The organism is Nonomuraea sp. NPDC050202, assembly GCF_040656115.1.
In the GTDB taxonomy this organism is placed as follows: Bacteria; Actinomycetota; Actinomycetes; order Streptosporangiales; family Streptosporangiaceae; genus Nonomuraea.
On sequence record NZ_JBFALF010000006.1, the window covers coordinates 218,358 to 273,670 of the forward strand.

The window sequence follows — 55,313 nt, forward strand, 5'->3', positions numbered from 1 at the left end:
GGCCAGGTCGATCCCAAGCAGATCGACCGCTACATCCTTCCCGGCGTCTTCGTGATCGTCTTCATCTCCCTGATCCCGATCATGGTCGAGGCCGTCAAGCACCGCCGCGCCGCCAAGCAGCTCCCGGTCCCCAACGGCAAGCACCACCGCGTCCCCTCCAGCTTCGACGGCCAGCTCTGACGCCCGTCCCGGGCGGGGCGACCGGCGACACACGGCGACGGCGGATCACCGCAAGGTACGCTGCCCCTTGTGGGACGCCACAGGTCAGATCCGATGGGCCTCGCCCGATTAGCGCTCGCCGTCCTGGCGGTGGGAGCCGTGGTGGTGCTCCTGGTCATCGGCGGTCGCGCGCTCCTCGACCTCCTGGACACGCCGCCTCCCGACCGCGAGCCCGCCGCCGCCCCAGCCTCCGGCACGGCCACCGGCCCGGCCACTGGCACGGCCTCCACCGCGCAGGTCCCCACCGTGCGCATCGAATGCGTCGTCGAGACCTGCCCCCTCGTCACGGTCCGCGTGCCGGGGGGTGACGTGCTGCAGCACCGGGAGATGAGCAGGGGCGAGGAGGTCCGCTACTTCGAGCCGGAGCTCGACGTCGTCCTCAGCGACGCGGGCACGGTCCGCGTCACGGAGAACGGCGTCCCGCGCGCCCAGGGCAGAGCCGGCGCCCGCGAGGCCTTCACCGTCCGCGGCAACTGACCCCTCGCCCACCCGCACCCACCTCCGCGCCCGCGCGCCGAGGGCGGTGAGACGGTCAGAGGCCCAGGTCCTCCAGGGTGTAGGCCGTCCGGTACTCCAGCCCCTCGCCCTCGACCCGCTCCCGAGCCCCCCGATCGACGATCGTCGCCACGGCCACCACCTCGGCCCCCGCCTCCCGCAGCGCCTCCACGGCGGTCAGCGGCGAGCCGCCGGTGGTGGAGGTGTCCTCCACGGCGAGCACGCGCCGCCCCTTCACCTCGGGCCCTTCGATGCGCCGCTGCATCCCGTGCCCCTTCTGCGCCTTGCGCACCACGAACGCGTCCAGCGCCCGCCCCCGGGCCGCCGCCGCGTGGAGCATCGCGACCGCGACAGGGTCGGCGCCCATCGTGAGCCCGCCCACCGCCTCGTAGTCGAGGTCGGCCGTGAGGTCGAGCATCACGCTGCCGACGAGCGGCGCGGCCACGCCGTCGAGCGTGATGCGGCGCAGGTCGAGGTAGAAGTCGGCCTCCTTGCCCGAGGAGAGCGTGACCTTGCCGTGGACGATGGCCTTGCTCTTGATCTCGGCCAGCAGGTTGTCGCGATCAGTCATGCGTCCAAGCTTAGGACCCGCCGCCGTCGCCACCCCTGACCCGTCACGAGCTCATGCTCCTGATCAACGTCAGCGCCTGCCCGTACGCCTTCGGCAACGGCCGCACCCGTACCCGCGGCCTGTGCCCGTACAGGATCTCGGAGTCGCGCAGCCGCGCGACCTTCGCGCGCAGCCCCTCGTCCATCCGCGTCACGGCCCCCACCCGTACGGGCCCCAGCAGCGCCAGCGTCTCGTCGCCGGGGAAGGCCCGCCGCAGCGCGGTGGCCAGGTTGAGCGCCGCGGCGAGCCGTTCGGCCAGTTCCTCGGGCGGCGCCGACGGCTCGGCGGCCACCAGGCACGTCCCCCTGGCCGTGCTGCGGTAGAGCTGCGCCAGCCTGGTACGCAGGTACGCCGCCGTGACCAGCCCCGTCAGCGGGTCCTCGCAGTGCAGCTCCCCGAGCGGCGCGAAGCCGTGCTCGGCCCACCCCGCCGCGAACGAGCGCAGCGCGGCGAACGGCGGCCCGCCCGCGCTGGTGACGGCGAACAGGGCGGCGAGGTCGTTCATGCCCTCGGCGATGCCGACCCCGGCGGCGGCCCGCGCCGAGCCCAGCGCCCAGCACGCCTGCGACAGGTCGCAGGCGCCGCACACCGCCTTGACCACGCCCTCCGCCTCGGGCGTCCACCAGTCCTCCGCCAGCGACCAGCCGGCCGCCATGCTCCTGCGACGCCAGCGCGACAGCACGTCCGCCTCCATCCGTCCCCCTCCGTCGGATCTCCCCGGGGTTAAAGACGCGGGCGCGGTTTAGTCATGACGGGGAATGCGGAATGATTGCGCGGGGCAACCCCGCGTAATCGTGAGGTCACTATGGGTGTCGAATCGCCGCAAAGCGATGCAGATCTGCTTCAGGCGGTCAGGGAGGGCAACGCTGCCGCGTACGGGGAGCTCTACGAGCGCCACGTCGCCGCGGCGCGTGCGCTGGCCCGGCAGCTCGCCAGGGGCGCCGAGGTCGAGGACGTCGTCGCGGAGTCGTTCACGAAGATCCTCGACCTGGTGGGCAGGGGCGGCGGGCCCGACTCCGGCTTCCGTACCTACCTGCTCACGGTGGTGCGGCGCACGGTCTACGACCGCTCCAGGGTCGAGAGCCGCCAGGTGACCACGGGCGAGATCGAGCTGTACGACCCGGGCGTGCCCTTCGTCGACCCCGCGCTGGTCGGGCTGGAGAAGTCGCTGATCGCCAGGGCGTACCTGTCGCTGCCCGAGCGCTGGCGGGCGGTGCTGTGGCACACCGAGGTCGAGCGGGCCAGGCCGGCCGAGGTGGCGCCGCTGCTCGGCCTGTCGGCCAACGGCGTGGCCGCGCTGGCGTACCGGGCCAGGGAGGGGCTGCGGCAGGCGTACCTGCAGATGCACCTGGCCTCCCCGCCGCAGCACGACTGCCGCCCCGTGCTGGGCAAGCTGGGCGTGTACGTGCGGGGCGGGCTGGCCAGGCGCGACTCCAAGGCGGTGGACGAGCACGTCAGCGCGTGCGAGGAGTGCCACGGGGTGCTGCTGGAGCTGACCGACGTCAACCGCGGGCTGCGCGTCATGGTCGGGCCGCTGATCGCGGGCCCGCTGTTCGGCGGGTACGCGGCGGCGCTGGCCAAGCCGGGCGCCGCGGGCGCGGGTGGCGCGCTGCGGCTCCTGGGCCGGCTGCGGCGGGTGCCGAAGCAGCAGCAGGTGGCGGTGGCCGGTGGCACGGTGGCGGTCACGGCGGCCGTGCTGGCCTCGCTGCTGCTGGTGTCCGGCGAGAGGCCGGTCGTGCGGCCGCCCGCGATCACACCGGTCGCGCAGCCGCCCGTGTCGGTCGCGCCGGTCCCGGTGCCGGTGCCGCTGCCGAGCGAGCGGCCTGCCCAGGTGCCGCCGCCGGTCAAGAAGGACAAGCCGGGCAAGGCGCGGCTGCGGGCCACGATCGACGCGCTCGGCTCCCTCGTCCGCGCCCAGCCCGGCATCGTCGGCATCCGCCTGCGCAACTACGGCGAGAGCGCCAGCGAGGAGCTGGCGGCCCAGGTGGACCTGCCCGACGGCGTCACCCTCATCCCTCCGGCGCGCCGCGGCCACAGTGCCGCGCTGCTCGGCCCCGTCGGCACGGTGGACGGCTGGGCCTGCCGCCCGGTCAGCGGCGGCGCCCGGTGCGCCAGGGAGCCGCTGCAGGCGGGGCAGGGCACGGCGGTGTTCCTGCGGGTGCTGGTGGCCGACGAGGCGCCGCAGGGTGCGGGGCCCGCGGTCCGCATCGCCGCCGGCTCGCTGCGGCTCCAGGCCCGGGCCGAGGAGGGCGTACGGATCTCCGGCGCGCCCGCCAGGTTCGCCACCGACGGGAAGGTGGCGGTCAGGGCGATCGGCAACACGCTGCTGAGCTGCCCGGCCGAGCGCGCGGGCTGCTCGGAGACCAGGCGCAGGCAGGGCACGCAGCGCGACAACGACCTGTGGCCGATGACCGCGCTCGACCAGGACGAGCGGCCCGACACGACGTCCTCCAGCGGGGCGGAGCTGTCCCTGCCGAAGGGCAGCCAGGTCGTCTGGGCGGGCCTCTACTGGTCGGCGGCCGACGACGAGGCCGGGCCCATCAGGATCAGGCCGCCGGGGCGGCGCAAGTACCTCACGGTCCAGCCGGGCGAGGTGACGATGCGCGAGCTGCCGCTGGGCCCCGTCTACCAGGCGTTCGCCGACGTGAGCGAGCTGGTCGGCGACGTACGCAGGAACGGCACCTGGTGGGCGGCCGACGTCCCGATGAAGGCGGGCGTCTCGCGCCATGCCGGATGGAGCCTGGTGCTGATCGTCACCGATCCCGCGGAGCCGTACAGCCAGGCCGTGGTGCTCGACACGGCCACCGTGGTCGGCGGCCGGGCGCGGCGGGTGCGGATGCCGCTGGGCGGGCTGAGCCCGGCCGCCTCGCCCGCCCGGGTCGAGCTGGTCACCTGGGAGGGCGATGCCGATCTCAAGGGCGACAAGGTCTCGCTCGGCTCCGGCGCCCTCACCCCGGGCGGCGGCGACCGAGATCCGGCCAACGTCTTCGACGGGTCGTCCAACGGCGTGGCGGGGATGACGTTCGGCACGGACGTCGATACGGTCAGCGCGGAGCTCGGCGTGGATCCCGGGCTGACGATCGTCACGGACAAGGACGTGGTCCTGTTCGGAGTGGCCGCGCTGAGCGTGCGGGCGCGATCGTGATCGTGACCGTGAACGGGACAAACTGGTACGGTCTGCCTAAGTGGTCTGGCGCTACGGCGAGCCGGATTCGAATCGTCGGCATTAACCCTCGCGCGATCACCTGCTTTCATTACCCTGAGAGAGGGCCGCCGAGTCCGGTCTCTGACGGTGCAGAGCCAGCAAGGTCGGACCACCAGGAAAGGGGCGGTGTCAGTGGATCGCTGCGCGCTGTTCGTGGACGCTGGCTATCTGCTGGCTGATGGAGCGATGGCCGTGCACGGCACGCGTCATCGCGAGGCGGTTTCCTGGGACTATCCCGGGCTGCTGCAACTGATGACCAGCCTGGCACGCGAGCGCACCGGGCTGCCGCTGCTGCGGTGCTACTGGTACGAGGCGACGGTCGAGGGCCGCCGCACGCCGGAGCACGACGCGCTGGCCGACATCCCGGGCCTCAAGCTCAGGCTGTCACGCATCCGGCCGGGCCGGCGCGAGGGCGTCGATGCTCAGGTCCATCGCGACCTGATGACCCTCGCCCGCAACAACGCCATCTGCGACGCGGTCGTGGTCAGCGGCGACGAGGACCTGGCGCAGGTCGTGTGCGACGCGCAGGACCTCGGCATCAGGGTGAGCGTCATCCACATCGCGGCCGACGGCGGCTGGGCCGTCTCGCGGTCGCTGCGCCAGGAGTGCGACGACCTGGTGGAGCTTGGGGCGGCCCACCTGCGGCCGTACGTCAGCCTGCTCACCGGCGTCTCCGAGTCCTCCAACGGCCACCACCAGCCGATCAGCAACGGGCACTCCACCCCCTCGCTGCCGCCCGCGCAGCCGCCGTCCCTGCCGCCCACCTCGCTGCCGCAGAGCTCCAGCGGCGGCAGCCACGCCGCGCCCTCTTCCGGCAACGGGCAGTCCGCCGGCCTGCCGCGTGGCCAGTCGTCCACGCCGCCCGCGCTGCCGACGTACACGAGCTACCAGTCCGAGCCGCCGTCGCCGCCCTCCGCCCCGGTCACCGGGCCGATCCAGGCGCAGTCCCAGCAGTCCAGCCCGACCACCGGCCAGTTCTCCGCGCCGTCGAGCGGCACGTACCAGCCGTCGCAGCTCGGCCCGTACACCGGCCCGCAGCCGGCGCCCGTCACCCCGCCCGCGGCCGCCACGGCGGGGGCCACGACGCTGGCCGACGCCGTCAAGGCCGCGCACCGCGAGGGGCACGACTTCGGCGAGTCGGTGGCCCGCGACGCGCCCGCGCTGTGGCTGGAGGCGGTGCTGGCGCGCAAGCCGCGCATGCCGTCGGACCTGGAGGCCCGGCTGCTGCAGGGCTCGTCGCTGCCGATCGACTTCCTGCTGCACGACGAGGTACGGCACGCGCTGCGGCGCGGCTTCTGGGACGCGTTGGAACGCGCCCGCCACTGACTGCCCCGACCTCAGCACACGTCCCCAGGCGCTGACCCCAGCGCACCCCAGGCCCCGGCCCCAGCGAGTGGCGCGGATTCCGGCTCCAGCGCGTCTCACGGCCTCGGTCTCAGCGCACCGCATAGCTTCCGAGTGACGGCTCCATGAGCTCGAACAATTCGCGCGCGGCCTCGCCCACGATCTCGGCGATCCGCGGGTTGTCCACCCCCTCCAAGGTGAGCTCCAAGATCCGGCCGAGCAGCACCCGGTAGGGCGCGGCGAGCTGCGCCGCCACCACCTGGGGCACCGGCCCCTGATCGCCCGTCTCCGCGGCCAGTTCCCGCGCCAGGGCCTTCTCCCGCTGCTCCAGCAACTCGCGCAGGCGCGTCACCAGCGTCGGCGACTGCACGATCATCCGCGCGAACCCGTCGTGGGTGAACCCGAGCAGGGGATCCTGCCGCGCCGCCGCCTCCATGAACACCCTCCTGAGCGCGGCGAGCGCGGACTCGCCCGGCCGCCTGCCGGCCACGATCCCGGCCAGTGCGGCCACGAACCGCTCGTGGTGGTCGAAGGCGAGGTCCTCCTTGCGGGGGAAGTAGTTCGTGACGGTCTTCTTGGCCACCCGCGCGGCCCCGGCGATCTCGGTGATCGTGGTCTGCTCGAAGCCCCGCCGGATGAACAGCCGGGTGGCCTGGTCGGAGATCGCCTGACGGGTCTCCCGCTTCTTCAGCTCCCGCAGACCGAGGATTTTTGTGTCGGACATAAATTTCCTCTTGACTCGTATCTGGTCTGGTCCTAATCTTAGGACCGTCACAAGTTTACGACCTGAAGGGCTCACATGCGAGCGACGTTCCAGATCAAACTGCCCGCCTCCATCACCGCCACGACCGCTCGTCTCGACCACCCGAGGTCGCCGCGACGCGCCGCCGTACCGGCTCGTGACCTGAACCCCACGGCACAGCCGAACGTCACGCGCCGCCCCAGCGCCGCCCCCCGGCGCGCCGCGTACTGACCCAGAGCCCGCAACCACCCCCGGGAGGTCCCCATGCCAGCCACCACCACTGATTCCGTCGAGGGTTACCTCAAGCAGATCGGCAGGATCCGGTTGCTCGACGCCAGGCAGGAAGTGGCGCTCGGCGAGCGCATCGAGGCCGGCCTGCTCGCCCAGGAGCGCCTCGACCGCGAGCATGCCGCCCTGCCGGCGCAGGACCGCGCCGACCTGGAGTGGATCGCCGCCGACGGCCGCCTGGCCAGGAGCCAGATGATCGAGGCGAACCTGCGGCTGGTCGTCTCCATCGCCAAGCGCAGGGCCGGGCACGGCCTGCCGCTCCTTGACCTGATCCAGGAGGGCAACCTGGGGCTGATGCGGGCGGTGGAGAAGTTCGACCACCGGCTCGGGCTGAAGTTCTCCACCTACGCCACCTGGTGGATCAAACAGGCGATCGGGCGCGCGCTGGCCGACCAGAGCCGGACGATCCGCCTGCCCGCGCACGTGGTCGAGGACCTCAACCGGGTCATCCGCGCCCGGAGCACGATGCTGCGGGAGCTGGGCCGCGAGGCCACCGTCGAGGAGCTGGCGGCCGAGGCCGGCCTGACGCCGGAGAAGGTCGAGCAGTTGCTGCGGCACGACCGCGAGCCGGTCTCGCTGCACACCCCGCTCGGTGACGACAGCGCCGAGCTGGGCGACCTGCTCGCCGACGACGCTCCAGGGCCCGCCGCCGAGGTCGCCGCCTCCTCCCTCCGCCACGACGTGCTGGCGGCGCTGGCGACGCTGACCGAGCGGGAGGCGGCCGTCCTCATCCAGCGGTACGGCCTGGCCGACGACACGCCGCGCACCCTGGACGAGATCGGCCGCACGTTCGGCGTCACCCGGGAACGCATCCGCCAGATCGAGGCCAAGGGCATGCAGAAGCTGCGCCGGCCCGCCTGCGCCCGTACCCTGGCCGACCTGCTCGGCTGACGTCGAACCGAAGCCGACCTGCTCGGCTGACCTCGCGCAGAAGCCGACCTGCACACCTGACCTCGCACAGAAGCCGACCTGCTCGGCTGACTTCTCACAGAGAGGGTTCCTCCGCTGATTCCCGACCCGACGACCGTGCACCCGATGCCCGCCCACGAGCGGGTGGTCTTCCTCAAGCCGCTGGTCACCTCGCCCACCATCGAGGTGGGCGAGTACACCTACTACGACGACCCCGACGGCGCCACCGGCTTCGAGCACCACAACGTGCTGTACGCCTACGGGCCCGAGCGGCTGATCATCGGCAAGTACTGCGCCATCGCCTCCGGCACCCGGTTCCTGATGGCCGGCGCCGACCACCCGACGATGGGGGTGTCGACCTTCCCGTTCACCATGTTCGGCGGCGAGTGGACCGAGCGCACCCTCGACATCGTCACCGGCATGCCCAGCCGCGGCGACACCGTGATCGGCAACGACGTCTGGTTCGGCTACCAGGCCACGGTGATGCCAGGCGTGAGCATCGGCGACGGGGCCGTCATCGCGACCGGCGCCGTGGTGACCGCCGACGTCCCGCCGTACACCATCGTCGGCGGGAACCCGGCCAGGCCCATCCGCCGCCGCTTCGCCGACGCCGACATCGAACGGCTGCTGCGGGCCGCCTGGTGGGACTGGCCCGTCGAGCTGGTGACCGAGCACGCCCGCGCCATCATGGCCGGCACCCCGGCCGACATCGCCCGCATCGCCGCCGAGCACGGACTGGAGAAGAGCCTTTGACACAGACCCCCTTCGAGCCGGGCGCCGAGTTCGACCGGCAGGTCCGCACCCTGATCGACCTCGGCTACCCGGCCATGGCCGGGTTCGACCCCACGACGCTGGCCCCGCTACGCGAGCTGGCCGTCCGCCACGGGGGCACGGCGTACGATCCGGACGGCGGCCGGGTGCCGTTCCTGCTCGTGCTCACCCGCGAGGTCGCGCCGATCGAGCAGACCATGCCGCTGACCACGCTGCACGGCAAGCGCAAGCCCGGATTCGTCGACTACTCCTTCGAGCCCGGCTCCCTGGAGCGATTCGTCGCCACCTCGGAGGTCGAGCAGGCCTACCTGCTGTTCGACGTCGAGCGCGGCGAGGAGTTCTGCGGCGCCGTCCCCAACGCCGCGATGAACGCCATCGCGGCCCGGGGGCGCACCCTGCTCACCATCGAGGAGGGCATCGCCTTGATCACGCACTTCCCGCAGATCCTGGTCAAGAACAAGTGCTTCTCCCTCGGCGGCTCCCGGTGCGGCGACCGCCGGGTGCCGGCCATCTGGATCAGCCAGAACGCCCCCAAGCTGGGCTGGTGCTGGGAAGGCAACCCGCACACCTGGCTCGGCATGGCCTCGGCCGGCGGCAGGCGCGCCGCCGCGTGAACACCCCCGGGCGGAGACGGGTCCCGGGGGTGGTGCGGGGCGATCAGGAGAGCGCGTCGAAACCGGCGCGCAGATGGCTGAGGCGATCGGTCAGATCGGTCAGGGGCACAGCCAGCGTCGTGTCCTGCGACTTGCGGGCCAGCTCCCTGACCCTGGCCAGCTCGTCCTCCACCGCCGTCAGCCGCCGCGACAGCTCGGGCAGCACGGACGCGTGGTCGCCGGCCCCCGGCGGCAGCTCGCCGCTGAGGCGGTCGCGGAGCATCGACGCCTGCTCGGCCAGGCGCTTGTTCATGTTGTACAGCTCGGCGAACACCGACACCTTCGCCCGCAGCACCCACGGGTCGAACGGCTTGGTCAGGTAGTCCACCGCGCCCGCCGCGTAGCCGCGGAAGGCGTAGTCGGGAGCGCTGTCCACCACGGTCAAGAAGATGATCGGGATGTTACGGGTACGCTCCCGCCGCTTGATGTGCGCGGCGGTCTCGAAGCCATCCATGCCCGGCATCCGCACGTCGAGCAGGATGAGCGCGAACTCGGTGTTGAGCAGCGCCTTGAGGGCCTCCTCACCCGACCTGGCGCGCACGGGCACCAGGTCGAGCGAGCTGAGGATGGCTTCGAGGGCGATCAGGTTCTCCTCGCGGTCATCAACGAGGAGGATCTTGGCACGATCCGGCATCGATCACGACCCTTCGGATGACGAGGCTGACGAGGTTGACGAGTCGGACGCGGAGCCCCGGCCGCGGCTGAGCCAGCCGCGCAGCCGTTCGAGCAGCCGGTCGACGTCGACCGGCTTGGGCACGTAGTCGGACGCGCCCGAGGCGATGGACTTCTCCCGGTCGCCCCGCATGACCTTGGCGGTCAGCGCGATGATCGGCAGATCGGCGAACTGCGGCATGCGGCGGATGGCCGACGTCGTGGCCCACCCGTCCATCTCCGGCATCATGATGTCCATCAGCACGAGCGCGACGTCCTCGTTGCGTTCGAGCTGCTCGATGCCCTCCCGTCCGTTCTCAGCGTAGACCACGGTCGAGCCGTGTCGCTCCAGCACGCTGGTCAGCGCGAAGACGTTGCGGATGTCGTCGTCCACGATCAGGATCTTGGCGCCGTTCAGCGGGTCGTCGCCCTGCCACTGGCTGGGCGTCTCCACCGGCGGCTCGACCAGCTCGGGCATCGGCAGGTCGAGCGGCAGCGGCGGCTCGGGCGCCGTGGCCGCCGCCTCCTCGCTCGGCGGCGTCATGAGCTGCCTGCGCGCCGTGCCCGGGTCCGTCGCGGCCAGCGGGCCGGTGTAGGACGCCGGCAGGTAGAGCGTGAACGTGCTGCCCTTGCCCAGCTCGCTGTCGACGTGGATCTCGCCGCCGAGCAGCCGGGCGATGTCGCGGCAGATCGCCAGGCCCAGGCCCGTGCCGCCGTACTTCCTGCTCGTCGTGCCGTCGGCCTGCCTGAACGCCTCGAAGATGACCTCGCGCTTGTCGGGCGCGATGCCGATGCCGGTGTCGATCACCTGGAACGCCAGCAGGTCGGTGGAGTCGTGCAGGCTGTCGTCGTCGAAGTCGACCCCGGGCGGGGCCATCGAGACGCGCAGCTTCACCTCTCCGCGAGGGGTGAACTTCACCGCGTTGGACAGCAGGTTACGCAGCACCTGCTGCAGGCGCTGCTCGTCGGCGCGCAGCTCGTGCGGCACGTCCGGCTCGACGTCCACGCTGAACGACAGCCCCTTGTCCTGCGCCAGCGGCGCGAACGCGGCCTCCAGCAGGTCCACCATCTTCGGCAGCGACACCTGGATCGGATGGATGTCCATCCGCCCCGCCTCGACCTTCGACAGGTCGAGCATGTCGTTGATGAGCTGCAGCAGCGCCGAACCCGCGCTGTGGATCGTCCGGGCGAACTCGACCTGCTGCGAGGTCAGGTTGCCCTCGGCGTTCTCGGTCAGCAGCTTGGCCAGCACCAGCAGGCTGTTGAGCGGCGTGCGCAGCTCGTGCGACATGTTCGCGAGGAACTCGGACTTGTAGCGCGAGGAGACCGCGAGCTGCTCCGCGCGCTCCTCCAGCGTGCGGCGGGCCTGCTCGATCTGGAAGTTCTGGATCTCGATCGCGCGGTTCTGCTTGGCCAGCAGCGCCGCCTTGTCCTCCAGCTCGGCGTTGGACCTGCGCAGCTCCTCCTGCTGGCGCTGCAGCTCGTCGGAGCGCTCCTGCAGCTCGCGGGTGAGCCGCTGGGACTCGGTGAGCAGGTCTTCCGTGCGGGAGTTGGCGATGATCGTGTTCATCGTGACACCGATGGTCTCGACGAGCTGCGTCAGGAAGTCGAGGTGCACCTCGCCGAACGGCGTGAAGGAGGCCAGCTCCAGCACGCCGAGCACGCGGTTCTCGAACAGGATCGGCAGCACCACGATCTGCGCCGGCGTGGACCGGCTCAGCCCGCTGTCGATGGTGATGAACTGCGGCGGCACGTCGTCCAGCACGATGTGCCGGCCCTCGCTGGCCGCCTGCCCGACGATGCCCTCGCCGAACTCGAAGCGCTGGCGCGGGCCCCGGTCGGGGCGTACGCCGTAGCCGCCGATGAGGATGAGATTGCGCTCGTGCTCGGGCTCGATGCTGTAGAAGGCGCCGTAGCGGGCCGACACCAGCGGCGTCAGCTCGCTCATCGTCAGCTTGGCCACTTCCAGCAGGTCGCGGTGGCCCTGCATGAGCCGGGAGATGCGGGCCAGGTTGGACTTCAGCCAGTCCTGCTCCTGGTTGGCCTGCGTGGTCTCGCGCAGGCTGCCCACCATCGAGTTGATGTTGTCCTTCAGCTCCGCCAGCTCGCCCTGGGCGTCGATGGCGATGGAGCGGGTCAGGTCGCCGCGCGCCACGGCGCTGGTCACGGTCGCGATGGCGCGGATCTGCGTGGTGAGGCTGCCGGCCAGCTCGTTGACGCTCTCGGTGAGCCGCTTCCAGGTGCCCTCGACGCCCTCGACCCGGGCCTGGCCGCCGAGCTGGCCCTCGGTGCCCACCTCGCGGGCGACGCGGGTCACCTCGGAGGCGAACGACGAGAGCTGGTCCACCATGCGGTTGACGGTCGTCTTGAGGGCGAGGATCTCGCCCTGCGCGTTCACGTCGATCTTGCGGGTGAGGTCGCCGTTGGCGACCGCGGTGGTCACCTCGGCGATGTTGCGCACCTGGTACGTCAGGTTGTTGGCCATGGAGTTGACGTTGTCGGTCAGGTCCTTCCAGACGCCCGACACGCCCTTCACCCTGGCCTGGCCGCCGAGCTGCCCCTCGGTGCCCACCTCGCGGGCCACGCGGGTGACCTCGTCGGCGAAGGACGAGAGCTGGTCCACCATCGTGTTGAGGGTGTCCTTGAGCTGGAGCATCTCGCCCTGGGCGTCAACGGTGATCTTCTTCGACAGGTTGCCCTGCGCCACCGCGGACGACACGGCCGCGATCTGCCGCACCTGCGAGGTGAGGTTGTTGGCCATGGAGTTGACGTTGTCGGTGAGGTCCTTCCAGACGCCCGACACGCCGCGCACCTGCGCCTGGCCGCCGAGCTGCCCTTCGGTGCCCACCTCGCGGGCCACGCGGGTCACCTCGGAGGCGAACGACGAGAGCTGCTCGACCATCGTGTTCATGGTGGACTTCAGCTCCAGGATCTCGCCCTGGGCGTCCACGTCGATCTTGCGGGTCAGGTCGCCGTTGGCCACCGCCGTGGTGACCTGGGCGATGTTGCGCACCTGGTACGTCAGGTTGCGCGCCATGGAGTTGACGTTGTCGGTCAGGTCCTTCCAGACCCCGGACACGCCCTTGACCTCGGCCCGGCCGCCCAGCTTGCCCTCGGTGCCCACCTCGCGGGCCACGCGGGTGACCTCGTCGGCGAAGGATGAGAGCTGGTCGACCATCGTGTTGAGGGTGTCCTTCAGCTGGAGGATCTCGCCCTGCGCGTCAACGGTGATCTTCTTTGACAAATTGCCCTGGGCCACCGCCGTCGCCACGGTCGCGATACTTCGTACCTGCGAGGTGAGGTTGTTGGCCATGAAGTTGACGTTGTCGGTGAGGTCCTTCCAGACCCCGGACACGCCGGTCACCTGGGCCTGGCCGCCGAGCTGGCCCTCGGTGCCCACCTCGCGGGCGACCCGGGTCACCTCCTCGGCGAACCCGGAGAGCTGGTCGACCATCGTGTTGACGGTGTTCTTCAGCTCGAACATCTCGCCCACGGCGTCGACCGTCACCTTGCGGCTCAGGTCGCCCTTGGCCACCGCCGTGGTCACCACGGCGATGTCGCGCACCTGCGCCGCCACGCGGGACGACATCGTGTTCACGGCCTCGGTGAGGTCGCGCCAGCTTCCGGACATGCCGCGCAGGTTGGCGCTGCCGCCGAGCCGTCCCTCGGTGCCGGCCTCGCGGGCGACCCTCGTGACCTCGGAGTTGAACAGCGCGAGCTGGTCGACCATGCCGTTGATGGCCTTGCCGAGGCGGCGCACCTCGCCCCGCGCCGATCGGTCGAGGTCGATGCGCCGGGACAGGTCGCCCTTGGCCACCGCGTCGATGACGTCGGCCGCGCCGCTCACCGGGCTCACCAGGGCGTCGATCAGCATGTTGACCGACTCGACGCTCTCCGCCCACGCGCCGACACCCGGACCGGGCGTCAGCCGCTCGCCGAAGCGGCCTTCCTTGACGACTTCTTTACGCACGCGTGACAACTCGTTGGCGAGGTGCTCGCGGCGATCGGCCACCTCGTTCAGAAGCAACCGCACCTCGCTGAGGATGCCGGGAGGCGCATGAGGAACCCGACGCCGGAAGTCTCCGTCACGCCAAGAGAAAAGAGTCTCCAGGATGGGCACGAGATCCGACTCGGTGTAAGTCCTCTCCTCTGGGCTTAGCGCGGCCTTGGCCGTGGTCATGGGGCCTCCTTCACTCGTCGCTGCCGCACGGCGAGTGATTCAAGTCTGTCACGATGAGTAGCTCGTAGTCCTGTCCTTGGATTTACCCCAAGTCAGCGGGAAGTGTGGTAGGCACGTTGGGATGACTGCTTCTCCCCATGCGGTGCTGGCCGCGACCTTCGCGCCCGGCGAGACCGCTGTGACGGCTGCGATGAGGTTCACGCGCGAGGTGATGACCGCGTGGGCCACCGGCGGCGTGCTCCACACTGCCGAGCAGGTCGCCGCGGATCTGGCGGAGCAGGTCGCTGACGAGCCTTTTGAGGTGATTTGGAAGCATTTCGGGGACGCAGTCCAGGTGGAGTTGCGCCAGCGAAACCTCTCCCAGGGTGATCCGAAGGCTCCTTCCGTCAACGTCGAGGAGTGGGGAGTCACCTTTGCGGGCGATTCCCGTGTCCATTGGGCAAGGCTCACGCTACCTGGCTCAGCCGACCGAGTGGCAGCCGAATGGCTGGAGGAGAGCAGCCGCGGGCCCCACTGGCTGGGGTTCCTCGCCGACGCGAGTGACCTGCTAGCGGGCACGCTCGACCCCGACATGGTCCCGGCGATCATCGCCCAGGTGGTGGTGCCGCGGCTGTCGAGCTGGTGCGCCGTCTACACCTCCGACAACTCCGGGCCGCTGCGGCTGGTCTACCTCTGGCACGCCGACGAGGCCAGGATCGACGGCCTGCGCGAGCAGCTCGCGGACATGGACGTCGACGCCGCCGACACCCGCGTCACCTCCATGATCCACCTGCCCGAGTCGCAGGTGCTCGCCGTGCCGCTGATGGCCCGCGGCCGCAGCCTCGGCATGATGTGCCTGGGCCGGCCCGACCGCTTCCCCGACGACGTCATCCAGTTCGCCGAGGACATCGGCAGGCGCGCCGCGCTGGCCATGGACAACGCCAGGCTCTACGCCCAGCAGGCCGTCGCCAACCGGGCCCTGCAGCGCAGCCTGCTCCCGCCGAACGAGCCCGAGGTGCCCGGCCTCGACTACGGCGTCATCTACGAGCCCGCCGGCGAGACCAACGAGGTCGGCGGCGACTTCTACGACCTGTTCAAGGCGGGCGACGACTCCTGGCGCTTCGCCATCGGCGACGTCTGCGGCACCGGCCCCGAGGCCGCCGCCGTGACCGGCCTGGCCCGCCACACGCTGCGCCTGCTGGCCCGCGAGGGCTACGGCGTGGCGGCCGTGCTCGGCCGGCTCAACCAGGCGATCCTGGAGGAGGGCGAGCGGGCGAGGTTCCTCACGCTGCTGCACGGCGACATCACGCCGGTGGCCGACGGGCTGGAGGTGCGGCTGGTCTCCGCCGGGCATCCCGAGGCGCTGCGGCTCAAGCCGAGCGGCAAGGTCGAGGCGGTGACCACGCCGCAGTCGCTGCTGGGGGTCTTCCACGAGGTCGTCTTCGAGGCCGACACCTTGCATCTCGACCACGGCGACGTGCTGCTGGCCGTGACCGACGGGGTGACCGAGCGGCGCTCCGGCGGGCGGCTGCTCGACGACGACGGCGGGCTGGCCAAGCTGCTGGCCGAGTGTGCGGGGTTGTCGGCCAGGGCCGTGGCCGAGCGCATCCGAAGGGGCGCCGCGGAGTTCGCCTCCGAGCCGAGCGCCGACGACCTGGCGATCGTGGTGCTGCGCGCCCGCTGAGCCCGGGGTCGTGCTGGTCAAGGTGCGCCTTTCCGGCTGACTGCGGGTGGCGAGATGATGACAGGCCGGCCGGCCGAGCGTCAAGGTCCGGAGTCAGGAACGGTTTCGGAGCGTGACAAGTGTCACGGCGCACCCACGTGCTTGCGGGCGAAGTCGAGCTGCAGCGCCGTCTGCGCGATCCGCTCGGAGACCACGAGCGAGCCCCGGATGGCGTCGTAGGTGTAGACCTCGTGGTGACGGCCGTGTTCTTCGAGCTTGGTGACGTACTTCTCGATCTGGCGCAGCGGGCAGCGCGTGTCGTTCTCGCCCGCGAGGATCAGCAGCGGGCTCTTGACCTGGTCGACGTAGGTGATCGGGGAGCTGGCCGCGTACCTCTCGGGCTGCTCCTCGGGTGAGCCGCCGAACAGCGCGCGGTGGTAGGCGCGCAGGCTCTCCGCCTCGTCCTCGTACGAGGTCTGGTGGCAGGCGATCGGCACCGCGGCGATGCCGCACGCCCACAGGTCGGGCTGGGTGCCGAGGCCGAGCAGCGTCAGGTAGCCGCCCCACGCCGTGCCGGCCAGCACGGTCTTGCCCGGGTCGGCGATGCCGTGGTCGATCACCCACTGCCGTACGGCCGCCACGTCGGCCAGCTCGATGTGCCCCACGTCGCCGTGCAGCGCGTCGCGCCAGGCCGAGCCGTAACCGGTCGAGCCCCGGTAGTTGACCCGCACCACCGCGAACCCGGCGTCCACCCAGGCCGCCACCGTCGGCGAGAACGCGTCGCGGTCGTGCGCCGTCGGGCCGCCGTGCAGCAGGAAGACGGTCGGGTGGGGGGCCGTGCCGACCTCGGGCTTGGAGACCAGCGCGTGGATGCGGCCGCCCTCGCCCTCCACGTCGATGTCCTCCACCGGGACGCTGGGCGGCGCGGGCGGGCCGATGGGGTTGACCACGACCTGGCCGTTGCTCGACCGGACGACCGCCGGGCGCGAGGCGCTGGACCAGGAGTACTCGACGTGGCCGCCGGGCCGGGGCGTAGCCTCGTCGATCACGCCGTGCGGCGTCTCGATGGGGGTCAGGCCGCCGCCGCGGAGGTCGTAGCGGTGCAGGTAGCTGCGGGCGCGGTCGTCGCGCAGGATGAGCAGGCCGCGGCCGTCGTCGTACCACTCGGCGTCCAGGTCGCCGGGGTCGCGCAGCCAGATCTCACGCTGCTCGCCCGTCACCGGGTCCCAGACCAGGGGCTCGTGGCGATGGCGGCGCTCGTGCAGGGCCAGCAGGCGGCGGTCGCCCACGATCGGGGCGAAGCTGAGGCCGACCACGCCCTTGGCGGGGCCGTCGTGCAGCTCGCCGACGACGTGGCCGTTCTGGCGTACGACGCGCAGCGCCGGGTGCCGGAAGTCGCCGTACTCGCCGTGGTTGATCGCGATGAGGGAGCCGTCGAGCGACATGGCGGCCACCCAGGCGGCCTCCGTGTGCTCGTACAGCGTCTCGGCCGGCCGGCCCGCGTGGACCAGGTGGATGCGGAACGTGCCCGCGCCGGCCACGCTGATCGCGGCGACGCCGGTCGTGGACAGCGCGATGCCGCCGGGCTGGCCGGGCGGCAGGTCCGGCGCGACCGGCTCGTCGTCGCCGCCGGTGAACGGCTGGCGCCACCAGCCGCCGTACTCGTCGCCGTCGGTGTCGGCGAACCAGTAGATCCACTGGCCGGTGGGGTCGAGCGCGGCGTACGCGGTGCCCTTGGGCTGGTCGGTGACCTGGCGGGTGGCGCCGGTCACGCGGTCCCAGGCGTAGACCTCCCACTTGCCCGTGGCGTTGGAGCGGTAGATGGCGCGGTTCGGGGCCTGGCGCGCCCAGGACGGCAGCGTCATGCGCGACGCCCGGAACCTGGCCTGCCAGCGTTCCTCCGCCTTCATCCGGCGCGCCCCCTCCCGTTGATGTCCCGCGCCTCCGGGCTCGGGATGCCGTCCAGTATTGCGCCTATGCCGGGGAAATGCTCCGAGAATGTGGGGGAATTTCGGACTAAATGCCCCATCAGTAACACCAGTCACACATGTCCGTCAAGGAACAGATCTTGATCGGTGTGCCGGCTCGAAGATAGACAGATGAAACGCGGCGCGCGTTACTACTTTTTGCTGCCTTTTCGCGACATTTCGGGAGACAAATGCGGCGATCCGCTCATCGAGCGTGTTCGCCTGGTGATGCCATGCACTCGGGCCCATCCCGACGACCTGGGCGATGTCACCGGGCTCCAGCTCCATCTCGAACGCGATCGAGCGCCGTCCGGTCTCGGCGAACCCCTCCAGGCTCCGAGCCACCCGGAGCTCCTTCTCCTCGTCGACGGAGAGCAGCCCGAGCTCCTCGACGAGCGGGCTGAGATGCTCGGGCGCCGGGGTGACGACCACCGCGGCACCTCCCGGCCGCAGCACGCGCCGGAATTCGGGCCCGTTCCTGGGCGCGAAAACGTCGATCACCACATCAGCCACCCCGCTCCTGATCGGAAGCGGGCGCCACACGTCGGCCACGAACGCCCCTGCCCTGGGATGCACCCGCGCCGCCCGGCGTACAGCGTGCTTCGACACATCGAACGCCATCCCGATGCCATCGTTGATCGCGTCGAGCACGGCCGCCAGGTAGTGCCCGGTGCCCGCGCCCGCGTCGACGATCACCGGCGCGGTCCTGCCCGCCGCGCGGTGGCCCTCGACGACTTCCGGCTCCCGCCCGCCGCCCGCAGGCGCCGCGCCGGACCCGGCCTCCACTCCCGCCCCACGGTACGCCCTCAACTTCGCGCCGTCACTCGTTTCGGTGGAGGACTCATGTTTTCCTGGAACGTTCTCCGGTGCCACGCGTGCCCGCACGGCCTCGGCCACCGCGTCCGCCAGCGGGGCGTAGTGACCCTTGTCGAGGAAGGCCGCCCTGGCGGCCACCATCTCGGGGGTGTCGGCGGTGCCCGGCTGCCCTGAGCCGGTGAGGAGGCTCACGTAGCCCTGCTTGGCCACGTCGAAGGTGTGGTTGCCGGCGCATCTCACGGTCGCCCCGGCCAGGCGCAGGTCGGCGCGGCACACGGGGCAGATGAGGTAGTCGACGATGTCAGCCAGCATGGGGCCCATTGTGGTGCACGGGCGGAGGTCAGGCGGCGTTGGCCGCTTCCAGGAGGAAGGCGGCGTTGGAGGGGGTGGAGCGGAGCTTGTCCACGAGGATCTCGAGGCCCTGCTGCTTCTCCAGCGCGGCCAGCATGCGGCGCAGCCGCCACACCACCTGCTGTTCCGACGAGCGCATCAGGATCTCCTCGCGCCTGGTCCCGGAGGCGTCGAGGTCCACGGCGGGGAAGAGGCGGCGCTCCGCCAGCTCGCGGACGAGGTGCAGCTCCATGTTCCCCGTCCCCTTGAACTCCTCGTAGAGGTTGTTGTCCATCCGCGACCCCGTGTCCACGAGCGCGGTGGCGAGGATGGTCAGGGAGCCGCCGCCCTCGACGTTGCGGGCGGCGCCGAAGAAGCGCTTGGGCGGGTAGAGCGCCCGGGCGTCGATGCCGCCCGTGAGGACACGCCCGCCGGGCGGCGTGAGGTTGTTGTACGCCCGCCCCAGCCGTGTCAGCGAGTCGAGCAGCACGACCACGTCACGCCCCGACTCCACGAGGCGCTTGGCGCGCTCGATGGCCAGCTCGGCGAGGGCGGCGTGGTCGTGGTCCGGGTTGTCGAAGGTCGAGGAGAAGACCTCGCCCGCGATGGTGGCGCGCATCTCCGTGACCTCCTCGGGGCGCTCGCCCACCAGGAGGACCATGAGGTGCGCCTCGGGGTGGTTGCGGGTGATCCCGGCGGCCAGCGCCTGAAGGACCATGGTCTTGCCGGCCTTGGGCGGCGCCACGATGAGGCCGCGCTGCCCCTTGCCGATGGGCGCGAACAGGTCGATGACGCGCGTGCTGAGCGACTCCGTCTCGATGGTGAGCCGCTCGGCCGGATGTACGGGGGTGAGCGTGTCGAACTCGGGCCGGTCACGCCACGAGGTGGCGCCGTTGACCGACTCGACCTGGACCAGCTTGTTCCCGGCGAAGGACGCGGTGACGTGGTCACCGGGACGCAGGTCCCACTGGCGTACCTTCTCGGGAGTCAGGCGTACGTCGCCCGGCCCCGGCAGGTGGCCGGCCCGGATGAACGCGGACTTGTCGCGTACGTCCAGAAGCCCCGCCACCTGACGGACCGGTGCCGAGGCACGCTGCTCAGGAATGGTGTGCACAGACATGATGAGCCCCTTGGGGGAGATGCGCCGGAAGCCTCGGACGAGGACCGGCGGGTGATGAAGGAAGGCGGCCGGGCTCCCGCGAAACAGGGCCGGGGCCGGGCTTGGAGGATCAAGCGGAGCTGGAGCTCGACGCTTGGTGGCAACGTACCACACCGTCCGACCCATAGAACGCCTAGCCCTCTTGGACTATTCCGGGGCGGTAATCGGCGCTTCGCCCGCGAATCCGGGGCCCGGCGCGTGACAATGTTCTTCTCGGCGACGTGCAGCGAGGAAAATTACCGCGCCCCGGTGTGCCGAGCAGCATAGAACCCCCGTCAGTGCAGTGTCATCGTGTCAAGTGGCATGCAGGGTCCCTGCAACTCGGTGAGGGTTCCATAGGGACGAAACAAGAAAAATCTCCTTGGGGGAGCACCATCATGAAGACCGTCAACTGCCCGCGGTGCCACCACGAGCTGGACGAAGGCCCGATCATGTACCGGTGCGCGAACTGCTGCCGCGCCGTCTACGCCGCCGACCTGGAGAACGAGTACGTTCCCGCCCAGCCTGTCGCCGCCTAGTCTGACCGGGTGCCGCATCAACCGATAACCGTGTCCGGCGTCGAGGTGACACCGCTCTGCGACGCCGTGGGTCCCATGGGGGCGGCGATCCGCCGCCCGCCGGCCGAGCTGTTCCCCGGCTCCGGGCTCCGTGACGAGCCGTGGGTCCTGCACTTCCACTGCTTCCTGATCCGCGACGCCGCGGACCGGCTGACGCTGGTCGACACCGGCATCGGCGGCGCGGACTCGCCGGCGTCGAGCTGGGCGCCCGTTCCCGGCACGCTGGCCGGTGAGCTGGCCGCCGCGGGCGTCACGCCCGCCGAGATCGGCACCGTGGTGCTGACGCACCTGCACAGTGACCACGCCTCGGGCGCGGTCGCCGATGGCCGGCCGATGTTCGACAACGCCCGCTACGTGATTCAGCGCGCCGACCTGGACGCCGCGCGGGGGCCGGTGCTCGACGACGTGATCACCGTGATCAAGGCCCAGCTCCAGGTCGTCGAGGGCGACGCCGAGGTGGCGCCCGGTGTGCACGTGCACCACACTCCCGGCCACACCCCGGGCCACCAGATCGCCAGGGTCGGCCAGGTGGCCATCACCGGCGACCTGGTCCTGCACCCGGTGCAGCTCGACGATCCCGCCGTCCGCTACCTCTACGACGACGACCAGGACGCCGCCGCGCGCACCAGGGCAGAGGTGCTGGCCGCGCTCAGGGCCGAGCGGGCGATCCTGGCGACCGCTCACTTCAGCGAGCCGTTCCTGCCTCTGTGATCGGTTTCGGGCACCATGTCGTTTCATGAAGATTCTCGTTGCGGCAGGTGCCGGCGTTCTCCTGACCAGCTCGCTTCCCGCGTCGGCCACCGCACCCGAGCTGTCCGGAGCCGCCGTCTACGCCGGCGCCTCCAGCAACCAGCTCAGCAGGTACGCGGGCGGCGAATGGAGCACGATCGCCAAGGCCGGCTCCACGCCCCAGTACGCCGCCTCCCCTGACGGCAGGAAGGCGGCCTGGGTGACGCCGGGCGGCCTGCTCCAGGTCAGGAGCGGCGGCAGGACCACCACGATCGTCAGCGGGCTCCAGGGCGCCACGCCGTGCCTGACCCCGGTATGGTCCGCCGACTCGACGCGGGTGGCCTACACCCAGGGCAGTGACACGATCATGTCCGTGAAGGCCGACGGGAGCGCGGCGCCGCGCAAGCTGGGCAGGTCGGCGGGCGTGTGCCACCTCGCCTGGTCGGCGGACGGCCGGTACGTCGCGGGCTACACCGGCGAGGCGAACGCCCTCTACCGGCTCGACGTCAGGACCGGCAGGGCGACCAGGGCCAAGGGCGTCACGTGGATCACCCACGTGCAGAGCCTGTCGCCGAACGGCCGCAACGCCGTCGTGGAGCTCCCCGCCGACCCCGCCACGCTGGGCGACGGGAGCTGGCCGGTGGCGTTCAAGCCGGTCCTCCTCGACATGGTGACCGGCAAGAAGCGCGCGCCCGCGGTGAAGGGCAAGCTGCTCGGCGCCACCTACCTCAAGGACGGGCGGCTGGTCGTACGGGTCGGCGGTGCCACGCACAACACGCTGGTCGTGCTCGACGGCGCGGGCAAGGAGATCCAGCGCGTCGCCGAGCCCGCCAAGGCGAAGAAGCAGGCGCTGCTGCAGGTGCTGCCGTAGCGGGCGCCCGCCTCCCGACCGGCGCGGGCCGCTCGGGCGACGCAGGGCCTACCGCCGGCGCGGGCCGGTCGAGTGTCCCAGGGCCTATCACCGGCGGGGCCGGTCGGGTGTCCCAGGGGCTATCGCCCCGCCAGGGCGGGCTGGTCGGTGAGCAGGGCCGCCGGCAGGGCCACCGTCGCGGTCAGGCCGCCGTACGGCGAGGGCACCAGGGCGACCTTGATGCCGTGCCTGGTCGCGAGCCTGGAGACGACGAAGAGGCCGAGCCGGTCGCTCTGCGCCAGGTCGAACTCGGGGGCGTCGGTCAGCCGGTCGTTCAGCTCGTCGAGCTCGGCACGCGGCAGGCCGAGGCCGCGGTCCTCCACCTCGACCACCAGGCCGTGCGGCGTGGCGGAGCTGCGCACGTCCACCCTGGTCTGCGGCGGCGAGAAGAGGGTGGCGTTCTCGATCAGCTCGGCCATCAGGTGGGCCACGTCGGTGACCGCCGAGCCGAGCAGCGCGACGGACGGCGGCTGCATCACCTCCACCCGCTCGTACTCCTCGACCTCGGCCACGGCGGCGCGCAGCACGTCGAGGATCGGCACCGGGTTGCGCCAGCCGCGGCCGGGCGCCTGGTCCGACAGGATGATCAGGCTTTCGGCGTGCCGGCGCATGCGCGTGGTCAGGTGGTCGAGCTTGAACAGGTCCGCCAGCGTCTCGGGCGCCTCCGTGGCCCGCTCCATGCTGTCGAGCTGCAGGAGCTGCCGGTGCAGCAGCGACTGGTTGCGCCTGGCCAGGTTCACGAAGACCTGGCTGACGCCGTGGCGCAGCCTGGCCTGGTCGACGGCGGCCTCGACGGCCGTGGACTGCACGTCGTTGAAGGCGCGTACGATGTCGGCCACCTCGGAGGTGTGCGCGTTGACCTCCAGCGGCGCCACCTCGGCGGACGTCGGCGGCTCGGTGTTGGTGCGCAGCCGCTTGACCAGCCCGGCCAGCCGTACCTCGGCCAGCTCCGTGGCAGCGTCACGCAGCGCGGCCAGCTCGCGGACCAGGCGCTTACGGAAGCGCAGCGACAGCAGGATCGAGGCGATGACCGCGATGAGGCCCACGCCGCCCGCCACGCCGATCTTGACCAGCATGCCGATGGCCGTCGGCGTCACCCGGCTCACGATGCCCTGGGTGGCCTTGGCCTGGTTGCGCTCGACGGCGGCCCACAGGTTCTGGGCGTCGATGGGCCAGGTGGCCGCGCCCGCGGGCAGCCCGTTGACGGCCGCCTGCCCCCTGATGGCGTCCTCGGCCCGCAGGAACTCCTGGTAGACCGGCGAGTCGGCGAGCTTCCCGTACGGCCCGCGCAGGTTGCCGTCGAGGTGCGACAGCGCCTGGGAGAACAGCAGCCGCCTGGTCGCCACCATCCCCGTGAACGACTCGCGCTCCCGCGGCTCGACCCGGCCCCTGGCCAGCACGATCGCGATCACCGCCCGCTCCCTGGAGAGCACCTCCTTGGCCTCGCCGAGCATGGTCACCGCGCGGGCCTGCTGGTAGAGGGCCATGTCGGGGACCAGGACCATGGCGTCGTACATGCGGAAGGAGGCGTCCACGATCTGGCTGTAGCCGTCGATGACGTCGAGCGGTGCGACGAGCGTGCCGTCGACCTCCTTGCGCACGTCGGCGAGCTGGCCGAGCTTGACGTTCAGCGCGTTGAGCTGCGTGCTCATCTCCGGGGTCAGGTCGCGCAGGTTCCGGGTCAGCGTGCCCAGGGTCTTCACGGCCCGGTCGGTCCGGCCGCGCTGCTTGGCCAGGGCGTCCGCGCCCTGCCCGGTCACCAGGAACTCCACCGAGGCCAGCCGCTCGTTCTGCAGCTCGATGTTGACGGTCTCCGACGGTTGCGCCAGGTTGGTCGCCAGGTCGTTGATCGCGAGCAGGCGCATGCCGGCGCCGCCGGTCAGGCCGGCCGCGAACGCCCACAGGCCCACCAGGGACAGCAGTGGGACGAGCAGGAGGATGAGAAGTTTCAGCGCGATGGGGCGGCCACGCGTGGGGGACATGCGACCTCCGGGTGCATGATGAGATCGCCTCGCAGAGTACACCCCCCTTTGGAAGGATTTCTGTGCGTCTTCCGCGTTCTTTCTCCGGCTGGACCATCGCGGTCTTCGGATTCCTCGCCTTCGCGCTCGGCCTGCTCGGGCTGATCTCGCCCGACACGCTGCTGGCCATGCTCGGATTCGAGGTGCTCGACGTGCGTCCCGCCGGGGACTACACGCTGGTCTATATGGCTGCCAGCTCGATGGCGGCCGTGAACATGGGCGTCTACTACCTGTTCGCCGCCTCGCACGACTACACCCCGTTCTTCCGCTGGACCGTGCCTTTCAGGCTCGTGACGTTCGCGGTCTTCACCACGCTGGTGCTGACGGGGGCGGCGCCCGGCAAGTTCTTCGGCGTCGGGCTCTGGGAGGGGCTGGGAGCGGTGATCACCGGATTCGCGCTCTGGCGCGAGGGCAAGCTGATGCCCACGCGCCAGAGCGCGAACGCGGTCTAGCGGCGGTTCCCCGCGCTCTGACGGCGATCCTCCGCGGTCCAGCGGCGGTTCCCTGCGGTCTAGCGGCGCTCGTCGCTGCCGGCGACGAGACGGTCACCGGAGCGGTCGCTCTGTGCGGGCACGTCCGCGTGCTCGCGCTCCAGCTTCCGCTCCAGGTCGCGCTTCTCGTTCTCCAGCCGGGCTACCCGGTCGGAGGCCTCGGCCCTGGCGCTGCGCAGCCGGCGACGTTGCCTGGCGGTCCTGCGCGAGCCCGAGCCCAGCAGCCAGACGCCCAGCAGCAGGACGGCCGCGGCGGCCGCCCCCGCGAGGAACATCTCCACGTGGTTGGGCTCGAACGTGTAGCCGAACAGGATGTACCTGGCGCTCTCCTCGGTGAGCACCAGAGCGAAACCAGCGCCGGCGAGCAGGATCAGGAGCACTCCTAGAATGATCATCCAACTCACCCCTTGTCGTAAGAGGCGTTTCTCCTGCCCGTAGATCGGGGGGGTATGCGCGATGATGGCGTTCATGAGACCCGAGCCGGGCCAGGTCCTGCATTTCTCCGAGGACCCGACGATCGAGCGCTTCGTGCCGCACGTGGCGGTGACGAGCAGGCAGAGCGAGCCGTACGTGTGGGCGGTCGGCTACGAGCGCTGCCCCGACTACTGGTTCCCCAGAGCCTGCCCGCGCGCGATGGCGTGGGTCGGGCCGCGCACCACCGAGGAGGACGCGGCCCGGATCATCGGCGCCGGTTGCGGCGAGCGGGTGCACGCCATCGAGTACTGCTGGCTGAAGGCGCTGATGGAGGTGCGCCTGTTCGCCTACCGCCTGCCGGCCGACGGCTTCACTCCGATCGGCGAGCCGCCGCACGCCGTGGTCTCCACGGCGCCCGTGGTGCCGCTGGGGCCGCCCGAGCCGGTGGGCGACCTGATCGAGCTGCACGAGCAGGCGGGGATCCAGCTCAGGGTGCTCGACAACCTGTGGCCGTTCTGGAACGAGGTGACGGCCAGCAGCCTGCAGTTCAGCGGGATCCGGCTGCGGAACGCGCGTCGATGAGCGCCAGCAGGGTCTCCAGCGGCATCGAGCCAGGCGGCAGCTTCTCGCGGGCGGCCCTGTTGGCCTCGCGCCGCAGCGTCTCGTTGACCGGGGTGGCCAGCCCGTGCTCGCGGCCCAGCAGGACGATCTCGCCGTTGAGGTAGTCGGCCTCGATCGAGCCGCTGGCCCTGGCCAGGCTCTGCCACGACGAGCCGCCGCCGCGGTCGACGCCCTCGATGGGGCGCGCGTCGACCTTGTGCCCGCGGACCTCGGCCTCCTCCTCGGGGGTGGCGTACGCGATGCCGGCGTGCTCCAGCACGGCCCTGGCCTCGGCCCTGGCGCGCTCGACCACCTCGGGCATGCCGGGCACGTGGCCGAGGAGCGCCTCGGCGGCGTTGCCCAGGTTGCCGAGGAGTTTGGCGTACTTCCAGCGCATCACGTCCGGTACGGCCCGGCCGACGAGGCCGCGCTTGCTCAGGTCGTCGGCGATGCGCGCCGCGAGGTCGTCGTCCACACCCTGGGGATAACGGCCGATGTGCAGCATGCCGGAGTAGGGGTGGGCGTGGGCGGCGATGACGCCGGGCTGGGGGATCTGTGCGGGCAACCACACGCACATGCCGTAGACACGCTCGAACCGCCGCAGGACCATGCGCTCGTTGGCCACGCCGTTCTGGGCGCACACCACGGGCAGGTCGGCCGGCCACGGGGCCAGCGCGGCGATCGTGTCCTGCGACTTGGTCGCCAGGACGAGCACGTCGTCATCGCGCGTGGGCACGGGGCCGTCGGCGGCGGGGATGTTCAGGGTCTCGGTGGATTCGGGGGTGATCAGTCGCAGGCCGTCGCGCTTGAGAGCCTCGTAGTGGGCTCCTCTCGCGATGAGGAGAACCTCGTGCCCGCCCTGAAACAGGCGGGCCCCGATGGTTCCCCCGACTGCTCCTGCTCCGATCACTATGTAGCGCATTGTTCGAGGATGTCACTGCCTACTTGGCGAGTGCCACTTGGGCCTGCGCGGCCGTCACGGCGGAGCCGCGCGAGCGCTCGCGCCAGATCGTCCTGAGCACCCGCCAGCCGTCGCGTACGGCGTTCAGGTTGCTGACGCCGTGGATGCGGGAGCGCTCGTGGCTGGGGACCTCGCGGATGACGAGGCCGGCCTGGGCGGCGCGGACGTTCATCAGGGTCTCGATCTCGAAGCCGTCGCAGTCGAGGTCGAGGGCGTCGAGGTGGCGGGCCCAGAAGGCGTTGTAGCCGTAGCACAGGTCGGTGTAGCGGGTGCCGTAGAGGAGGTTGGTGAGCCCGGTCAGGACCTTGTTGCCGAGCGAGCGGATCGGACTGAGGTCGTCCGAGCCGCCACCAGGGGCGTACCTGGAGCCCTTGGCGAAGTCGGCGCCGTTCATGAGCGTGGCGACGAAGGAGCGGATCTCGCGGCCGTCGGTGGACCCGTCGGCGTCGATCATGACGATGATGTCGCCCCGGGCGGCCTGGAAGCCCTCGATGAGCGCGTTGCCCTTGCCTCGCCGGCTCTGCACGACGACCCGGAGGTCGGGGCGCAGCCTTCGCGCGACGGCGATGGTGTCGTCGGTCGAGTTGCCGTCGACGAGGATGACCTCGTCGATCCAGTCGGGCAGCGTAGCGAAGACGTGGGGAAGGTTCTCGGCCTCGTTCATCGCGGGAACGATGACACTGACGCTGGCGGCGAAAGGCTGCTTGTTCATGTCACCAAGGTTCTCCGCGGCGCATGCAACCCGCTTAACAGTTCCTTGCATAGATCATGTGTATGGCGAAATCTCAGGTGATTTGGGCTTCGCCCGACCGGGAGATGATCTCGTTAACGGTTTCCTCGACGCTCTGGCGCGAGGTGTCCAGCCAGAGGCCGAGGCGTGGTGTGTCGTGCCGCAAAGCCGCGTCGAGCTGGGCAATCGTCCAGCCGCCGCCGTAACCGGACTTGGCGCGGGCCGCCTCGCGGCGCGCCACCTCGCCGGGGTCGGGGGCCAGGACGATCACGTGCAAGGGGCGCGTGCCGATCCACTTCGTGAAAAGCTCCAAATCCGCGCCAAGAATGACATCTTGAACTATTGGCGTGAATCCGGCGTCGAAATACATATCCGCTGTTTTGGCTGCGATTCGGTAACGAAGCTGGAGTTGCCGCACCGCCTCGCCGGTCAATTCCGGGGTCATGTCGGCGCGCCCGCCGACCACCATGCGCCGGAACGCGTCGCCGCGCACGTGGGCCGAGCGGGGCAGCCGCTCGGCCAGCGCCTGGGCCACGGTGGACTTCCCGGACGCCGAGATCCCCGTGATCAGAACCGCGCCCCTCACATGCCCACCAGCTTGCGCACCCGGTCGGCACCGACGGCCATCAGGAGCGTGGGCAGCCTGGGGCCGGTGTCCTGGCCGACGAGCAGGCGGTAGAGCAGGGTGAAGAAGGCCCGCTGCGCCGTCTTCATCTCGGGCGTGGGCTTGGCGTCCACCGGTAGCCCGGCCTGGAGCTTGGGCACGCCGTACACGAGCGCGGTCAGCCCCTCCAGCGTCCAGTCGTCGAGGCCGTCGGCCAGCAGCCGCAGCGCCTCGTGCTCCGCCGGCCCGAGCGAGTCGAGCAGCTCCTGGTCGGGCGACTCCCGCACGCGGGTGCGCTGGTCGGCGGGCAGGTGGAGCTCGACCCAGCGCTGCGCCCGCCCGAGGCGGGGACCGGCCTCGCCGAGCGTCCGGACGCCGTCGAGATCGCGCAGGATGCGCAGGGTCTGCTCGGCATGGCCGGTCGTGATGTCCACGACGGAGGCCAGCGTGCGGTAGGCGACCGGATGCGGCGTGGCGGGCAGCGGGCCCGCGGCCGTGCTCACCGCGCGGTTGTAGGCGGCCAGCTCGGCGGGCTGGGCCTGCCCGGCGGCGACCTTGCGGCCCAGGGAGTCCCACTCGTCGTAGAGCCGCTGGATCTCCTGGTCGAAGGCGATCTTGAAGGACTGGGCCGGCTTGCGGCGGGCGTACAGCCAGCGCAGCAGCGGCGCCTCCATGATCTCCAGCGCGTCGGCCGGGATCGGCACGCCGCCCTTGGAGCTGCTCATCTTGGCCATGCCGGTGATGCCGACGAACGCGTACATGGGGCCGATCGGCTGCTGTCCGCCGAACACCTCGCCCACGAGCTGGCCGCCCACGATCCACGCCGAGCCGGGAGAGTGGTGATCCACCCCGGACGGCTCGAAGATCACGCCCTCGTGGGCCCAGCGCATCGGCCAGTCGACCTTCCACACCAGCTTGCCGCGGTCGTGCTCGGCCAGGCGCACGGTCTCGCCGAAGCCGCACTCGCAGGTGTAGGCCAGCTCGGTCGTCTCGTCGTCGTAGTTGGTGACCGTGGTCAGGTCGCGCCCGCACAGGTCGCAGTACGGCTTGTACGGGAAGTAGTCGTCGGCGGCCTGCTCGGCCTCCGGGGCCTGCTTGAGCCGGTAGCGCGACAACACGGCGTCGATCCTGGCCCGCTCGCGCACGGCCGTCAGGATCTGCTCGCGGTAGACCCCGGAGGTGTACTGCTCGGTCTGGCTGATGGGGTCGTACTCCACGCCCAGCTCCGCCAGCGCGGTGACCAGCGGGGCCTTGAAGTGCTCGGCCCAGTTGGCGTACGCGCTGCCGGGCGGGGCGGGCACCGAGGTCAGTGGCTTGCCGATGTGCTCGGCCCACGACGGGTCGATGCCCGCGGGCACCCTGCGGAAGCGGTCGTAGTCGTCCCACGACAGCAGGTGCCGGCACTCCAGGCCGCGCCGCCTGATCTCGTCGGCGACCAGGTGAGGCGTCATCACCTCGCGCAGGTTGCCCAGGTGGATAGGGCCCGACGGGCTCAGCCCGGAGGCACAGACGATCGTTTTGCCCGGGGCACGTCGCTCCGCCTCGGAGATCACCTCGTCCGCGAACCTGGAGACCCAGTCGGTCTCGGCACTGTCAGCCATCGCGCCATTCTTGCGGGTCCGCTCGATTCAAGCCAACGCGTCACCGATCGTCCGGCTCCTGCGGCTCCACGCGCGGGTCGGAGAAGACGTCCACGAGATCGGCGGGGACTCGCCCGGCCGCGAGGTCGTCGATCAGCCGGCGGGCCGCCTCCTCGGTGACGCGCAGCACCCGCAGCCCCGGCACGACCGCCACCAGGCCGTAACCGGCGTCGGCGTCCTCGCCGGACAGGCCGAGCAGGCGCAACGCGTCGGCGAGGGTGGCTTCGGGCGGCAGCCGCACCTGGATCATGGCCATGTCAGGCGGCGCGGGTGCGGTTCTGCCTGCCCAGCGCGGCCAGGATGGCGGGCGGGTCGATGACGCCGTAGCCGTAGTCGTGGTCGAAGCCGACCGTGCTGCGGTCGTCGGCGGTGCGGTGCAGCAGCGTACGCAGCTGCGCGGGCGACAGCTCGGCCGCGGAGCGGTGCGTGCGCACGGCGGCCACCACGCCGGCGGCCACGGGGCAGGCGGCGGACGTGCCGGTGTCGGCGGCGCCGACCGCCTCGGAGCCGGCGAAGTGCGTGTACGCGCACAGGTCGGGCTTGCGCTCCGACAGCCGCCCCGGCCCCTGCGAGGAGTAGCCGACGCGCTCGCCCCGCGTGTCCACGCCGCCGACGGACAGCACGCGCGGGTGGGAGTTGGCGCCCGCGATCGACCGGTCGGGGAAGCCGCACCGCCGGTCGGGGCACTCGCGCCCGCAGTTGCCCGCCGAGAACAGGATGTCGGCGCCCGCCTCCTCCAGGCTGCCGACGATCACGTTGAACGGGTGCGCCGGGTTGTCGGAGTAGTTGCCCGGATGGCCGGGCGGGAAGTCCATGTCGGGCGAGAACAGGCCCCAGCTGTTGGAGACCACCAGGGACCTGGAGTCGGCGGGCATGGCCTGCAGCACGGTGCTCAGGTGGGAGTAGGCGGCCACCGCGTCCGACAGCAGCCCGTCGGCGGTCGGGCCCGGCTTGCGGCTGAGCAGGACCGGGATGTCGAGCAGAGTCGCCTTGGGCGCGGCGATCAGCGTGTCGAAGGCGCACATGGAGCCGTGGTTCACGGGGTACTGGCCGGGAGCCTTGTCGACGCCTGGCGGGCTCCAGCTCCGGTCGGCGTCGATGGTCACGTCGTGGCCGATGCGGGCGGCGACGTGGTCGGCGTTGATGCCGGTGTCGACGATCGCGATGGCCACGCCCTCGCCGTCGTGGCCGGCGGACCACAGGTCGTAGGCGTGCAGCAGCCGCCTGACCTCCTCCCAGTCGCCGACGGGACCGCTGTCTCCGCAGGTGGGGTGCGAGTGGATGGCGGGGTCGGCGAACACGCCGGCCACCTCGCGCACCGAGGAGGACAGCAGCGAGCTGCGGGTGGAGAGCTCGGCGTCGGAGATCTCGCCGCGGACGAGCACGGAGGCGTCCTCGGGCGCCATCGAGAACTGCACCCGCTGGTGCGGGGAGAGCGGGGCGCCATGGGCGGACACGGGCCTGGGCACGGCCACGGGGGTGAACGCCCGGTCGAGGAGGACCCCGGGAAGCTCGGCGACGACGTCGGAGACCGCGCTGCGGACGCCGGGGTCGATCACGGATGCGACGACGTCGGGGGCCGGGCGGAGCTGGATCAGGACGCGCATGGGTTCCCCTTCGGAGTGCTGTTACGAGATGATTACTCACCGTAACAGTGCCCCGCCCGGCAGGTGGTGACTCCTTTGCGTAAGTGAGATGTAACTTTCCGTGGGCGGCGGTTATGTCCGCCGCCCACGGCGTCAGGACAGCGTGGCGGCGTACGGGTCCCAGCCCGCGGGCAGCGGCTCCGGCGCCGCCGTCGTGGAGGCGATGGGCCTGAACTCGGCCCGCTCGCCCGACTCGGTGATAGCCGACATCAGCTCCAGCACGTGGTGGGCCAGCTCGCCCGACGCGCGATGCGGCGTGCCCGCGCGGATCGACCTGGCCATGTCGAGCACGCCGATGCCGCGCCCCGCCGTGGTGCCCGCCAGCGGCAGCTCCCGCCAGTCGGCGTCGCCCGGCCCGCGGGCCAGCAGCGGGCCGTCGAACGTGTTGGGGTCCGGCAGCGACAGGGCGCCCTCGGTGCCGATGATCTCGATCATCCGGCGGTTCACCGCCGAGTCGAAGCTGAAGGTGGCCGACGCCGTGGCCGAGCCGGGGAAGTCCAGCAGGGCGTTGACGTGGGTGGGCACCTCCACCGGGAACAGGGTGCCCGCCTTGGGCCCGGAGCCGATGACGCGCTGCTCCCGGGCCCTGCGCGTACCGGCCGCCACGCGGGCGACCGGGCCGAGCAGGGACACCAGGGCGGTCAGGTAGTAGGGGCCCAGGTCGAACAGCGGGCCGCCGCCGAGCGCGTACAGGAACTCCGGGCTGGGATGCCAGGACTCCGGGCCGAGGCTCTGCGTGGCGGCCGTGACGGCGACCGGCTCGCCGATCGAGCCCGCGCGCAGGGCGTGCACGGCCGACTGCAGCCCGGCGCCGAGGAAGGTGTCGGGGGCGCCGCCCACCCGCAGCCCGCGGCTCTCGGCCTCGGCCATGACCTTCGCGGCCTCGTCCAGGTTCATGGCCAGGGGCTTCTCCCCGTACACGTGCTTGCCGGCGCGCAGCGACTCCAGCGCGACGGCCGCGTGCGCGGCCGGGATCGTGAGGTTGACGACGAGCTCGACCTCCGCCAGGGAGAGCACGGCGCCGAGGGTGCCGGACACCCGTACGTCGTGCTCCCTGGCGACGGTGGCGGCCCGGTTGGTGTCGAGGTCCGCGACGGCGACCACGCGCACGTCGGGGAAGGCGTTGAGGTTGCGGAGGTATTGGCCGCTGATGACTCCGGCGCCGACGATGGCGACGCCGACCGGGCCGTTGCTCAAGAGCTCTCCAAGGAGGTGAGGTAGGCGTGGCTGTCCGCGAGGGCGGCGAAGACGTCGGTCGCGCACTCGTCGAGCTCGACGATGCGCCACGCGCCGGGGGCGGCGGCGAGGATCGCGGGCACGGGCATCACGCCCGCGCCCACCGCGACGTGCGGCTCGCCCTTGACCCCCGGGCCGTCCTTGACGTGCAGCGCCTCGATCCGCGCCGACAGGCGGCCGAGCAGGGCGGGCACGTCGGCGCCGCCCACGGCCGCCCAGTAGGTGTCGATCTCCAGGAACACCTCGGGCGCGAGCAGGTCGGCCAGCACCTCGATGGCGTGCCGGCCGTCCACCCGCGGCTCGATCTCCCACCAGTGGTTGTGGTAGCCGATCCGCATCCCGTGCCCGGCGGCCTGCTCGGCCAGGCCGTTGAGCAGGTCGGCCGTGCGCGCGAGGCCGTCGCGGGTGGTGAACTGCTCCTCGGCGATGCCGCCGGGGATGATCACCTTGTCGGTCCCGACCGTGGCGATCGCGTCGAAGACCTTCGCGGGCTCCTGGCTGAGCAGCGCGTACGCGTGCGTGCTCGACACGGTGAGCCCGAGGTCGTCGGCGACCCGGCGGAAGCCCTCCGGGTCGGCCGTGGGGTCGTAGGGCTCGACGGCCCGGTATCCGATCTCCGCGATCCGCCTCAGCACGGAGTCGCGGTCGGCGGCCAACTCGTCTCTGACGGTGTAGAGCTGGACACTGATCGGTCGGGTCATCCGCGTACCCCCATGAGGTGCTCGAGCGCGAGCTGGTTGAGCCGGGTGAAGTGGAAGCCGCGGGCGGCGGCCGCCTCGACGTCGAAGTCGTCCTTGGCCAGGTCCTGCCAGGTCTCGCCGGCGGCCAGCGTGGGCTGGGCCAGCTCGTCCACGCGGGAGGCGCGCAGGGCCTCCTGCACCTCGGGGTCGGCGCGGAAGACGCGCGACTTCTCCTTGAGGATCAGGTACGTGCGCATGTTCGCCGCGGCCGAGTCCCACACGTCCTGGGGGTCGTCGGTGCGCAGCGGCTTGTAGTCGAAGACGAGCGGGCCGTCGTAGCCATGCGTCTCCAGCAGGTCCACCAGGAAGAACGCGCTCTTCAGGTCGCCGTGGCCGAAGATCAGGTCCTGGTCGTACTTGGGGCCGTGCTGGCCGTTGAGGTCGATGTGGAAGAGCTTGCCGTGCCACAGGGCCTGGGCGATGCCGTGCACGAAGTTGAGCCCGGCCATCTGCTCGTGGCCGACCTCCGGGTTGACGCCCACCATCTCGGGGTGCTCCAGCTCGTTGATCAGGGCCAGGGCGTGGCCGATCGTGGGCAGGAGGATGTCGCCGCGGGGCTCGTTCGGCTTGGGCTCGATGGCGAAGCGGATGTCGTAGCCCTTGTCGATGACGTACTGGCAGATCAGGTCCAGGGCTTCCTTGTAGCGGTCCATCGCGGCCTTGACGTCCTTGGCGGCGTCGGACTCGGCGCCCTCGCGCCCGCCCCAGCACACGTACGTCTTCGCGCCGAGCGAGGCGGCCAGGTCGAGGTTGCGCATGACCTTGCGCAGGGCGTAGCGGCGCACGTCGCGGTCGTTGCTGGTGAAGGCGCCGTCCTTGAACACCGGGTGGGTGAACAGGTTCGTGGTGGCCGCGGGGACCTTCATCCCGGTCTCGTCCAGGGCCTTCCTGAAGGCGGCGATGGCCTTGTCCCTGTCGGGCTCGACGGCGAGCAGGTCGTCGTCGTGGAAGCTGACGCCGTGGGCGCCCAGCTCGGCCAGGCGGTGCACGGTCTCCACCGGGTCGAGCGCGGGGCGGGAGGCGTCGCCGAACGGGTCGCGGGCCTGCCAGCCCACGGTCCAGAGGCCGAAGGCGAAGCGGTCGTCAGGGGTCGGCGTGAAAGCGGTCATTTCCATCCTTCGCGGGCTTTAGTCCATAATCTGTATTAATCCTGAGGAGGTGGGCATGGTGTCGTCAAGAGGGGTCCGGCATGATTCCATGCGCGCCCGTAACCTGGCCGTAGTCCTGGCGACCATTCACCGGTCAGGACCTCACACCCGCGCGGCGCTGGCTGAGAGGACCGGGCTCACCAAGACCACCGTATCCAGCCTGGTCGCGGACCTGCTGGAGGCGGGCGTGGTGGCCGAAGGCGGCACCGTGCGGGGCGGCGAGCGGGGGCGGCCCGGCGTGGCGGTCGGCCTGAGCGGGCACCGGGTGGCCGCGCTGGGGCTGGAGATCAACATCGACTACCTGGCGGCGTGCGTGGTGGACCTCACGCGTACCGTGCGGCTGCGGCGCATCAGGCCGGCCGACAACCGCAACTCCGACCCCGCCGAGATCCTGGAGGGGCTGCGGGCCCTGGTCAAGGAGGTCACGGCGGAGGCCGAGGAGGCCGGGCTGCGGGTCATCGGCGCGGCGCTCGCCGTGCCCGGCACGGTGGAGGGCGGGGTGCTGCGCAGCGCGCCGCACCTCGGCTGGCGGGACGTGCGGGTGGCCGGTCTGGTGGACCTGCCGTTCGAGATGGACAACGAAGCCAACCTGGCGGCGCTCGGCGAGCTGTGGTTCGGCTCGCGGGAGCCCGACTTCCTCTACGTGTCCGGCGAGATCGGCATCGGCGCCGGGCTGGTGGTGGAGGGCGGCGTGTTCAGGGGCACGTTCGGGCTGGCGGGCGAGCTGGGGCACGTGGTCGTGGTGCCGGACGGGCCCACGTGCCGGTGCGGCGGGCGGGGCTGCCTGGAGGTGTACGCGGGCCAGGACGCGCTGCTCGGGGAGCTGGCCTCGGTGGGCGAGCTGGTCGCGCGGCTGGAGTCGGGTGACCCGCGGGCGCGGGAGGCGTGCGAGCGGGCCGGGCACGCGCTCGGCGTGGCGCTCACCTCGGCCGTGCACCTGCTCGACCCGGGCAGGATCGTGCTCGGCGGGATCTTCGCGCCGCTGTTCCGCTGGCTGGAGGGGCCGGTGTCGGCGGGCCTGCGGGCCAGGCTGGGGCAGATGCGTGGGACGCCGCCCGCGCTGGTGGTCTCGGGGACGGGGGGCGACGCGGCCGTGCTCGGGGCGGCCGGGTCGATCATCCAGAAGATCCTGGCTCAGCCCGCACAGATGCTGGGGCTGTAAGCGGACATTCCGTACTATGTCGTGATGAAGATCGAGGAGCGGGCCGTCTCGGACCGCGAGCTCGCCGCCCTGCTCGACGCGGCCTTCGCCGAGCTGGTCGCCCGGTACGGGCCCGAGGGCCGCTCGCAGGTGAAGGAGGGCGCCAGGTACCTGGTGGCCTCGATGGACGGCCAGGCCGTCGGGTGCGGCGCCGTGCAGCCGGTGGACGCCGTAACCGGCGAGCTCAAGCGCATGTACGTGGTGCCGGGGCAGCGCGGGCGCGGGATCGCCACCTCGCTCCTGTCGGCCCTGGAGGACCTGGCCAGGAGCCTCGGCTACGAGCGGCTGCGGCTGGCGACCGGGCTGCGCCAGCCCGAGGCCATCGCCCTGTACGAGCGGTGCGCGTACACGCTGACCGAGCCGTACGGCAGGTACGTGGACGCCCCGCTGACCCGCTGCTACGCCAAGGCGCTGGCACGCTAGGCGCCGGCGCCCTGGCGTGGCCGGCTACGCCCTGGAGCTGAGGGCGAAGACCTTGATGTCGGGAGCGGCGGTGCTGGTGAACGAGACCGCCTCGCGGGCCGGGTCGACCGGCAACGAGACGCGCCAGATGCTCACCCTGCGGCCGTCGGCGGTGCCGTTGACGTTGTAACGGGTGTCGGCCGTGAGCGCCGCCTGCTCGCCGAAGCGCGGCGAGGCCGCCGCCCAGTCGGTCACCTTGAGCGGCGCCGTGGACGTCGTCCCGTCCGCGTAGGCGATCGTGACCTCGGTCTGCTGGTCACCGTTGACGGCCGTGACCAGCAGGTCGAGCGCCTGGTAGCGGCCCGGCGTGAGGTAGGTGCGCTGGCCGCGCAGGCTGTGGAAGTTGCCCGCCGTTCCCTTGGTGTCCGGGATCACGTAGGTCTCGTGCGGGCCGGGGGCGGGGAGCTGCTCGGCGGGGAAGCTCCAGCCCTTGCCGTCCAGGTTGCCCTGGGCCTTGGCGCCGGCGGTGGCCACGCCGTCCACGTCGTACTGGAGCTGCTGGGCGCACGCGGCTCCGGTGGGCTCGCACGCGGCGGGCAGGTTCGGGATCGGGGCCGGTGCGGCGGGCACGTGGTCCACGGGCAGGTCGGCGGCGGCGGTGGCCCACTGCTCGTTCGCGGTGGCGCCGACGTTGACGACGACCTCGCCGCCCCGGTTCAGCAGCGACTCGGGGAGCCAGGACCTGGTGTGCGTCCTGCCGTTGACCTTCACGTCCTGGACGTAGATCGCGTCGGGGGCGGCCTGCGGGGCCGTCACCGTGATCGTGCGGCCGTTGCCGCGCTTGATCCACGCCTTCGGGAACATGGGGCTGGACAGCAGCATCTCGGCGCGGCTGGGCGTCTGCGGGTACATGCCTAGCGCGGCGAAGACGTACCAGGCGGACATGGTGCCGAGGTCGTCGTTGCCGGGCAGGCCGCTGGGCCCGGTCCTGTAGACCAGGGACGCCATCGCGCGCACCGTCTCCTGGGTCTTCCACGGCTGCCCGAGCGCGTTGTAGAGCCAGGGGACGTGGATGCCCGGCTCGTTCGTCGGGTCGTAGCGGAAGCCGTCGCCGCCGGTCGCCCACGAGCCGTCGGGCCGGTGGAAGAACGTGTCGAGCCGCCTGGCCGCCTGCTCCTTGCCGCCCATGGCGGCGGCCAGCCCCGACACGTCGTGCTGGACCATCCAGGTGTAGGTGGCGCTGGTGCCCTGGGCGAAACCGGCGTCCGAGGTCGGCGAGAACGGCCACAGCCAGCTCCCGTCGGCCTTGCGGGCCTGCTGGTAGCCGCCCTCCGCACCGGCGGACGGGTTGAACGTGTTACGCCACCAGCTCGCCCGGGGCAGCAGCTCGGCGCGCTCCTTGTCGCGGCCGATGCGGCCCGCCCAGTCCGCGAGCGCGAAGTCGGCCGTGGCGTCCTCCAGGGTCTCGGCGGCGCCGCCCCAGCAGTGGCAGGTGTCCTGGGGGGCGTACCGCAGGCGCAGGTACTCGGCCAGGTTCGGGCGCTGGCCCTCGCACTGACCGGGGCAGCCCTTGTCGGACAGGCCGGACTCGTGCGGCACGGTGGCCTGCCTGTAGAGCGAGTCGAAGGCGCCGCGCACGTCGAAGTTGCGCACGCCGAGCGCGTGGAAGCCGGCCAGGGCGGGGGCCGACGGGTCGCCGGTCATGACGTGGGTGGGGCCGTTGACGTGCACCCAGCGGTCCCAGACGCCGCCGTTCTGACGGGCCAGGTTGTACAGCGACTGGGCGTAGTCGCCGGCGACCTCGGGTTCGAGCAGGGCCAGGAGCTGGGTGTGGGCGCGGTACTGGTCCCAACCGGAGAAGTTGCCGTACTGGACCTTCTGGCCCCTCGGCAGCCGGTGCACCTTCTGGTCGCTGCCCAGGTAGGTGCCGGCCACGTCGCTGGTGACGTTCGGCTGGAGGTAGGAGTGGTACATCGCGGTGTAGAACGTGGTGAGCTGGTCGGCCGAGCCGCCCGCCACCTCGATCGAGCGCAGGCTGTCGTTCCAGGCGCGGCGGGCCCTGGCGGCCACGGACGCCACGTCGTCGCGGCGGGAGATCTCCCTGGCCAGGTTCTGCCTGGCCGCGTCCAGGCTGGTGTAGGAGATGCCGACCTTCATGCGGACGGCGGCGCCCGCGGTGGTGTCGAAGCTGACGTACCCGCCGGAGCCCCTGCCCGCGCGGTCGGCGCCGGTGGCGTAACCCTCGCCGCCGGAGGCCGTGGTCGTGTCCTTGCGCAGCTCGCCGTTCACCCACGTGCCGGTGCCCGAGAAGGCCCGGTCGAAGGTGGCGGCGAAGTGCAGGCGGTAGTAGCTCTTGCGGTTGTTGACGCCGCCGTTGGCGCGGCGGCCGCAGAACGCGCCGGTCAGGACGGAGCCGGTGACCGTACGGGTGGCGGGGTCGATCGTGATCTCGGCGTCCTCGCTGCCGTTCAGCGAGTTCGACACGCGGAAGAGCAGGTTGGCCTGCTTGCCCTGGGGGAAGGTGAACTCGCCGACGCCCGCGCGGGTGGTGACCGACAGGTCGGTCTTGACGCCGGAGTCGAGCGTGACCGTGTAGCGGCCGGGCTCGGCGCGCTCGTTGTCGTGGCTGAAGGTGCTCGCGTAGATCGCGTCGGTGGTGTCCGCGGTGGGGGACGAGGCGACCTCGCCGGCGAACGGCATGATCGGGACGTCTCCGGCGGCTCCCGGGTGGCAGCCGGCGCCGTTGACGTGCGTGAGCGCGAAACCGCGCACGCGGGGGGTGTTGTAGGAGTAGCCGTTGGCGCCGGCGGCGTTGGTCTGGTCGCCGGCCGTGTTGGTGGGGCTCCAGGAGATCATCCCGAACGGCAGGACGGCCCCGGGATAGGTGTTGCCGCCTCCGGCCGAGCCGATCAGCGGATCGACGTGGGCGACGGGGTCGGTGACCTTGCCGGGGGTGAGGGTGGATGCTGCTGTGGCGGGTACGGCGACGACGGCGCTGATCAACGCGCCGGTGATCGCCGTGGCGAGCCACGAACGGGGAGAGAACACCTCGAGATCACACTGCCTCACCTTAACCGGGCCATGAACGCCCGAGTAAGCGGAGAAAAATCTCCGGAGGGATGTCGAGGATGCCGTCCCGGCTCCGACCAGCCGGTGAGAAACGAGGAGGACAGCATCGTGAAGTACATGGTCATGATCTACGGCAACGCCGAGCTCTGGGAGTCGTTCCCGGCCGAGGAGGCCGAGCGGGCGATCGAGCGGCAGGACGCGTTCAACCGCAAGTACGCCGAGACGGGGGAGCTGCTGCTGGCGTACGGGAACGCCGACGCGGCGGAGGCCAGGACCGTGCGCGTGCGCGGCGGGGTGCCCGCCGTGACCGACGGCCCCTACCTGGAGGCCAAGGAGCACCTCGCGAGCTGGTACCTGCTCGACGTGCCGGACGAGCGCCGGGCCCTGGAGATCGCCGCCGAGGTGCCCTTCGCCTCGGTCGGCGCGGTGGAGGTGTGGCCGGTGCCGCACGAGGCGCCGGGCAACCGGCTCTGATCAGGGCCAGCCGGGTACGGCGTTGGGGGGCGACCGCCGCTTGCCGTAACACGCTCGAAAGGTTCACCCCCCGGCGTAGGCGAGGATGTGGTCGCGCAGGATCACCCCGGCGCGCGGGTCGTCTCGTTCGAACGCCGCCACCAACGGCTCGTGGTCGGCGGCGTTCTCCAGGGCGTGCGTCCTGAGCAGGCGGATCGACAGGTGGGTCCACACCTCGATGCCGAGCGACTCCCACACCGACAGCAGCACCTCGTTCCCGGCCGCCCTGACGATCTCGCGGTGGAAGGCGACGGCGTGGCGTACCTGGTCGGCCAGGGTGCCGCCGGCCGCCTCGTGCAGGTGCTCCAGGTGGGTGCGCAGGGCCGCCACGGGCGGGCGGCGCAGCCGTACGGCGGTCTCCTCCAGCCCCGCCCGCACCACGTAGACCTCGTGCAGATCAGCCTGGGTGAGCTCGCGCACCCGCGCGCCCTTGTTGGGGGAGAACTCGATCAGGCGCAGCGCCGCCAGCTCGCGCAGCGCCTCGCGCACCGGGGCCTGGCTGACGCCCGCCTCGGCCGCGACCTGCCGTTCCACGATGCGGTCGCCCGGCCCCCACCGGCCGCCGATGAGGCCGTCGAGCAGGGTCTGGCGGATCTGGTCGCGAAGTGGCGAGCGCACGACGGGTTTCACAGGTCACACCCTACAGAACATCGGATGATCGATCATAGGGTGTTTAATGGAGACATGGAGAAAGACCTGGACCCGCAGGAGACCGCCGAGTGGCTGGAGTCGCTGGAGGCGGTGCGGCGGGCGGCCGGCCCCGAACGGGCCGACTACCTGTTGAGCAGGCTCGCCACGAGCAGCCGCCCCATCAACACGGTTCCGACGGCCGAGGAGCCGCCCTACCCGGGTGACCTCGCGCTGGAGGAGCGCATCTCGGCCTACGACCGCTGGAACGCGGCCGTCATGATCACCCGGGGGAGCAAGCACGGCCTCGGCGGTCACCTGGCCACCTACGCCTCGGCCGCCTGGCTGTACGAGGTCGGCTTCAACCACTTCTTCAACGGCGAGCACGACCAGATCTACTTCCAGGGTCACGCCTCGCCGGGCATCTACGCCCGCGCCTTCCTGGAGGGCAGGCTGAGCGAGGCCCAGCTCGACCTGTTCAGGCGCGAGCCCGAGGGCGGGCTGCCGTCGTACCCGCATCCGCGCTCGATGCCGGACTTCTGGCAGTTCCCCACGGTGTCCATGGGGCTGGGCCCGCTCAACGCGGTCTACCAGGCGAGGTTCAACCGCTACCTGCACCATCGCGGCATCAAGGACACCTCACGCAGCCACGTGTGGGCCTTCCTCGGCGACGGCGAGATGGACGAGCCCGAGTCCACCGCCGCCCTCACCCTGGCCGCCCGCGAGGGGCTCGACAACCTCACCTTCGTGATCAACTGCAATCTCCAGCGGCTCGACGGGCCGGTGCGCGGCAACACGAGCATCGTCCAGGAGCTGGAGAGCGTCTTCAGGGGCGCGGGCTGGCACGTGGTCAAGGCGCTGTGGGGCCACGACTGGGACGGCCTGCTCGGCTCGGACGAGCTGGTGGCGCGGCTGGGGCAGGTGCCCGACGGGCAGTTCCAGACGTTCGCCGCCTCGACCGGCGGCTACATCAGGGAGCACCTGTTCCAGGGGCTGGACGTGCCGTACTCGGACGAGGAGCTGCGGCGCATCGTGGGCGGGTCGCGCGCGGGCCACGAGCCGCGCAAGGTGTACGCCGCCTACCACCGGGCGCTCGCCAACCGAGGCGCGCCCACCGTCGTCCTCGTGCAGACCGTCAAGGGCTGGATGCTCGGCTCGGGCATCGAGGCGCGCAACGCCAACCACCAGATGAAGAAGCTCACCCAGGACGAGTTCCGGGTCCTGCGCGACCGGCTGCGGCTGCCGGTGCCCGACGAGGCGCTGGAGGGCGAGCTGCCGCCGTACGCGCACCCGGGGCCCGACTCCCCCGAGGCCCGTTACGCGGCCGAGCGGCGCCGCGCCCTGGGCGGTGCGGTGCCCCGCCGCACCGTCGTCCCCAGGCCGCTGCCCGAGCCGGGCGAGCGGGCGTTCCGCGCGCTGGAGAAGGGCTCGGCCCAGCCGGTGGCCACGACCATGGCTCTGGTGCGGCTCGTCAAGGACCTGATGAAGGAGCCGGAGACCGGGCGCAGGTGGGTGCCGATCGTGCCGGACGAGGCCAGGACGTTCGGCATGGAGTCGCTGTTCCCCACGGCCAAGATCTACTCCCCGCTGGGCCAGCGCTACGAGGCCGTCGACAGGGAGCTGCTGCTGGCCTACAAGGAGGCCACCGAGGGGCAGCTCCTCATCGAGGGCATCACCGAGGCGGGGTCGATGGCCTCCTTCGCCGCCGCCGCGTCCAGCTACGCCACGCACGGCGAGCCCATGATCCCGCTCTACATCTTCTACGCGATGTTCGGCTTCCAGCGGACCGGCGACCAGATGTGGGCGCTGGCGGACCAGCTCGGCCGCGGCTTCCTCGTCGGGGCCACCGCCGGCCGCACCACGATGACGGGAGAGGGGCTCCAGCACGCCGACGGCCACTCCCAGCTCCTGGCCTCCGCCAACCCGGCCTGCGTCGCCTACGACCCCGCCTTCGCGTACGAGGTGGGCACGATCGTCCGCGACGGCCTCAGGCGCATGTACGGCACGACCCCCGAGGACGTGTTCTACTACCTGACCGTCTACAACGAGCCGATGCCCCAGCCCGCCATGCCGGAGGGCGTCGAGGAGGGCATCCTGCGCGGCATCTACCGCTACGCGGAGGGCGGCGGCCAGGCCCACCTGCTGGCCAGCGGCACCGCCATCCACTGGGCGCTGGCGGCGCAGCGGCTGCTCCAGGAGGACTACGGCCTGGGCGTGGACGTCTGGTCGGTCACCTCGTGGAGCGAGCTGCGCCGCGACGCCATGACCTCCTCCGGTGTGCCGTACATCCGGCAGGCCCTGGCCGGGGCGCAGGGGCCGGTGATCGCGGTCAGCGACTGGATGCGCGCCGTCCCCGACCAGATCCGCCCGTGGATCGACCAGCCGTGGACCTCGCTGGGCACCGACGGGTTCGGGCTGTCCGGCACCCGCGAGTCCGTACGCAGGCACTTCGGCGTCGATCCGCGCTCGATCGCCGACGCCGTCTTCAAGGCCGTCGAGGAGCAGGCCAGGCACTGATCAGTCGAGGCAGAACTCGTTGCCCTCGGGGTCGGCCATGATGATGTGTCCGGCCCCGAGCGGAGGAGCGGGCTCCTGCCGGTGCAGGCGGGTGGCGCCGTGGGAGACGAGCCGTCCGGCCTCCGCCTCCAGGGCCGCCATCCGCGCCTCGCCCTGGAGCCCGGGAGCGGCCCGCACGTCGAGGTGCACGCGGTTCTTGGCCTGCTTGTGCTCGGGCACCCGCTGGAAGAACAGCCGCGGCCCCGCGCGCTCCGGGTCGATCACCGCCGAGGCGTCGTTGCGGCGCTCGGGCGGCACGCCCATCGCCTCCAGGGCCTGCTCCCACGACTCGAAGCCCGGGGGCGGGTCGTCCAGCCGGTAGCCGAGCGCCTCGGCCCAGAACGCGGCCAGCTTGGCGGGGTCGGCGCAGTCGAAGGTGATCTGTACCTCGCGGGCCATCTCAGCTCGCCTCCCGCCGGGTGTGCAGGTGGAGGTCGCGCAGCAGGCACACCTCGGACAGGTGGTGGATCAGCTCGCGGTTGATGTGCAGCACCAGCGCCCCCATCGAATACTCGGCGTACGGTCCCTCGGCCTCGCCGCACGGGCGGGCCAGGCCGTCCTCGCCGAGCGACTCGACCCCGGCCAGCCACGCCGCGTACTCGGTGTCGAGCTGGGCCAGCGCCTCGGCCGCCGTCGCGGCGTAGTCGAAGGAGTGGTAGTCGGTGTGCTCGCGGCCGAAGTGCGCGGCGTTGCGCATCGCGAGCACGCCGACGATCACGTGCCCGAGCCGCCAGGAGATCGTCGTGAACGGCGCCGGGTCGGGCGGCGGCGCCGCGAAGTCGATGGTCATCGCGCCGGAGCCGCCCTGGACGGGCGCGACGCCGGTGCCGCGCGGCCGCACGTTCCAGCAGCCGGGGGCCGGCTCCCAGAAGTACTCGTCGTCGGTGAGCCCGTCGAGGCGCTTGCGCAGCTGATGGGTCCAGTGCCAGTCGATCTGCTCGCGGAGCAGGGAGTTCCAGGTCATGGCTCCAGCCTTCCGTTGATAGCGGACAGATATGGTCCGTGTTCTGTGGAACGATGAGCGCATGACCGCCGAGGGGACGACCGAGCGGGTGCTGCGCCTGCTCTCGCTGCTGCAGCGCCGGCTGTCCTGGACCGCCACCGAGCTCGCCGCCGAGCTGGGGGTCACCGACCGCTCGGTGCGCCGCGACGTGGAGCGGCTGCGCGCGCTCGGCTACCCCGTGCACGCGACGGCGGGCGTCGGGGGCGGCTACCAGCTCGGCGCCGGCACCCGGCTGCCGCCGCTGCTCCTCGACGACGAGGAGGCGATCGCGACGGCGGTGTCGCTGCGGCTGGCGTCCGGCGGCACGGTCGCCGGGGCGGGCGAGGCGGCGCTGCGCGCGCTCGCCAAGCTCGACCAGGTGATGCCGCCCCGGCTGCGCGCCGAGGTGCGGGCGGTGCACGGCGCCACCGAGACCCTGCTCGGCCCCGGCGTCGAGATCGACGCCGAGCTGCTGGTGACGCTGGCGCGGGCGTGCCGCGACGCCGTGCGCGTTCGGTTCCTGTACGCGGGGCGCGGCGGGGAGGAGCGCGAGCGTACGGTCGAGCCGGTACGGATGGTCGCCACCAGCCGCCGGTGGTACCTGATGGCCTACGACGTCGACCGCGACGACTGGCGCACCTTCCGGCTCGACCGCATGCGCGAGGTGGCGGCGACGACCTGGCGCTTCCGGCCCAGGGAGCATCCCGACCCGGTGGCCTTCGTGCAGCGGGGCGTGACGGAGGCGCCGTACCGGCATCTCGCCCGCGTGCGGCTGCGCGCCCGGCCCGAGCAGGTGCGGGAGCTGGTGCCGCCCCAGGTGGGGCGGGTCGAGGAGGATCGCGACGGGTGGTGCGTCCTGGTCACCGGCGGGGACGACCTGGACCGCATCGCCGTGCACGTGGCCTGGTTGGGCTTCGAGGCGGAGGTGCTGGATCCCCCGGAGCTGCGCGAGGCCGCCGCGCGGCTGGCCCGCAACCTCGTGGCACTGGCCGGGGCAGGTGACGCCGGGTCAGGAGCGCTGGGCGACAGCCGGTAGGCGGCATCGGGCGGGGCTGGGCGACCTCGCCGTCGCCCATGCGGACCAGCGGGAAGATCCTGACCTCGCCCCTGCTGACCCGGCACATCTCCTCCCACACGAACCGCTCGGCGTTCGCGCTGATCATCGCGTTGCCCTGCGCCAGGTCGGCAGGGAGCCGGTCGCGAGCGCGCCGGCGCCGTGCGCGTAGAGCGGGTCCACCGACAGCGCCCGGACGCCCGTGGCCGCGGCCTCGGCGACGAACCCGGACGCGCCCCCGGCGCAGTCGAGGACGACGCCGTCCAGGTCACCGTCGCCGAGCGCGAACATGGCCCGGTATTCGAGGAAGGAACGAGAAGACATGATCATGCCCGCCTGGCCCACCCTTCGATGATGCCCGCCGCCGGATCGGGACATGGAGCCGGGGTATGCGGGTAATGGCGGCCCCACCGGAGTGAAGGATGGGCGGCATGGGTTTATGGACGAGGCTGCGGGGCCGGTTCGGGCACCGCGGGCGGAGGCTGCGGGCCACGGCCCGGGAGCGCTTCGGCTGGCGGACGCTGCGACCGGGCCAGCAGGAGGCGATGGAGCACCTGCTCCGCGGCAGGGACGTGCTGCTGGTCATGCCGACCGGCGGCGGCAAGTCGGCGGTCTACCAGGTTCCCGCGCTGCTGCTCGACGGGCCCGCGATCGTCGTCTCGCCGCTGATCGCGCTCCAGCGCGACCAGGTGACCGGCCTGCTCAAGGCCGACGCGGGCGGCGCCGTGGCGGTGAACTCGACCTCCTCCGTGGAGGCCGGGCTGGAGAAGGTGACGGCCGGAGACGCGGCGTTCGTGTTCCTGTCGCCGGAGCAGCTCGCCAAGCCCGACGTCGTCGAGCGCCTCGCGCGGGCGGGCCCGTCCCTGATCGCGATCGACGAGGCCCACTGCGTCTCGTCCTGGGGCCACGACTTCCGCCCCGACTACCTGCGGCTCGGGCAGGCCATCGAGCGCCTGGGGCATCCGCCCGTGGTGGCGATGACCGCCACCGCCGCGCCGAACGTCCGCGAGGAGATCGTCCGCTCGCTCGGACTTACCCGGCCGGCGCAGATCGTCAGGGGCTTCGACCGCCCGAACCTCTCCCTGGAGGTGCGCCGCTTCGCCCGCGCCGAGGACAAGAGCCGGGCCCTGGTCGAGTACGCCGCCTCCCGCGAAGGACTCGGCCTCGTCTACGTCGCCACCCGCAAGGCGGCCGAGGAGTACGCGGCGGAGCTGGCCCGCAGGGGACGCCGGGCCGAGCCGTACCACGCGGGCATGCGCAGCTCGGCCCGCACCCGCGTGCACGAGCTGTTCACCGGGGGAGAGGTGGACACCGTCGTGGCGACGTCGGCGTTCGGCATGGGCATCGACCGGCCGGACGTGCGCTACGTGCTGCACGCCGCGCCGCCCGAGTCCCCCGACGCGTACTACCAGGAGATCGGCCGGGCGGGCCGGGACGGCGCGCCGGCCTCGGCCGTGCTGTTCTACCGGCAGGAGGACCTGGGCCTGCGCCGCTTCTTCACCGGCGGCAGGGCCGACGGCGAGGCGCTGCTGCGCGTGGCGACGCTCGTGCGCGAGCACGCCGGCACCGTGCCCGCCGGCGAACTCGCCGCGCTGCTCAAGCTGAGCACGTCCCACCTGGCCAGGCTGGTCAACCTGCTGGAACGCGCGGGCGCGCTCACCGTGACCGGCACCGGCGACCTCCGCTGCACCCCGGGCGGGCCGGCGCCGGAGCGGGCCGCCGCGCGGGCGGCCGAGCTGGACGAGACGCGCCGCCGCGTCGACGACTCCCGCATCGACATGATGCGCGGCTACGCGGAGACGAGAGGATGCCGGCGCCGGTTCCTGCTCGCCTACTTCGGCGAGCCGTACGCCGCCGCGTCGTGCGGCGCGTGCGACACGTGCGAGAACGGCGGCGCGCCCGAGCCGGCGCCCGCGCCGGACCGCGGGGAGTTCCCCGTGCGGGCGAAGGTGACGCACAAGCTGTGGGGGCAGGGGACGGTCATGAGCCGCGAGCACGACCGGATCACCGTGCTGTTCGACTCGGTGGGCTACAAGACCCTGTCGCTGGCCGTGGTCGAGGACGTCCTGCGTCCGCTCTGACGGCCCGCGCCGGGTCGTCACATGGTGGAGGTCAGCCCTTCCGCGATCTTCCTCAGCTCGGCGGTGACGGCCTCGGGGCCGGAGAACTCCTTGGCGTACACGGGGCTGAACATGATCTCGGCCCACTGCGCGTCGCCCATCTTGAGGAAGAGGGTCGGGGTGCCCGCCATGCCGTCCTCGCCGACGTTCGTCACGACCAGGTAGCCGCTCCGGTCGCCGACGGTCACGTCCTCGCCCTCGCCCTCCTCGCGGTAGATCCGGAGCCGGTCGTCGAGCTCCTGGACGGCCGCGTTCTCGTACACGAAGATCTGCACGCGGTAGCTGCCCTCGCTGTCACCCTTGTAGTTCCACGAGGTGGTGTAGCTGTCGCCGTGGTTCACCGACCAGTTGCCCCACCGCAGCCGATCGGGCAGGTACCCCACCTTGACGTGGCCGAACTCCCTGCCGTCACCGAGGTCCCCGAGGGTCTCGGGCTCGGTCCGCACGGGCGGGGTGTCGTCGATGGCGGGCGGCTCCGGCACCGCGGAGGTCGTGGCCTGCCCGCCGACCGGGGCCGTCGAGCCGGCGGTCAGGTAGACGACGGGCGCGGCCACGACGGCCACGGACGCGATCACGGAGGCGGCCACCGCCGCGGCCTTGGCCCTGCGCCTCCTGTCCCGGTCGGCGCGGATCACCCGCTCCAGCAGGTCCGGCGCGGCCCGCAGCCGGGCGGTCTCGTCCGCCATGAGCCGGCGGACCTCGTCCTCAAGCATGGGCATTCTTGATCACTCCTTCCACTGTGTCGCGGCCGAGCGCCGAACGGAGCTTGGCCATGGCCTTCGACGCCTGGCTCTTGACCGTGCCGACCGAGCAGCCGAGCGCCTCTGCGGTCTGCGTCTCGCTGAGGTCCTCCCAGTAGCGCAGCACGACCACCGCCCGCTGCCGGGGCGGCAGCGCGCGCAGCGCGTCCATGAGCACGTGGACCAGGTCGGGGTCGCCCGCACGGGCCGGCCGCTCAGGCGGGCTGTGCATGGGCACGATGCTGAGCACGGCCCGGCGGCGGGCGCGGCTGATGGCCGCGTTGACGATGACGCGGCGCACGTAGGGCTCGGGGTTGTCGTGGCTGACCCGATCCCACTTCCGGTAGGTACGCTCCAGCGCCGTCTGCAGCAGGTCCTCGGCCTCTGTCTCGTCGCCACAGGCGAGATAGGCGACCCGCAGCAGGCTCGTGGCACGCGCGGCCACGAAGGCGCCGAAGTCGTGCTCCACGCCGCTCACGGCTGTCTGTCCGATGTCACGCCTCCTAATACGCCCGGGACTCCGCCGACCGTTGCCCGCCCGTGCCGGGTGATTCCCGGGCAACCCTCCGGGCGGCCCGAGCGTATGGATGGTCGTGAGTTGGAAACCAGTGAACAAGCTGATCACTCTCGGCGCCGGTCTGGCCGTGGCGGCCACCGCCCTGGGCGCGCCGCCCGCCGTCGCGGCCGCTCCCCCGGAGGGGGCCTACTGGCACACCAGGAGCGTGACGACCATCGCCCACCCCTGGCGCTTCGGCACCAAGTCGGACTCCTACGGGCTGCTCCAGCGGCGCGTCTCCGAGACGTGGAGCGCGCCCGACGGCAAGCAGTGGTTCGGGTACCGCGAGCTGGGCGCGCAGCCGGCGACCGAGGCCGACAAGAAGGCGTGGCAGCGTGACGGCTCCCCCGCCAAGTGGAGCAAGTCGATCGACGGCAAGGTCGTGAAGCTGTCCGCCGAGCCGTCCAAGGGTCACGTGAGCCCCGTGCGCCAGGAACGCGACCAGTTCCACCTCGCCGGGCAGTGGCTGACGTACGACGAGGTGCAGCGCCTGCCCGCCGACCCGAACCGGCTGAAGGACTGGCTCACGAAGGCCGGCCAGGTCTACCGGATCGAGGCCGGTTCCATGACGGGCTGGCTCTCCTCGTCCCTGTCCCAGCTCCTGCACGCGCTCCCCGCGCCGAAGGAGGTCCGCGCCGCGGCCTACCAGGCCCTGCTGACGCTGCCGGGCGTCCGCGCCGGCGGCGACGCGAAGGACACCCTGGGCAGAGCGGGCGCCGCCGTCGTGATCGAGAGCTCCAGCGGCACGGGGAAGAAGGCGTCCACGGTCAAGCGGACGCTGATCGTCGACACCGGCAGGATGGTGCTGCTGTCGGAGGACCAGGCGGTCACGGTCGGCGGCAAGCCGTTCGGGGCGAAGTCCCCCGGGACGCTGATCGAGGCCGGCTGGACGAACTCCGGGCCCGCCGTCCCCGCCCTCCCCTGAGCGCCTGTGGTTTTCCGCACCCCAGGACGGCCAAGCGCCCCATGGCCGCCACAGCGTGATCGTTCCTACGCTCTTACCCATGACGGAATGGCTGATTGACCTGATGGAAGCCCTCGGCGCGCCGGGAGCCGGGATCGCGATCGCGCTGGAGAACCTCTTCCCGCCCCTGCCCAGCGAGGTGATCCTGCCGCTGGCCGGCTTCACCGCCTCGCAGGGCGAGATGAACCTGCTCGCCGTGCTGCTGTGGACCACCGCCGGCTCGGTGGTCGGCGCGCTGGCGCTGTACGGGGTGGGCGCGCTGCTCGGCCGCGAACGCACGCTGGCCCTGGCCGCCCGGATCCCGCTGGTGAAGGTCACCGACATCGCCAGGACCGAGGAGTGGTTCCGCAAGCACGGCCGCAAGACGGTGTTCTTCGGCCGGATGATCCCGATCTTCCGCAGCCTGATCTCCGTCCCCGCGGGCGTGGAACGCATGCCGCTGGGCTCGTTCACCCTCCTGACCACCGCCGGGAGCCTGCTCTGGAACACGGTCTTCGTCCTGACCGGCTGGGCCCTGGGCGAGCACTGGTCGCTGGTGGAGGCCTACGTCGGCATGGGGACGAACGCGGTGATCGCCACGGTGCTGCTGGCCGTGCTGGTCTTCGCGGGCGTCCGGCTGGCCGAGCGGCGCAAGGGCCGGCACGCGCTGCGCGGCTAGCGTCGCCCGCGCCTGCCGGCTCTTAGATCGACATTATGCGGCGCCTTTTATGGTGACGCCCGAGACCGTACTCGGGAGCAGCCCATGTCACAGCGAAAGGTGAAGCGCAGGCGCGCCGCCATGCGGCGCGAGGAGGCTCTGCGGCAGGAGCAGCGCAGGCGTCTGAGGCGCAGGTTCGGTTACGGGGCCGCCGCTGTCGTGGCGGTGGTGTTCGTCGCGATCGGGGTGCTGGCGTACCTGTCGGTCGGTACGCAGTCCGCGCCCGCCGCCGGCACCGCCCCGCCCTCCGCCTCCGCCTCCGCCTCCGCCTCCGCCTCCGCCTCCGCGACAGCCCCGACCACGACCCCGCCCACGAAGCCCACGACCCCGCCCACGAAGCCCACGAAGCCCACGACCACGCCGGATGAGCGCTCCGGAGAGTAGGCTCTTAGCACTGCATTTCGTGCGTAAGCGTCCGTAAGCCATCGTTGCGCTGAGCATCCTTCTTGGGGAAGGTACGTGTGCCCAGTTTCAGCCCTCTGCGGCCGGCCGACCCGCGCCAAGTAGGTCCTTACCGGCTGACGGGCTTTCTGGGCGCGGGCGGCCAGGGCACCGTGTACGTCGGGGAGTCGCCCGAGGGCCAGGTCGTCGCGATCAAGGTGCTGCACGCCCGGCTGTCGGAGGAGCCGCAGGCCCGCGAGCGGTTCCTCCAGGAGATCGCCGCCACCCGGCAGGTACGGCAGTTCTGCACGGCCCGCGTGCTCGACGCCGACACCAGCGGTGACCAGCCGTATGTGGTCAGCCAGTACGTCGAGGGCATCTCGCTGAGCCGGCTCATCGCCACGCAGGGGGTCCGCGACCCCGACGCGCTGGAGCGGCTGGCGGTCGCCACCGTCACCGCTCTGGTCGCCATCCACCAGGCCGGCATCGTGCACCGCGACTTCAAGCCCAGCAACGTCGTCTGCGGCCCCGACGGGCCCCGGGTGATCGACTTCGGGCTGGCGCGCGCCCTGGACTCCACGGTCGCCGAGAGCAGCGAGATCCTCGGGACGCCTGCCTACATGGCGCCGGAGCAGTTCAGCGCCGGGGTGGTGACCGGGGCGTCGGACATGTTCAGCTGGGCCGCCACCATGGCGTACGCGGCGAGCGGGCGGCCGCCGTTCGGGACCGACAGCATCCCGGCGCTCTTCCAGCGCATACTCCACGAGGAGCCGGACCTCACCGGGCTCACCGAGCCGGTGCGGTCGCTGGTGGTGGCCTGCCTGGACAAGAACCCCGCGGCCCGGCCGACGGCGACCGACGTGCTGTTCAACCTGCTCGGCCACGGCGTGCCCGATCCCGCGCGGGAGGCGCCGGGCCAGGAATCCCTCTTCCCGCTCGGGACGCCGCCGCGGTCGGGCGGTGGCGGGAGCACCGCGTACAGGACGGGGGCGCCGTCGCGCCCGGTGTCACCCTCGCTGCCTGGCTCGTCCTCGTCGCCCGGCCCATCGTCGCTGTCCGGGCCGTCCCTGGCCTCCGGCGGGGCGCCGCTCTCCGGCTCGGGGCCGCTCTCCGGTTCGGGGGCGGTCTCCGGTTCGGGGCCGCTCTTCGGTTCGGGGCCGCTCTCCGGCTCAGGCCCGCTCTCCGGCTCGGGGCCGGTGTCGGCGACGGAATCGCTGGTGGGGCCGGGTGCTCGCCCCGGACTCAGGTCGCGGCGCACCCTGGTCACCGCGTCACTCGGGCTGGTGGCCGCCGGGGCCGTCACCACGGTCGCGTACCTCGCGCTGGCCACGCCGGCGACGCCCACGGCCGTGACCCGGCCCACCGTCGTCCCGGGGCCCACGACGCCGGTGATCTCGCCGGAGGTGACCCGGACCCTCTCCCCGGATCCCGCCTACGCCGTCGCCTACAGCCCGGACGGGAAGACGTTCGCGACCGGCGGAGCCGACGGCGCCGTGCAGGTGTGGGACGCCGCCGGCCGCCGCGTCACCGCCTCGCTCGACGGCCACACCAAGGGCGTGCACGCGGTGGCGTTCAGCCCCGACGGCAAGACGCTCGCGACAGGCAGCGACGACGGGACTGTACGGCTGTGGAGCCTGCCTTCAGGGGAGGGCAAGGGCACGCTCACCGGCCACACCGGAGGGGTCGGTTCGGTGGCGTTCAGCCCGGACGGCAGGACCGTGGCCAGCGCCAGCCGCGACCGGACCGTGCGGTTGTGGAACGCCGAGACAGGCGACGGCACCGCGATCCTCACCGGCCACACCGACTGGGTGGACTCGGTGGCGTTCAGCCCGGACGGCGCCACGATCGCCACGGCCAGCCACGACCGGACCGTCCGGCTGTGGCATCCGGCGGCCGGCGAGGCCACCGCCGTGCTCTCCGGCCACCGCTACTGGGTCTTCTCGGTGGCCTTCAGCCCGGACGGGAAGACGCTGGCCAGCGCGAGCGCCGACCGCACCGTCCGGCTGTGGGACGTCGCCGCCCGCAAGGAGCGCACCGTGCTCGCCGGTCACCGCGGCTGGGCCACTGCGGTCGCCTTCAGCCCGGACGGCCGGACGCTGGCCAGCGGGGGCTATGACCGCAAGGTACGGCTGTGGGAGGTGGCGAGCGGGCGCGGCACCGGCGAGCTGGACGGGCCGGCCGACTGGGTCTACTCGGTGGCCTTCAGCCGGGACGGCGCCACCGTCACCGGGGTCGCCGGTGACGCCACGCTGAGGGTGTGGGGCACCACCGGTTAGGGAGTGCCGCCCTCCTCGGAGGACGCCGGCAGCGGGCGCCGCCACACGGTCGGCTCGTCGCCGTGGCCGGTCGCCGTGGAACCCACGCCGACGAGCTCGCCGTCCACCGTGGTGAACGCGCTCAGCCGCTGGTCGCCAGGCCCGGACATGCCGGTGCCGCGCGGCTGCTCCGGCTTCCACGAGCGGCCGTCCGCCGACGTCCAGATGACCACGTCGCCGGGCCTGCCCACGGTGCCGGCCACGACGAAGCCCCGCGGGGTCGCGGCCACGGCCGTGACGCTGGACTGCTCGCCTGCCACCACGGGCAGCGTGATCGGCTGCCAGCTCCGGCCGCCGTCGAGCGAGGCGTACCCGAACGCGGCCGTGCCCGTGCCGTTGCCGGTGACGGCCGTGCCGGCGGTCACCAGGACGTCGTCGTGGGAGGCGATGTGGGGCAGCCAGCCCTCGTTGACGCCGGCCGGGATCGGCAGGCGCACCAGCGACCACTTGCGGCCGTCAGGAGAGAGCCACACGGTGGGGCGGCGGACGAAGACGCCGCCGTAGGCGTTGGGGTCGGTCACGCCGCCGGCGGCGACGAAGCCGAACATGCCGCTGGTCACGGAGTTCATCCAGCGCCTGGTCGCCTGCGTGCCGATGAGGTTGTCCTCGCCCGCCGGGATGCCGCGCTCCCAGGTCTTGAGGTCCGGCGACCACCAGGTGGCGGCGCCGAACCCGTCGTCGCCCACGATCACGTAGCCGTCGGGGCCGGCGGCGGTGCCGCGGGCGGTCAGCGGGTTCGTGCCGGCGGGCTGGAACGCCGGCGCGCCGTCGGCCCGCCGCCAGCTCTCGCCGTCCGCAGAGGTGACCACCAGGGGGCGGCCGGGCGTCCCGCCGCTCGTCCCGACCGCCAGCCAGCCCGCGAAGCCCGGCGCGACGCCGGTCAGCCGCTGCCGCCCCTGTCCGGCCAGGGCCTTGTCCTTGTCCTGGACGTGCTGCCAGGTGGCTCCGTCCGCGGAGGTCCACACGGCGGCCTCCCCGCTGGCGCCGCCGACCGCGACCACCCGGCCGTCGGCCGTGCCGAGGGCGTCCACGACCTTGCCGCTCCCGGTGGTGCCCGGGATGCCGGTGGGGACGTCCTTGCCGGCCTTGTCGCGCACCGCGAGCAGGGCGCCCGTGCCGCCGTGGGCCGCGTCGGCGCCCACCACGACGGTGTTGTCGGCGGCCGCCATGGCGTCGCGTACCTCGGCGCCCTCGGCCGTCGTGCCCGCGGGTTGCCAGGAGCGGCCGTCCGTGGTGCGGACCAGCCGGACCCCGCTGTCGGTCTCGACCGCGGCGACCGCCGCCTGCGCCGTGGCGGTCAGCCGTAACAGCCGCCGGAAGCCCGGGACGTCGATCTTCGCCGCCGTCGTCCAGCGCACGCCGTCCGGCGAGACGTAGGTGGTGGCGTGGGAGCCGTCCTGGCGGACCGCGAGCATGGTCGTCGCGGTCGCGGCGAAGGCCAGCTCCGGCTTGCGGGACGTGCCGGGGACGGCGAACGCCTGCCAGGTCTCGCCGGCGTCGGTCGAGCGCCAGGTGATGTCGTACGGCTTGGTGGAGCTCTCGCCGCGGACCACGATGGCGTCCTTGACGCTCGCCACGTGGGTGAGGGCCAGGGTGCCGCCCGTCGGCGGGTGGAGCCGCCAGCCGGCCCGGCGCTCCCAGCTCCGGCCGTCGCGGGACAGCCACACCACCGGGGCGGCGTCGGTGAAGTCGCCCTTGTCGGAGGTCTGGCCCACGGCGGTGAAGCCGTCGCCGGTCCACTCGACGTCGGCGACCCGGTCGCGGGGGCCGAAGGCGAGGCTGGCGGTGGCGTCGGGCTGGCGGGTCCAGGCCGCGCCGTCGGGGCTCGTCCAGACGACGGTGCCGCCGACGCGGTCGCCGAGCGCGACCCACCCGCCGGAGCCCGCGGAGCCCGCGGGGCCGGCGGCGAGATGGCGGGGGACCTCGCCCGCCACGGGCGGCTCGCCCTTCGCGGTCCGCACCTGGGCGCGGGCGAAGGTGCGGCCTGCGTCCTTGGACAGGAAGAACTCGGTGCGGTAGCCGGAGTCGGCGTCCTCGCCGCCCGCGACCACCACCGTGGCGCCCGCGGCGGCGACGCCGTTGAGCTCGAGCTGCCGGCCGTCGGCGCTGCCCGCGGGCCCCGCCGCGAACAGGTTGCCCGCCAGTTTCGCGGCCGCCGGCTCGTCGCCCTGGCGGGAGGCCACCAGCACGCCGCCCGCCACGACGACCGCGAACGCGACGGAGGCGCCGCCGATCAGCAGCGAGCGGAAGCGCTTGCGCCGGTCAGGAGCCATCGGGTCGGTCGCCGGGTAGCCGACGTCGGGGTCGGTCAGCTCGGTGGTCGGCGGCAGGGACGGCATCGACGGCATCGACGGCCGGGACAGCGGCAGCGAGGACTGAGAGAAGCGTTCGACCGGCGGCACCGAAGGCTGCGGAGGCCGTTCGTCGAGCGGTGCCGAGGGCTGGGGGAATCGCTCGTCGAGCGGCGCCGAGGGCTGGGAGAGTCGCTCGTCGAGCGGTGCCGAGGGCTGAGGGAGTCGCTCGTCGAGCGGTGCCGAGGGCTGCGAAAGCGGCCGTTCGTTTTCCTGCTCGGGCGATCCGCCGGGATCGCCCGTCTCGCTCCTCCAACCACCTCCGGTCACCGCAGCCTCTCCCTTTGGTATTCTCCCGGCCAGGACGGAGCCCCTCGCCGGAAGTCATTATTTATGGGAAGCGCGACGAAACGAAGTCCGAGCGCGAGCCGGCCCGA

The 55,313-nt window shown here is 72.1% G+C and carries 52 protein-coding genes (2 of these 52 cut by a window edge); 25 read left to right on the top strand and 27 right to left on the bottom strand.

Annotation, left to right across the window (positions count from 1 at the left end; genetic code table 11):
- Positions 1-180, top strand: the 3' end of a protein-coding gene (locus tag AB0I79_RS19980; RefSeq protein ID WP_357874886.1) for a VTT domain-containing protein. It extends 534 nt beyond the left edge of the window; only the last 180 of its 714 coding nucleotides appear in the window; its start codon lies beyond the left edge, outside the window; its stop codon occupies positions 178-180.
- A 93-nt stretch (positions 181-273) separates the two neighbouring features.
- Positions 274-696: a hypothetical protein gene (locus AB0I79_RS19985; RefSeq protein ID WP_357874889.1), complete on the top strand. Its 423-nt coding sequence runs from the start codon at positions 274-276 to the stop codon at positions 694-696.
- A gap of 55 nt (positions 697-751) precedes the next feature.
- Here the strand turns inward: AB0I79_RS19985 and pyrE are convergent, their stop codons facing one another.
- Both pyrE and AB0I79_RS19995 read right to left on the bottom strand, forming a co-directional pair.
- Positions 752-1,285 (bottom strand): orotate phosphoribosyltransferase, encoded by a 534-nt coding sequence (gene pyrE / locus AB0I79_RS19990; RefSeq protein WP_357874891.1) that lies wholly within the window; start codon positions 1,283-1,285, stop codon positions 752-754.
- Positions 1,286-1,328: 43 nt separating this feature from the next.
- Entirely contained in the window at positions 1,329-2,018 is a 690-nt protein-coding gene (locus AB0I79_RS19995; protein ID WP_357874893.1) for a hypothetical protein, read from the bottom strand.
- Positions 2,019-2,129: 111 nt separating this feature from the next.
- Between AB0I79_RS19995 and AB0I79_RS20000 the strand changes: the two genes are divergently transcribed.
- Both AB0I79_RS20000 and AB0I79_RS20005 read left to right on the top strand, forming a co-directional pair.
- The gene (locus AB0I79_RS20000; RefSeq protein ID WP_357874896.1) at positions 2,130-4,469 is read left to right on the top strand and encodes an RNA polymerase sigma factor; all 2,340 of its coding nucleotides are present in this window, start codon (positions 2,130-2,132) and stop codon (positions 4,467-4,469) included.
- Between the two features lie 192 nt (positions 4,470-4,661).
- Positions 4,662-5,855 carry an NYN domain-containing protein gene (locus AB0I79_RS20005; RefSeq protein WP_357875321.1) on the top strand — a complete coding sequence of 398 codons (1,194 nt, stop codon included), beginning with the start codon at positions 4,662-4,664 and terminating at the stop codon, positions 5,853-5,855.
- A 109-nt stretch (positions 5,856-5,964) separates the two neighbouring features.
- On the opposite strand, the gene AB0I79_RS20010 is transcribed toward AB0I79_RS20005, so the two are convergent.
- Positions 5,965-6,597: a TetR family transcriptional regulator gene (locus AB0I79_RS20010; RefSeq protein WP_357874899.1), complete on the bottom strand. Its 633-nt coding sequence runs from the start codon at positions 6,595-6,597 to the stop codon at positions 5,965-5,967.
- 75 nt (positions 6,598-6,672) lie between these two features.
- On the opposite strand from AB0I79_RS20010, the gene AB0I79_RS20015 reads away from it, so the two are divergent.
- From AB0I79_RS20015 to AB0I79_RS20030, 4 genes are all read left to right on the top strand, one after another.
- On the top strand, positions 6,673-6,846 hold the full coding sequence (locus AB0I79_RS20015; RefSeq protein WP_357874902.1) for a hypothetical protein: 174 nt from the start codon (positions 6,673-6,675) through the stop codon (positions 6,844-6,846).
- 33 nt (positions 6,847-6,879) lie between these two features.
- On the top strand, positions 6,880-7,794 hold the full coding sequence (locus AB0I79_RS20020) for a sigma-70 family RNA polymerase sigma factor (protein WP_357874904.1): 915 nt from the start codon (positions 6,880-6,882) through the stop codon (positions 7,792-7,794).
- 144 nt (positions 7,795-7,938) lie between these two features.
- On the top strand, positions 7,939-8,565 hold the full coding sequence (locus tag AB0I79_RS20025) for a CatB-related O-acetyltransferase (RefSeq protein ID WP_357874907.1): 627 nt from the start codon (positions 7,939-7,941) through the stop codon (positions 8,563-8,565).
- Positions 8,562-9,197, top strand: a complete 636-nt coding sequence (locus AB0I79_RS20030; RefSeq protein ID WP_357874911.1) for a DUF5701 family protein — start codon at positions 8,562-8,564, stop codon at positions 9,195-9,197. The genes AB0I79_RS20025 and AB0I79_RS20030 overlap by 4 nt, the downstream gene beginning before the upstream one ends.
- A gap of 43 nt (positions 9,198-9,240) precedes the next feature.
- Here AB0I79_RS20030 and AB0I79_RS20035 read toward each other — a convergent pair whose 3' ends face one another.
- Both AB0I79_RS20035 and AB0I79_RS20040 read right to left on the bottom strand, forming a co-directional pair.
- Complete coding sequence (locus AB0I79_RS20035) at positions 9,241-9,870, bottom strand: response regulator (protein WP_357874914.1); 630 nt, start codon at positions 9,868-9,870, stop codon at positions 9,241-9,243.
- Between the two features lie 3 nt (positions 9,871-9,873).
- Positions 9,874-14,067: a HAMP domain-containing protein gene (locus tag AB0I79_RS20040; protein ID WP_357874917.1), complete on the bottom strand. Its 4,194-nt coding sequence runs from the start codon at positions 14,065-14,067 to the stop codon at positions 9,874-9,876.
- A 472-nt stretch (positions 14,068-14,539) separates the two neighbouring features.
- On the opposite strand from AB0I79_RS20040, the gene AB0I79_RS20045 reads away from it, so the two are divergent.
- Positions 14,540-15,730, top strand: a complete 1,191-nt coding sequence (locus AB0I79_RS20045) for a GAF domain-containing SpoIIE family protein phosphatase (RefSeq protein ID WP_357874920.1) — start codon at positions 14,540-14,542, stop codon at positions 15,728-15,730.
- A gap of 122 nt (positions 15,731-15,852) precedes the next feature.
- Here the strand turns inward: AB0I79_RS20045 and AB0I79_RS20050 are convergent, their stop codons facing one another.
- The 3 genes from AB0I79_RS20050 to rho all read right to left on the bottom strand — a co-directional run bounded on the left by AB0I79_RS20050 (position 15,853) and on the right by rho (position 20,107).
- Positions 15,853-17,619, bottom strand: a complete 1,767-nt coding sequence (locus AB0I79_RS20050) for a prolyl oligopeptidase family serine peptidase (RefSeq protein WP_357874923.1) — start codon at positions 17,617-17,619, stop codon at positions 15,853-15,855.
- Between the two features lie 144 nt (positions 17,620-17,763).
- The gene (locus AB0I79_RS20055; protein ID WP_357874926.1) at positions 17,764-18,804 is read right to left on the bottom strand and encodes a putative RNA methyltransferase; all 1,041 of its coding nucleotides are present in this window, start codon (positions 18,802-18,804) and stop codon (positions 17,764-17,766) included.
- A gap of 28 nt (positions 18,805-18,832) precedes the next feature.
- Positions 18,833-20,107 (bottom strand): transcription termination factor Rho, encoded by a 1,275-nt coding sequence (gene rho, locus AB0I79_RS20060; RefSeq protein WP_357874929.1) that lies wholly within the window; start codon positions 20,105-20,107, stop codon positions 18,833-18,835.
- A 251-nt stretch (positions 20,108-20,358) separates the two neighbouring features.
- Between rho and AB0I79_RS20065 the strand changes: the two genes are divergently transcribed.
- From AB0I79_RS20065 to AB0I79_RS20075, 3 genes are read left to right on the top strand one after another with little or no spacing between them, the layout of a single operon-like run.
- Entirely contained in the window at positions 20,359-20,499 is a 141-nt protein-coding gene (locus AB0I79_RS20065) for a hypothetical protein (protein WP_225270785.1), read from the top strand.
- Between the two features lie 9 nt (positions 20,500-20,508).
- Complete coding sequence (locus AB0I79_RS20070; protein WP_357874932.1) at positions 20,509-21,249, top strand: MBL fold metallo-hydrolase; 741 nt, start codon at positions 20,509-20,511, stop codon at positions 21,247-21,249.
- Positions 21,250-21,274: 25 nt separating this feature from the next.
- Positions 21,275-22,138, top strand: a complete 864-nt coding sequence (locus tag AB0I79_RS20075; protein ID WP_357874935.1) for a hypothetical protein — start codon at positions 21,275-21,277, stop codon at positions 22,136-22,138.
- Positions 22,139-22,257: 119 nt separating this feature from the next.
- Here AB0I79_RS20075 and AB0I79_RS20080 read toward each other — a convergent pair whose 3' ends face one another.
- Entirely contained in the window at positions 22,258-24,159 is a 1,902-nt protein-coding gene (locus AB0I79_RS20080; protein WP_357874937.1) for a nitrate- and nitrite sensing domain-containing protein, read from the bottom strand.
- 62 nt (positions 24,160-24,221) lie between these two features.
- Between AB0I79_RS20080 and AB0I79_RS20085 the strand changes: the two genes are divergently transcribed.
- Positions 24,222-24,650 (top strand): hypothetical protein, encoded by a 429-nt coding sequence (locus tag AB0I79_RS20085; RefSeq protein ID WP_357874940.1) that lies wholly within the window; start codon positions 24,222-24,224, stop codon positions 24,648-24,650.
- A gap of 59 nt (positions 24,651-24,709) precedes the next feature.
- On the opposite strand, the gene AB0I79_RS20090 is transcribed toward AB0I79_RS20085, so the two are convergent.
- Positions 24,710-25,084 carry a hypothetical protein gene (locus tag AB0I79_RS20090; protein WP_357874943.1) on the bottom strand — a complete coding sequence of 125 codons (375 nt, stop codon included), beginning with the start codon at positions 25,082-25,084 and terminating at the stop codon, positions 24,710-24,712.
- A 73-nt stretch (positions 25,085-25,157) separates the two neighbouring features.
- Between AB0I79_RS20090 and AB0I79_RS20095 the strand changes: the two genes are divergently transcribed.
- A complete protein-coding gene (locus AB0I79_RS20095; protein ID WP_357874946.1) occupies positions 25,158-25,685 on the top strand; it encodes a DUF6886 family protein in 528 nt (175 codons plus the stop codon).
- Here the strand turns inward: AB0I79_RS20095 and AB0I79_RS20100 are convergent.
- The 9 genes from AB0I79_RS20100 to xylA form a co-directional block, all read right to left on the bottom strand.
- Positions 25,651-26,625, bottom strand: a complete 975-nt coding sequence (locus tag AB0I79_RS20100; RefSeq protein ID WP_357874949.1) for a 2-dehydropantoate 2-reductase N-terminal domain-containing protein — start codon at positions 26,623-26,625, stop codon at positions 25,651-25,653. The two genes, AB0I79_RS20095 and AB0I79_RS20100, sit on opposite strands and share 35 nt — an antisense overlap.
- A 19-nt stretch (positions 26,626-26,644) precedes the next feature.
- A complete protein-coding gene (locus AB0I79_RS20105) occupies positions 26,645-27,376 on the bottom strand; it encodes a glycosyltransferase family 2 protein (protein WP_357874952.1) in 732 nt (243 codons plus the stop codon).
- A gap of 73 nt (positions 27,377-27,449) precedes the next feature.
- The gene (locus AB0I79_RS20110) at positions 27,450-27,980 is read right to left on the bottom strand and encodes an AAA family ATPase (RefSeq protein ID WP_357874955.1); all 531 of its coding nucleotides are present in this window, start codon (positions 27,978-27,980) and stop codon (positions 27,450-27,452) included.
- Complete coding sequence (gene lysS / locus AB0I79_RS20115) at positions 27,977-29,599, bottom strand: lysine--tRNA ligase (RefSeq protein ID WP_357874958.1); 1,623 nt, start codon at positions 29,597-29,599, stop codon at positions 27,977-27,979. The genes AB0I79_RS20110 and lysS overlap by 4 nt, the downstream gene beginning before the upstream one ends.
- A 40-nt stretch (positions 29,600-29,639) precedes the next feature.
- Positions 29,640-29,894: a hypothetical protein gene (locus AB0I79_RS20120; protein WP_357874961.1), complete on the bottom strand. Its 255-nt coding sequence runs from the start codon at positions 29,892-29,894 to the stop codon at positions 29,640-29,642.
- Between the two features lies 1 nt (position 29,895).
- Positions 29,896-31,245: a S8 family serine peptidase gene (locus tag AB0I79_RS20125; protein WP_357874964.1), complete on the bottom strand. Its 1,350-nt coding sequence runs from the start codon at positions 31,243-31,245 to the stop codon at positions 29,896-29,898.
- A gap of 132 nt (positions 31,246-31,377) precedes the next feature.
- Positions 31,378-32,481 (bottom strand): Gfo/Idh/MocA family oxidoreductase, encoded by a 1,104-nt coding sequence (locus AB0I79_RS20130; RefSeq protein WP_357874967.1) that lies wholly within the window; start codon positions 32,479-32,481, stop codon positions 31,378-31,380.
- Positions 32,478-33,221 carry a sugar phosphate isomerase/epimerase gene (locus AB0I79_RS20135; RefSeq protein ID WP_357874970.1) on the bottom strand — a complete coding sequence of 248 codons (744 nt, stop codon included), beginning with the start codon at positions 33,219-33,221 and terminating at the stop codon, positions 32,478-32,480. The genes AB0I79_RS20130 and AB0I79_RS20135 overlap by 4 nt, the downstream gene beginning before the upstream one ends.
- Positions 33,218-34,369 carry a xylose isomerase gene (gene xylA / locus AB0I79_RS20140; protein WP_357874972.1) on the bottom strand — a complete coding sequence of 384 codons (1,152 nt, stop codon included), beginning with the start codon at positions 34,367-34,369 and terminating at the stop codon, positions 33,218-33,220. Before xylA ends, AB0I79_RS20135 begins: the two co-directional genes overlap by 4 nt.
- Before the next feature lie 88 nt (positions 34,370-34,457).
- Between xylA and AB0I79_RS20145 the strand changes: the two genes are divergently transcribed.
- Positions 34,458-35,570 (top strand): ROK family transcriptional regulator, encoded by a 1,113-nt coding sequence (locus tag AB0I79_RS20145; RefSeq protein ID WP_357874975.1) that lies wholly within the window; start codon positions 34,458-34,460, stop codon positions 35,568-35,570.
- A gap of 24 nt (positions 35,571-35,594) precedes the next feature.
- A complete protein-coding gene (locus tag AB0I79_RS20150) occupies positions 35,595-36,032 on the top strand; it encodes a GNAT family N-acetyltransferase (RefSeq protein WP_357874978.1) in 438 nt (145 codons plus the stop codon).
- A 24-nt stretch (positions 36,033-36,056) separates the two neighbouring features.
- Here the strand turns inward: AB0I79_RS20150 and AB0I79_RS20155 are convergent, their stop codons facing one another.
- The gene (locus tag AB0I79_RS20155) at positions 36,057-39,059 is read right to left on the bottom strand and encodes a GH92 family glycosyl hydrolase (RefSeq protein WP_357874980.1); all 3,003 of its coding nucleotides are present in this window, start codon (positions 39,057-39,059) and stop codon (positions 36,057-36,059) included.
- Between the two features lie 138 nt (positions 39,060-39,197).
- Here AB0I79_RS20155 and AB0I79_RS20160 point away from each other — a divergent pair, with 138 nt between their 5' ends.
- On the top strand, positions 39,198-39,554 hold the full coding sequence (locus tag AB0I79_RS20160) for a YciI family protein (RefSeq protein ID WP_357875323.1): 357 nt from the start codon (positions 39,198-39,200) through the stop codon (positions 39,552-39,554).
- Positions 39,555-39,617: 63 nt separating this feature from the next.
- Here the strand turns inward: AB0I79_RS20160 and AB0I79_RS20165 are convergent, their stop codons facing one another.
- Positions 39,618-40,223 (bottom strand): GntR family transcriptional regulator, encoded by a 606-nt coding sequence (locus AB0I79_RS20165; protein WP_357874983.1) that lies wholly within the window; start codon positions 40,221-40,223, stop codon positions 39,618-39,620.
- A 54-nt stretch (positions 40,224-40,277) separates the two neighbouring features.
- Here AB0I79_RS20165 and aceE point away from each other — a divergent pair, with 54 nt between their 5' ends.
- Positions 40,278-42,737, top strand: coding sequence for a pyruvate dehydrogenase (acetyl-transferring), homodimeric type (gene aceE, locus AB0I79_RS20170; RefSeq protein ID WP_357874986.1), 2,460 nt, complete (start codon positions 40,278-40,280; stop codon positions 42,735-42,737).
- Here aceE and AB0I79_RS20175 read toward each other — a convergent pair whose 3' ends face one another.
- The gene (locus tag AB0I79_RS20175; protein WP_357874989.1) at positions 42,738-43,175 is read right to left on the bottom strand and encodes a VOC family protein; all 438 of its coding nucleotides are present in this window, start codon (positions 43,173-43,175) and stop codon (positions 42,738-42,740) included.
- 1 nt (position 43,176) lies between these two features.
- Entirely contained in the window at positions 43,177-43,740 is a 564-nt protein-coding gene (locus AB0I79_RS20180; protein ID WP_357874991.1) for a DinB family protein, read from the bottom strand.
- A 61-nt stretch (positions 43,741-43,801) separates the two neighbouring features.
- Here AB0I79_RS20180 and AB0I79_RS20185 point away from each other — a divergent pair, with 61 nt between their 5' ends.
- Positions 43,802-44,794, top strand: coding sequence for a YafY family protein (locus AB0I79_RS20185; protein ID WP_357874993.1), 993 nt, complete (start codon positions 43,802-43,804; stop codon positions 44,792-44,794).
- Between the two features lie 123 nt (positions 44,795-44,917).
- Here the strand turns inward: AB0I79_RS20185 and AB0I79_RS20190 are convergent, their stop codons facing one another.
- A complete protein-coding gene (locus tag AB0I79_RS20190) occupies positions 44,918-45,136 on the bottom strand; it encodes a hypothetical protein (protein WP_357874996.1) in 219 nt (72 codons plus the stop codon).
- Positions 45,137-45,243: 107 nt separating this feature from the next.
- On the opposite strand from AB0I79_RS20190, the gene AB0I79_RS20195 reads away from it, so the two are divergent.
- Positions 45,244-46,893, top strand: coding sequence for a RecQ family ATP-dependent DNA helicase (locus tag AB0I79_RS20195; RefSeq protein WP_357874999.1), 1,650 nt, complete (start codon positions 45,244-45,246; stop codon positions 46,891-46,893).
- A gap of 17 nt (positions 46,894-46,910) precedes the next feature.
- Here the strand turns inward: AB0I79_RS20195 and AB0I79_RS20200 are convergent, their stop codons facing one another.
- Both AB0I79_RS20200 and AB0I79_RS20205 read right to left on the bottom strand, forming a co-directional pair.
- Positions 46,911-47,651: a hypothetical protein gene (locus tag AB0I79_RS20200; protein WP_357875002.1), complete on the bottom strand. Its 741-nt coding sequence runs from the start codon at positions 47,649-47,651 to the stop codon at positions 46,911-46,913.
- Positions 47,638-48,150 carry a SigE family RNA polymerase sigma factor gene (locus AB0I79_RS20205; protein WP_357875005.1) on the bottom strand — a complete coding sequence of 171 codons (513 nt, stop codon included), beginning with the start codon at positions 48,148-48,150 and terminating at the stop codon, positions 47,638-47,640. Before AB0I79_RS20205 ends, AB0I79_RS20200 begins: the two co-directional genes overlap by 14 nt.
- 115 nt (positions 48,151-48,265) lie before the next feature.
- On the opposite strand from AB0I79_RS20205, the gene AB0I79_RS20210 reads away from it, so the two are divergent.
- From AB0I79_RS20210 to AB0I79_RS20225, 4 genes are all read left to right on the top strand, one after another.
- Positions 48,266-49,153, top strand: coding sequence for a hypothetical protein (locus AB0I79_RS20210; protein WP_357875008.1), 888 nt, complete (start codon positions 48,266-48,268; stop codon positions 49,151-49,153).
- A 79-nt stretch (positions 49,154-49,232) separates the two neighbouring features.
- Positions 49,233-49,850, top strand: a complete 618-nt coding sequence (locus AB0I79_RS20215; RefSeq protein WP_357875011.1) for a DedA family protein — start codon at positions 49,233-49,235, stop codon at positions 49,848-49,850.
- An 84-nt stretch (positions 49,851-49,934) separates the two neighbouring features.
- Positions 49,935-50,273: a hypothetical protein gene (locus tag AB0I79_RS20220; RefSeq protein ID WP_357875014.1), complete on the top strand. Its 339-nt coding sequence runs from the start codon at positions 49,935-49,937 to the stop codon at positions 50,271-50,273.
- Between the two features lie 77 nt (positions 50,274-50,350).
- A complete protein-coding gene (locus AB0I79_RS20225) occupies positions 50,351-52,546 on the top strand; it encodes a serine/threonine-protein kinase (RefSeq protein ID WP_357875017.1) in 2,196 nt (731 codons plus the stop codon).
- Here AB0I79_RS20225 and AB0I79_RS20230 read toward each other — a convergent pair.
- The gene (locus AB0I79_RS20230) at positions 52,543-54,924 is read right to left on the bottom strand and encodes a hypothetical protein (RefSeq protein ID WP_357875020.1); all 2,382 of its coding nucleotides are present in this window, start codon (positions 54,922-54,924) and stop codon (positions 52,543-52,545) included. The genes AB0I79_RS20225 and AB0I79_RS20230 overlap by 4 nt on opposite strands.
- Positions 54,925-55,312: 388 nt before the next feature.
- Here AB0I79_RS20230 and AB0I79_RS20235 point away from each other — a divergent pair, with 388 nt between their 5' ends.
- Position 55,313, top strand: partial view of a glycoside hydrolase family 16 protein gene (locus AB0I79_RS20235; RefSeq protein ID WP_357875023.1) — a 1-nt sliver only. 899 nt of this gene lie beyond the right edge of the window; a 1-nt sliver of its 900-nt coding sequence is all that appears in the window; the start codon is cut by the window's right edge — 1 of its three bases falls inside, at position 55,313; the stop codon falls past the right edge of the window.

Bases quoted from the DNA above. Each gene is read 5' to 3' on its own strand.
- AB0I79_RS20135 (WP_357874970.1), bottom strand. From the start codon at position 33,221: ATGACCCGACCGATCAGTGTCCAGCTCTACACCGTCAGAGACGAGTTG.
- rho (WP_357874929.1), bottom strand. From the start codon at position 20,107: ATGGGTCGGACGGTGTGGTACGTTGCCACCAAGCGTCGAGCTCCAGCT.
- AB0I79_RS20055 (WP_357874926.1), bottom strand. From the start codon at position 18,804: ATGCTGGCTGACATCGTCGACTACCTCATCTGCCCCGTGTGCCGCGCC.
- AB0I79_RS20120 (WP_357874961.1), bottom strand. From the start codon at position 29,894: ATGGCCATGATCCAGGTGCGGCTGCCGCCCGAAGCCACCCTCGCCGAC.
- xylA (WP_357874972.1), bottom strand. From the start codon at position 34,369: ATGACCGCTTTCACGCCGACCCCTGACGACCGCTTCGCCTTCGGCCTC.
- AB0I79_RS20080 (WP_357874937.1), bottom strand. From the start codon at position 24,159: ATGTCCCCCACGCGTGGCCGCCCCATCGCGCTGAAACTTCTCATCCTC.
- AB0I79_RS20125 (WP_357874964.1), bottom strand. From the start codon at position 31,245: ATGCGCGTCCTGATCCAGCTCCGCCCGGCCCCCGACGTCGTCGCATCC.
- AB0I79_RS20180 (WP_357874991.1), bottom strand. From the start codon at position 43,740: ATGACCTGGAACTCCCTGCTCCGCGAGCAGATCGACTGGCACTGGACC.
- AB0I79_RS20100 (WP_357874949.1), bottom strand. From the start codon at position 26,625: ATGCGCTACATAGTGATCGGAGCAGGAGCAGTCGGGGGAACCATCGGG.
- AB0I79_RS20105 (WP_357874952.1), bottom strand. From the start codon at position 27,376: ATGAACAAGCAGCCTTTCGCCGCCAGCGTCAGTGTCATCGTTCCCGCG.
- pyrE (WP_357874891.1), bottom strand. From the start codon at position 1,285: ATGACTGATCGCGACAACCTGCTGGCCGAGATCAAGAGCAAGGCCATC.
- AB0I79_RS20090 (WP_357874943.1), bottom strand. From the start codon at position 25,084: ATGATCATTCTAGGAGTGCTCCTGATCCTGCTCGCCGGCGCTGGTTTC.
- AB0I79_RS20040 (WP_357874917.1), bottom strand. From the start codon at position 14,067: ATGACCACGGCCAAGGCCGCGCTAAGCCCAGAGGAGAGGACTTACACC.
- AB0I79_RS20160 (WP_357875323.1), top strand. From the start codon at position 39,198: ATGGTCATGATCTACGGCAACGCCGAGCTCTGGGAGTCGTTCCCGGCC.
- AB0I79_RS20065 (WP_225270785.1), top strand. From the start codon at position 20,359: ATGAAGACCGTCAACTGCCCGCGGTGCCACCACGAGCTGGACGAAGGC.
- aceE (WP_357874986.1), top strand. From the start codon at position 40,278: ATGGAGAAAGACCTGGACCCGCAGGAGACCGCCGAGTGGCTGGAGTCG.
- AB0I79_RS20185 (WP_357874993.1), top strand. From the start codon at position 43,802: ATGACCGCCGAGGGGACGACCGAGCGGGTGCTGCGCCTGCTCTCGCTG.
- AB0I79_RS20035 (WP_357874914.1), bottom strand. From the start codon at position 9,870: ATGCCGGATCGTGCCAAGATCCTCCTCGTTGATGACCGCGAGGAGAAC.
- AB0I79_RS20075 (WP_357874935.1), top strand. From the start codon at position 21,275: ATGAAGATTCTCGTTGCGGCAGGTGCCGGCGTTCTCCTGACCAGCTCG.
- AB0I79_RS20195 (WP_357874999.1), top strand. From the start codon at position 45,244: ATGGGTTTATGGACGAGGCTGCGGGGCCGGTTCGGGCACCGCGGGCGG.
- AB0I79_RS20190 (WP_357874996.1), bottom strand. From the start codon at position 45,136: ATGTCTTCTCGTTCCTTCCTCGAATACCGGGCCATGTTCGCGCTCGGC.
- AB0I79_RS20015 (WP_357874902.1), top strand. From the start codon at position 6,673: ATGCGAGCGACGTTCCAGATCAAACTGCCCGCCTCCATCACCGCCACG.
- AB0I79_RS20220 (WP_357875014.1), top strand. From the start codon at position 49,935: ATGTCACAGCGAAAGGTGAAGCGCAGGCGCGCCGCCATGCGGCGCGAG.
- AB0I79_RS20020 (WP_357874904.1), top strand. From the start codon at position 6,880: ATGCCAGCCACCACCACTGATTCCGTCGAGGGTTACCTCAAGCAGATC.
- AB0I79_RS20145 (WP_357874975.1), top strand. From the start codon at position 34,458: ATGCGCGCCCGTAACCTGGCCGTAGTCCTGGCGACCATTCACCGGTCA.
- AB0I79_RS20200 (WP_357875002.1), bottom strand. From the start codon at position 47,651: ATGCCCATGCTTGAGGACGAGGTCCGCCGGCTCATGGCGGACGAGACC.
- AB0I79_RS20000 (WP_357874896.1), top strand. From the start codon at position 2,130: ATGGGTGTCGAATCGCCGCAAAGCGATGCAGATCTGCTTCAGGCGGTC.
- AB0I79_RS20230 (WP_357875020.1), bottom strand. From the start codon at position 54,924: ATGCCGTCCCTGCCGCCGACCACCGAGCTGACCGACCCCGACGTCGGC.
- AB0I79_RS19995 (WP_357874893.1), bottom strand. From the start codon at position 2,018: ATGGAGGCGGACGTGCTGTCGCGCTGGCGTCGCAGGAGCATGGCGGCC.
- AB0I79_RS20175 (WP_357874989.1), bottom strand. From the start codon at position 43,175: ATGGCCCGCGAGGTACAGATCACCTTCGACTGCGCCGACCCCGCCAAG.
- AB0I79_RS20025 (WP_357874907.1), top strand. From the start codon at position 7,939: ATGCCCGCCCACGAGCGGGTGGTCTTCCTCAAGCCGCTGGTCACCTCG.
- AB0I79_RS20050 (WP_357874923.1), bottom strand. From the start codon at position 17,619: ATGAAGGCGGAGGAACGCTGGCAGGCCAGGTTCCGGGCGTCGCGCATG.
- AB0I79_RS20150 (WP_357874978.1), top strand. From the start codon at position 35,595: ATGAAGATCGAGGAGCGGGCCGTCTCGGACCGCGAGCTCGCCGCCCTG.
- AB0I79_RS20010 (WP_357874899.1), bottom strand. From the start codon at position 6,597: ATGTCCGACACAAAAATCCTCGGTCTGCGGGAGCTGAAGAAGCGGGAG.
- AB0I79_RS20215 (WP_357875011.1), top strand. From the start codon at position 49,233: ATGACGGAATGGCTGATTGACCTGATGGAAGCCCTCGGCGCGCCGGGA.
- AB0I79_RS19985 (WP_357874889.1), top strand. From the start codon at position 274: ATGGGCCTCGCCCGATTAGCGCTCGCCGTCCTGGCGGTGGGAGCCGTG.
- lysS (WP_357874958.1), bottom strand. From the start codon at position 29,599: ATGGCTGACAGTGCCGAGACCGACTGGGTCTCCAGGTTCGCGGACGAG.
- AB0I79_RS20095 (WP_357874946.1), top strand. From the start codon at position 25,158: ATGAGACCCGAGCCGGGCCAGGTCCTGCATTTCTCCGAGGACCCGACG.